General features: G+C 70.3%; 61 protein-coding genes and 1 pseudogene (1 of these 62 running past the window's edge). 29 read left to right on the plus strand and 33 right to left on the minus strand.

Annotation, left to right across the window (positions count from 1 at the left end):
- The 4 genes and pseudogenes from HHL10_RS25855 to HHL10_RS25870 all read left to right on the plus strand — a co-directional run.
- The coding region (locus HHL10_RS25855) for a hydantoinase/carbamoylase family amidase (RefSeq protein WP_169163300.1) at positions 1-914 on the plus strand (914 nt) is incomplete at its 5' end.
- A gap of 17 nt (positions 915-931) precedes the next feature.
- Positions 932-2161, plus strand: coding sequence for a M20 family metallopeptidase (locus HHL10_RS25860; protein ID WP_169163301.1), 1230 nt, complete (start codon positions 932-934; stop codon positions 2159-2161).
- 16 nt (positions 2162-2177) lie between these two features.
- A pseudogene (locus HHL10_RS30780) lies at positions 2178-2288 on the plus strand (ABC transporter permease); the annotation flags it as partial.
- Between the two features lie 46 nt (positions 2289-2334).
- The gene (locus HHL10_RS25870; RefSeq protein WP_169163302.1) at positions 2335-2820 is read left to right on the plus strand and encodes a nucleoside deaminase; all 486 of its coding nucleotides are present in this window, start codon (positions 2335-2337) and stop codon (positions 2818-2820) included.
- A 7-nt stretch (positions 2821-2827) separates the two neighbouring features.
- Here HHL10_RS25870 and HHL10_RS25875 read toward each other — a convergent pair whose 3' ends face one another.
- The 14 genes from HHL10_RS25875 to HHL10_RS25940 all read right to left on the minus strand — a co-directional run bounded on the left by HHL10_RS25875 (position 2828) and on the right by HHL10_RS25940 (position 13570).
- The gene (locus HHL10_RS25875) at positions 2828-3481 is read right to left on the minus strand and encodes a tetratricopeptide repeat protein (RefSeq protein ID WP_169163303.1); all 654 of its coding nucleotides are present in this window, start codon (positions 3479-3481) and stop codon (positions 2828-2830) included.
- Positions 3481-3909: a cytochrome c-type biogenesis protein gene (locus HHL10_RS25880; protein ID WP_310734674.1), complete on the minus strand. Its 429-nt coding sequence runs from the start codon at positions 3907-3909 to the stop codon at positions 3481-3483. The genes HHL10_RS25875 and HHL10_RS25880 overlap by 1 nt, the downstream gene beginning before the upstream one ends.
- Positions 3906-4493 (minus strand): DsbE family thiol:disulfide interchange protein, encoded by a 588-nt coding sequence (locus HHL10_RS25885; protein WP_169163305.1) that lies wholly within the window; start codon positions 4491-4493, stop codon positions 3906-3908. Before HHL10_RS25885 ends, HHL10_RS25880 begins: the two co-directional genes overlap by 4 nt.
- A gap of 22 nt (positions 4494-4515) precedes the next feature.
- Complete coding sequence (locus tag HHL10_RS25890; RefSeq protein ID WP_169163306.1) at positions 4516-6516, minus strand: heme lyase CcmF/NrfE family subunit; 2001 nt, start codon at positions 6514-6516, stop codon at positions 4516-4518.
- A complete protein-coding gene (gene ccmE, locus HHL10_RS25895) occupies positions 6513-6938 on the minus strand; it encodes a cytochrome c maturation protein CcmE (protein ID WP_169163307.1) in 426 nt (141 codons plus the stop codon). The genes HHL10_RS25890 and ccmE overlap by 4 nt, the downstream gene beginning before the upstream one ends.
- Positions 6935-7189, minus strand: coding sequence for a heme exporter protein CcmD (ccmD, locus tag HHL10_RS25900; RefSeq protein ID WP_169163308.1), 255 nt, complete (start codon positions 7187-7189; stop codon positions 6935-6937). The genes ccmE and ccmD overlap by 4 nt, the downstream gene beginning before the upstream one ends.
- On the minus strand, positions 7186-7977 hold the full coding sequence (gene ccmC, locus HHL10_RS25905; RefSeq protein WP_169163309.1) for a heme ABC transporter permease CcmC: 792 nt from the start codon (positions 7975-7977) through the stop codon (positions 7186-7188). Before ccmC ends, ccmD begins: the two co-directional genes overlap by 4 nt.
- 15 nt (positions 7978-7992) lie before the next feature.
- Positions 7993-8721, minus strand: coding sequence for a heme exporter protein CcmB (locus HHL10_RS25910; RefSeq protein WP_169163310.1), 729 nt, complete (start codon positions 8719-8721; stop codon positions 7993-7995).
- Complete coding sequence (gene ccmA / locus HHL10_RS25915; protein WP_169163311.1) at positions 8655-9290, minus strand: heme ABC exporter ATP-binding protein CcmA; 636 nt, start codon at positions 9288-9290, stop codon at positions 8655-8657. Before ccmA ends, HHL10_RS25910 begins: the two co-directional genes overlap by 67 nt.
- Positions 9291-9297: 7 nt before the next feature.
- On the minus strand, positions 9298-9900 hold the full coding sequence (locus HHL10_RS25920; protein ID WP_169163312.1) for a cytochrome c3 family protein: 603 nt from the start codon (positions 9898-9900) through the stop codon (positions 9298-9300).
- Positions 9901-9910: 10 nt separating this feature from the next.
- The gene (locus tag HHL10_RS25925; protein WP_169163313.1) at positions 9911-10402 is read right to left on the minus strand and encodes a nitrate reductase cytochrome c-type subunit; all 492 of its coding nucleotides are present in this window, start codon (positions 10400-10402) and stop codon (positions 9911-9913) included.
- Complete coding sequence (gene napA, locus HHL10_RS25930; RefSeq protein WP_169163314.1) at positions 10399-12990, minus strand: periplasmic nitrate reductase subunit alpha; 2592 nt, start codon at positions 12988-12990, stop codon at positions 10399-10401. The genes HHL10_RS25925 and napA overlap by 4 nt, the downstream gene beginning before the upstream one ends.
- An 18-nt stretch (positions 12991-13008) precedes the next feature.
- Positions 13009-13287 carry a chaperone NapD gene (locus HHL10_RS25935; RefSeq protein WP_169163315.1) on the minus strand — a complete coding sequence of 93 codons (279 nt, stop codon included), beginning with the start codon at positions 13285-13287 and terminating at the stop codon, positions 13009-13011.
- A 76-nt stretch (positions 13288-13363) separates the two neighbouring features.
- Positions 13364-13570 (minus strand): periplasmic nitrate reductase, NapE protein, encoded by a 207-nt coding sequence (locus HHL10_RS25940; RefSeq protein WP_169163316.1) that lies wholly within the window; start codon positions 13568-13570, stop codon positions 13364-13366.
- 331 nt (positions 13571-13901) lie between these two features.
- Here HHL10_RS25940 and HHL10_RS25945 point away from each other — a divergent pair, with 331 nt between their 5' ends.
- From HHL10_RS25945 to HHL10_RS25960, 4 genes are all read left to right on the plus strand, one after another.
- The gene (locus tag HHL10_RS25945; RefSeq protein ID WP_169163317.1) at positions 13902-14723 is read left to right on the plus strand and encodes an urease accessory protein UreD; all 822 of its coding nucleotides are present in this window, start codon (positions 13902-13904) and stop codon (positions 14721-14723) included.
- A gap of 293 nt (positions 14724-15016) precedes the next feature.
- Positions 15017-16906 carry an MFS transporter gene (locus HHL10_RS25950; protein WP_169163318.1) on the plus strand — a complete coding sequence of 630 codons (1890 nt, stop codon included), beginning with the start codon at positions 15017-15019 and terminating at the stop codon, positions 16904-16906.
- 85 nt (positions 16907-16991) lie between these two features.
- A complete protein-coding gene (locus tag HHL10_RS25955) occupies positions 16992-17555 on the plus strand; it encodes a sugar O-acetyltransferase (protein ID WP_169163319.1) in 564 nt (187 codons plus the stop codon).
- 153 nt (positions 17556-17708) lie between these two features.
- Positions 17709-18269, plus strand: a complete 561-nt coding sequence (locus HHL10_RS25960) for a CHRD domain-containing protein (protein ID WP_169163320.1) — start codon at positions 17709-17711, stop codon at positions 18267-18269.
- A gap of 34 nt (positions 18270-18303) precedes the next feature.
- Here HHL10_RS25960 and HHL10_RS25965 read toward each other — a convergent pair whose 3' ends face one another.
- The 8 genes from HHL10_RS25965 to HHL10_RS26000 all read right to left on the minus strand — a co-directional run bounded on the left by HHL10_RS25965 (position 18304) and on the right by HHL10_RS26000 (position 28082).
- A complete protein-coding gene (locus tag HHL10_RS25965) occupies positions 18304-19479 on the minus strand; it encodes a Fic family protein (protein WP_310734675.1) in 1176 nt (391 codons plus the stop codon).
- Between the two features lie 77 nt (positions 19480-19556).
- The gene (urtE, locus tag HHL10_RS25970; RefSeq protein ID WP_169163321.1) at positions 19557-20249 is read right to left on the minus strand and encodes an urea ABC transporter ATP-binding subunit UrtE; all 693 of its coding nucleotides are present in this window, start codon (positions 20247-20249) and stop codon (positions 19557-19559) included.
- A 121-nt stretch (positions 20250-20370) separates the two neighbouring features.
- Positions 20371-21246, minus strand: a complete 876-nt coding sequence (gene urtD / locus HHL10_RS25975; RefSeq protein ID WP_169163322.1) for an urea ABC transporter ATP-binding protein UrtD — start codon at positions 21244-21246, stop codon at positions 20371-20373.
- A complete protein-coding gene (urtC, locus tag HHL10_RS25980) occupies positions 21243-22367 on the minus strand; it encodes an urea ABC transporter permease subunit UrtC (protein WP_169163323.1) in 1125 nt (374 codons plus the stop codon). Before urtC ends, urtD begins: the two co-directional genes overlap by 4 nt.
- A gap of 100 nt (positions 22368-22467) precedes the next feature.
- A complete protein-coding gene (urtB, locus tag HHL10_RS25985; protein ID WP_169163324.1) occupies positions 22468-24045 on the minus strand; it encodes an urea ABC transporter permease subunit UrtB in 1578 nt (525 codons plus the stop codon).
- A 161-nt stretch (positions 24046-24206) separates the two neighbouring features.
- Positions 24207-25493: an urea ABC transporter substrate-binding protein gene (urtA, locus tag HHL10_RS25990; protein ID WP_169163325.1), complete on the minus strand. Its 1287-nt coding sequence runs from the start codon at positions 25491-25493 to the stop codon at positions 24207-24209.
- Between the two features lie 134 nt (positions 25494-25627).
- The gene (locus HHL10_RS25995; protein WP_169163326.1) at positions 25628-26632 is read right to left on the minus strand and encodes an SDR family oxidoreductase; all 1005 of its coding nucleotides are present in this window, start codon (positions 26630-26632) and stop codon (positions 25628-25630) included.
- A gap of 97 nt (positions 26633-26729) precedes the next feature.
- A complete protein-coding gene (locus tag HHL10_RS26000) occupies positions 26730-28082 on the minus strand; it encodes a glycosyltransferase family 87 protein (protein WP_169163327.1) in 1353 nt (450 codons plus the stop codon).
- Positions 28083-28351: 269 nt separating this feature from the next.
- Here HHL10_RS26000 and HHL10_RS26005 point away from each other — a divergent pair, with 269 nt between their 5' ends.
- From HHL10_RS26005 to HHL10_RS26030, 6 genes are all read left to right on the plus strand, one after another.
- Positions 28352-28789, plus strand: a complete 438-nt coding sequence (locus tag HHL10_RS26005) for a GFA family protein (RefSeq protein ID WP_205833222.1) — start codon at positions 28352-28354, stop codon at positions 28787-28789.
- A gap of 24 nt (positions 28790-28813) precedes the next feature.
- A complete protein-coding gene (locus HHL10_RS26010) occupies positions 28814-29491 on the plus strand; it encodes an SAM-dependent methyltransferase (protein ID WP_169163328.1) in 678 nt (225 codons plus the stop codon).
- Between the two features lie 84 nt (positions 29492-29575).
- Positions 29576-30034 (plus strand): GNAT family N-acetyltransferase, encoded by a 459-nt coding sequence (locus tag HHL10_RS26015; protein WP_235971801.1) that lies wholly within the window; start codon positions 29576-29578, stop codon positions 30032-30034.
- 178 nt (positions 30035-30212) lie between these two features.
- Positions 30213-30650 (plus strand): BPSL0067 family protein, encoded by a 438-nt coding sequence (locus HHL10_RS26020; RefSeq protein WP_169163330.1) that lies wholly within the window; start codon positions 30213-30215, stop codon positions 30648-30650.
- Positions 30651-30675: 25 nt separating this feature from the next.
- Complete coding sequence (locus HHL10_RS26025; RefSeq protein WP_310734676.1) at positions 30676-30981, plus strand: STY0301 family protein; 306 nt, start codon at positions 30676-30678, stop codon at positions 30979-30981.
- 116 nt (positions 30982-31097) lie between these two features.
- A complete protein-coding gene (locus tag HHL10_RS26030; RefSeq protein ID WP_169163332.1) occupies positions 31098-31619 on the plus strand; it encodes a DUF2867 domain-containing protein in 522 nt (173 codons plus the stop codon).
- A gap of 15 nt (positions 31620-31634) precedes the next feature.
- On the opposite strand, the gene HHL10_RS26035 is transcribed toward HHL10_RS26030, so the two are convergent.
- Both HHL10_RS26035 and HHL10_RS26040 read right to left on the minus strand, forming a co-directional pair.
- Positions 31635-32579, minus strand: coding sequence for a response regulator transcription factor (locus tag HHL10_RS26035; RefSeq protein WP_169163333.1), 945 nt, complete (start codon positions 32577-32579; stop codon positions 31635-31637).
- Positions 32560-36180, minus strand: a complete 3621-nt coding sequence (locus tag HHL10_RS26040) for a hybrid sensor histidine kinase/response regulator (protein WP_169163334.1) — start codon at positions 36178-36180, stop codon at positions 32560-32562. The genes HHL10_RS26035 and HHL10_RS26040 overlap by 20 nt, the downstream gene beginning before the upstream one ends.
- A gap of 76 nt (positions 36181-36256) precedes the next feature.
- Between HHL10_RS26040 and HHL10_RS26045 the strand changes: the two genes are divergently transcribed.
- From HHL10_RS26045 to lysM, 9 genes are all read left to right on the plus strand, one after another.
- Positions 36257-36559 (plus strand): urease subunit gamma, encoded by a 303-nt coding sequence (locus HHL10_RS26045; RefSeq protein WP_169163335.1) that lies wholly within the window; start codon positions 36257-36259, stop codon positions 36557-36559.
- Between the two features lie 42 nt (positions 36560-36601).
- Entirely contained in the window at positions 36602-36769 is a 168-nt protein-coding gene (locus HHL10_RS26050; protein ID WP_169163336.1) for a hypothetical protein, read from the plus strand.
- Positions 36766-37074, plus strand: coding sequence for an urease subunit beta (locus HHL10_RS26055; protein ID WP_169163337.1), 309 nt, complete (start codon positions 36766-36768; stop codon positions 37072-37074). Before HHL10_RS26050 ends, HHL10_RS26055 begins: the two co-directional genes overlap by 4 nt.
- Positions 37075-38808 (plus strand): urease subunit alpha, encoded by a 1734-nt coding sequence (ureC, locus tag HHL10_RS26060; RefSeq protein WP_169163338.1) that lies wholly within the window; start codon positions 37075-37077, stop codon positions 38806-38808. It begins immediately after the preceding gene.
- A 46-nt stretch (positions 38809-38854) separates the two neighbouring features.
- Positions 38855-39499, plus strand: coding sequence for a LysE family translocator (locus HHL10_RS26065; protein WP_169163339.1), 645 nt, complete (start codon positions 38855-38857; stop codon positions 39497-39499).
- 61 nt (positions 39500-39560) lie between these two features.
- Positions 39561-40349, plus strand: coding sequence for an urease accessory protein UreE (gene ureE, locus HHL10_RS26070; protein WP_169163340.1), 789 nt, complete (start codon positions 39561-39563; stop codon positions 40347-40349).
- A complete protein-coding gene (locus tag HHL10_RS26075) occupies positions 40349-41032 on the plus strand; it encodes an urease accessory protein UreF (RefSeq protein ID WP_169163341.1) in 684 nt (227 codons plus the stop codon). The genes ureE and HHL10_RS26075 overlap by 1 nt, the downstream gene beginning before the upstream one ends.
- Before the next feature lie 10 nt (positions 41033-41042).
- Positions 41043-41690 carry an urease accessory protein UreG gene (gene ureG, locus HHL10_RS26080; RefSeq protein ID WP_169163342.1) on the plus strand — a complete coding sequence of 216 codons (648 nt, stop codon included), beginning with the start codon at positions 41043-41045 and terminating at the stop codon, positions 41688-41690.
- Between the two features lie 118 nt (positions 41691-41808).
- The gene (gene lysM / locus HHL10_RS26085) at positions 41809-42354 is read left to right on the plus strand and encodes a peptidoglycan-binding protein LysM (RefSeq protein ID WP_169163343.1); all 546 of its coding nucleotides are present in this window, start codon (positions 41809-41811) and stop codon (positions 42352-42354) included.
- Between the two features lie 71 nt (positions 42355-42425).
- Here the strand turns inward: lysM and HHL10_RS26090 are convergent, their stop codons facing one another.
- The 5 genes from HHL10_RS26090 to HHL10_RS26110 form a co-directional block, all read right to left on the minus strand.
- Positions 42426-42689, minus strand: a complete 264-nt coding sequence (locus tag HHL10_RS26090; protein WP_169163344.1) for a (2Fe-2S)-binding protein — start codon at positions 42687-42689, stop codon at positions 42426-42428.
- 174 nt (positions 42690-42863) lie between these two features.
- Entirely contained in the window at positions 42864-43343 is a 480-nt protein-coding gene (gene bfr / locus HHL10_RS26095; protein WP_169163345.1) for a bacterioferritin, read from the minus strand.
- A gap of 116 nt (positions 43344-43459) precedes the next feature.
- The gene (locus tag HHL10_RS26100) at positions 43460-44089 is read right to left on the minus strand and encodes a response regulator (protein ID WP_169163346.1); all 630 of its coding nucleotides are present in this window, start codon (positions 44087-44089) and stop codon (positions 43460-43462) included.
- Complete coding sequence (locus HHL10_RS26105; RefSeq protein WP_169163347.1) at positions 44086-45606, minus strand: HAMP domain-containing protein; 1521 nt, start codon at positions 45604-45606, stop codon at positions 44086-44088. The genes HHL10_RS26100 and HHL10_RS26105 overlap by 4 nt, the downstream gene beginning before the upstream one ends.
- Positions 45603-46496, minus strand: coding sequence for an alpha/beta fold hydrolase (locus HHL10_RS26110; RefSeq protein ID WP_310734678.1), 894 nt, complete (start codon positions 46494-46496; stop codon positions 45603-45605). Before HHL10_RS26110 ends, HHL10_RS26105 begins: the two co-directional genes overlap by 4 nt.
- A 181-nt stretch (positions 46497-46677) precedes the next feature.
- Here HHL10_RS26110 and pqqA point away from each other — a divergent pair, with 181 nt between their 5' ends.
- The 5 genes from pqqA (at position 46678) to pqqE (ending at position 49950) form a co-directional block, all read left to right on the plus strand.
- On the plus strand, positions 46678-46752 hold the full coding sequence (gene pqqA, locus HHL10_RS26115) for a pyrroloquinoline quinone precursor peptide PqqA (protein WP_144290218.1): 75 nt from the start codon (positions 46678-46680) through the stop codon (positions 46750-46752).
- Between the two features lie 84 nt (positions 46753-46836).
- Entirely contained in the window at positions 46837-47757 is a 921-nt protein-coding gene (pqqB, locus tag HHL10_RS26120; protein ID WP_169163348.1) for a pyrroloquinoline quinone biosynthesis protein PqqB, read from the plus strand.
- Positions 47758-47759: 2 nt separating this feature from the next.
- Positions 47760-48509, plus strand: coding sequence for a pyrroloquinoline-quinone synthase PqqC (gene pqqC / locus HHL10_RS26125; RefSeq protein WP_169163349.1), 750 nt, complete (start codon positions 47760-47762; stop codon positions 48507-48509).
- The gene (gene pqqD, locus HHL10_RS26130; RefSeq protein WP_169163350.1) at positions 48506-48787 is read left to right on the plus strand and encodes a pyrroloquinoline quinone biosynthesis peptide chaperone PqqD; all 282 of its coding nucleotides are present in this window, start codon (positions 48506-48508) and stop codon (positions 48785-48787) included. The genes pqqC and pqqD overlap by 4 nt, the downstream gene beginning before the upstream one ends.
- Complete coding sequence (pqqE, locus tag HHL10_RS26135; protein WP_169163351.1) at positions 48787-49950, plus strand: pyrroloquinoline quinone biosynthesis protein PqqE; 1164 nt, start codon at positions 48787-48789, stop codon at positions 49948-49950. Before pqqD ends, pqqE begins: the two co-directional genes overlap by 1 nt.
- Positions 49951-50137: 187 nt before the next feature.
- On the opposite strand, the gene HHL10_RS26140 is transcribed toward pqqE, so the two are convergent.
- The 4 genes from HHL10_RS26140 to HHL10_RS26155 form a co-directional block, all read right to left on the minus strand.
- A complete protein-coding gene (locus HHL10_RS26140) occupies positions 50138-51040 on the minus strand; it encodes a S49 family peptidase (RefSeq protein ID WP_375138984.1) in 903 nt (300 codons plus the stop codon).
- A gap of 86 nt (positions 51041-51126) precedes the next feature.
- The gene (locus HHL10_RS26145; protein WP_169163353.1) at positions 51127-51549 is read right to left on the minus strand and encodes a Rieske (2Fe-2S) protein; all 423 of its coding nucleotides are present in this window, start codon (positions 51547-51549) and stop codon (positions 51127-51129) included.
- Positions 51542-52204, minus strand: a complete 663-nt coding sequence (locus tag HHL10_RS26150; protein WP_169163354.1) for an HAD family hydrolase — start codon at positions 52202-52204, stop codon at positions 51542-51544. The genes HHL10_RS26145 and HHL10_RS26150 overlap by 8 nt, the downstream gene beginning before the upstream one ends.
- Before the next feature lie 51 nt (positions 52205-52255).
- Positions 52256-53269: an RluA family pseudouridine synthase gene (locus HHL10_RS26155; RefSeq protein WP_169163355.1), complete on the minus strand. Its 1014-nt coding sequence runs from the start codon at positions 53267-53269 to the stop codon at positions 52256-52258.
- A 541-nt stretch (positions 53270-53810) separates the two neighbouring features.
- Here HHL10_RS26155 and HHL10_RS26160 point away from each other — a divergent pair.
- On the plus strand, positions 53811-53951 hold the 5' portion of the coding sequence (locus tag HHL10_RS26160) for an Rne/Rng family ribonuclease (RefSeq protein WP_169163356.1). 3099 nt of this gene lie beyond the right edge of the window; the window shows 141 of its 3240 coding nt (coding positions 1-141); the start codon lies at positions 53811-53813; its stop codon lies off the right edge, out of view.

The following is a 53951-nucleotide window of genomic DNA, read 5'->3' on the forward strand; positions in this document are numbered from 1 at the left end:
TGCTGCACCGCGCCGGCAAGCGGCTGCCCTTCGGCATCGAGGTGGTGGGCTTCGCGGAAGAGGAAGGCCAGCGCTACAAGGCCACCTTCCTGGGCTCCGGCGCGCTGATCGGGCAGTTCGACATGACCTGGCTGGACCAAGTCGATGCCAGCGGCATCTCCATGCGCCAGGCCATGCAGGAAGCCGGGCTGCGCGTCGAGGACATTGCTTCGCTGCGTCGCGATCCCAAGGACTACCTCGGCTTCGTCGAGGTCCACATCGAGCAGGGCCCGGTGCTGGACGCGCTGGACCTGCCGCTGGGCGTGGTCAGCTCCATCAACGGCAGCGTGCGGCTCATGGGCGAGGTCACGGGGCAGGCCAGCCATGCCGGCACCACGCCCATGGGCCAGCGCCGCGATGCCGCCGCGGCGGTGGCGGAGCTGATCCTCTATGTGGAGCTGCGCGCCGCGCAGGTGCCCGACCTCGTCGGCACGGTAGGCATGCTGGAGGTGCCCAACGGCTCCATCAACGTGGTGCCGGGGCGTTGCCGCTTCAGCCTGGACATCCGCGCCACCACCAACGAGGTGCGCGACGCCTGCCTGGCCGACGTGCGTGCCGAGCTGCAGCGCCTCTGCGAGCGCCGCGGCGTGGCCTTCACGCTGGAAGAGACCATGCGCGCCGCGGCGGCGCCCAGCGCGCCCGAGTGGCAGCGGCGCTGGGAAACGGCCGTCGAAGCGCTGGGCCTGCCGGTGTGGCGCATGCCCAGCGGCGCGGGCCACGACGCGATGAAGCTGCACGAAGCCATGCCGCAGGCCATGCTGTTCCTGCGCGGCGGCAACGCGGGCATCAGCCACAACCCGCTGGAAACCATCACCAACGACGACGCGGACCTCTGCGTCCAGGCCTTCAACCAGTTGCTGGCACAACTGGCCTGAACCGACACGAGCACATCATGACCACAACCTACGAACGGCTGGACGCCTGGATCGATGCCCATTTCGATGAGGAAGTCCGATTCCTGCAAGAGATGGTGCGCGTGCCCACCGACACGCCGCCGGGCAACAACGCGCCGCATGCCGAGCGCACGGCGCAGCTGCTGGCGGGCTTCGGCTTCGAGGCCGAGAAGCACGCCGTCCCCGCGGAAGAAGTCAAGGCCGGCGGGCTGGAGAGCATCACCAACCTGATCGTGCGGCGCCGCTATGGCGACGGCGGCCGCACCGTGGCGCTCAACGCCCATGGCGACGTGGTGCCGCCCGGCGAGGGCTGGACGCACGACCCCTACGGCGGCGAAATCGACGACGGCAAGCTCTACGGCCGCGCCGCCGCGGTCAGCAAGAGCGACTTCGCCACCTTCACCTTTGCCGTGCGTTCACTCGAAGCGCTGGGCGCGCCGCTCAAGGGCGGCGTGGAGCTGCACTTCACCTACGACGAAGAGTTCGGCGGCGAGCTGGGCCCGGGCTGGCTGCTCAGGAACGGCCTGACCAAGCCTGACCTGGCCTTGGCCGCGGGCTTCAGCTACCAGGTGGTCACCGCGCACAACGGCTGCCTGCAGATGGAAGTGACGGTGCACGGCAAGATGGCGCACGCCGCCATTCCCGACACCGGCGTGGACGCGCTGCAGGGCGCGGTGGTGATCCTCAACGCCCTGTACGCGCAGAACCAGCTCTACAAGCAGGTGAAGTCCGGCGTGCCGGGCATCAACCACCCGTACCTCAACGTCGGCCGCATCGAGGGCGGCACCAACACCAACGTGGTCCCGGGCAAGGTGCTGCTCAAGCTGGACCGGCGCATGATCCCCGAGGAGGACCCGACGCAGGTCGAGGCCGACATCCGCCGCGTCATCGAGGAAGCCGCCGGCAGCTTCCCCGGCATCCGGGTCGAGATCAAGCGCATCCTGCTGGCCCGCGCGCTGCAGCCGCTGCCGGGCAACGCACCGCTGGTGCAGGCGCTGCAGCGCCACGGCGGCGAGGTCTTCGGCGAAGAGATCCCGACCTCGGGCACCCCGCTCTACACCGACGTGCGGCTGTACAGCGAGCAAGGCATCCCGGCCGTGATCTACGGCGCCGGCCCGCGCTCCGTGCTGGAAAGCCACGCCAAGCGCAACGACGAGCGCCTGGAGCTCGAAGACCTGCGCCGCGCCACCAAGGTCGTGGCGCGCAGCCTGCTCGACCTGCTGAGCTGAGGCCGCGCGCACCAGGCTGGCCTGCGCCGGCCTGCTGGCCGTGGGCCTGATGGCCATGGCGATGTACGAGCTGTTCGCCGTGGTGGAAAAGCGCACCACGGCCTGGGCGCATCGCGGGCAGGGTTGAGCGACGACAAGAGGAAAGCGGCGTCTCGCACGCCCAGAATCCGGCCATGACCCACGCCCTGATCCCCGACCTCGCCTTGTCCCTGCTGCGCCGCGCCAACGACATCGCGCGCCACGCGATGAGCCGCGGCCACCACCCCTTCGGCGCGCTGCTGGCCGCTCCGGACGGGCAGGTGCTGATGGAGCAGGGCAACGTGGACAGCGTCAACCACGCCGAGGCCGTGCTGGCGCGCGAGGCGGCCGAGCGCTTCGACCCCGCGGTGCTGTGGAGCTGCACGCTGGTCACCACCGTCGAGCCCTGCGCCATGTGTGCCGGCACGCAGTACTGGGCCCACATCGGCGGCCTGCTCTACGGGCTCAGCGAGCGCGAACTGCTGCAGCTCACCGGCGCCCATCCCGAGAACCCCACGCTGGACCTGCCCTGCCGCGAGGTGTTCAGGAGCGGCCAGAAGCCGATCACGGTGACGGGGCCGGTGCCGGAGCTGCGCGAGGAGATTGCCGCGCTGCACCGCAACTTCTGGCGGCGCGGCTGAACACCGGTCAGGGCGCCGCCGCTCCCCGCGCCTTCGCCAGGCTCTCGCGCACCCGCTGCGCCGCTTCCGCCTCCGGCGGCATCTGCGCCAGCAGCCGCTCCCACAAGGCGATGGCCTCCTCGCGCCGGCCCGCGCGCTGCGCGGCGGTGGCGGCCAGGGCCAGCGCCTTGGGGTGCTTCGGCTCGGCTTTGAGCGCCCGCGCCACCAGCGCCGCCGGCTCGCCGTCGAGTTGGCCGCCCTGCGCGGTGGCGACGGCATCGGCAGCGTCGGCCAGCAGGTCCGCATCCTCGGGTGCCAGGCGCAGCGCCTCGCGCCAGGCCGTTGCCGCGTCGTCCCAGCGTTCCAGCACCTCCAGCGAGCGCGCCAGCGTGAACCAGCCGGGCAAGTCCTCGGGTTGCGCCTGCAGCCGCGCCGACAGGCGCTGCACCATGGTGGCCATGTCGGCCTCGGTCTGCCGGTGCGGCGGCGGCTGGTCGCGGCCGATGGCGCCCGGCGCACCCAGCCGCGCGTAGCTCAGCACCGCCGCCAGCGGCAGCAGCAGCGCCGCCACCGCGCGCGGCCACCAAAGGCCGGCTCCACCGACGGCGGGCTTCAGCACCAGCAGCGTGACGCCCACGCCCAGCACGCCCGCGGCCAGCCAGAAGCCCAGCAGCGGCTGCATCAGGTGCCTTCCCCAGCCCGAGCGGCGACGCCGTCCGGCTCTTCCGCGACCGCCTCCCCGGCTCCGCGGCGCACCCGCCGCCACAGCACCAGCGCACCGCCGCCCAGCAGGGCGAATGGGCCCAGCCACAGCAGCAGCGTCTGCGGCGTGCGCGGCGGCTCGTAGAGCACGAAGTCGCCGAAGCGCCGGACCATGAACTCGCGCACCTCGTCGTCGCTGCGGCCGGCCGCCACCTGGGCCTGCACCTGCTCGCGCAGGTCCTGCGCGAGCGGGGCGTTGGATTCGGCGATGGTCTGGTTCTGGCACACCGGGCAGCGCAGCGACTGCGCCAGGCGGTGCGCACGCGCCTCCTCGTCGGCAGACAAGGGCGCCGCGCCGGCCTGGCCGACTGCCAGCGCCGCCAGGGCGGAGAGGACGATGCGCCTCACTCTTGCACCTTCTTCCACAGCGGCCAGAACTCGCGCTTGAGCACCTGCGGCGTGAGCGCCCCCACGAAGCGGCCACGCACGATGCCGTCGGCGTCGATGACGAAGGTTTCCGGCACGGCGCTGACGCCCCAGTCCAGCGCGGCGCGGCCGTCGGCGTCGCGCACCATGGCCTCGAACGGCGCGTGGCCGGCGGACTCCAGCCAGCGCCGCGCCGCCGCCGTCTCGTCCTTGTAGTTGAGCCCGACCACCGTCACGCCGCGCTCCACGAGCTGCTGCAGCTGCGGCACTTCCTCGCGGCAGGGCCCGCACCAGGAGGCCCAGACGTTGAGCACCCAGGGCCGGCCCCGCAGCGCGCTGCTGGCGAGCAGTTCATCGGGCGCCTCCAGGCGCGGCAGCTCGAACACCGGCGCCGGCTGGCCCACCAGCGCCGAAGGCAGCGCGCGCGGGTCGCGCTGCAGCCCATGCGCCAGCAGCAGCACCATGCCCAGCAGCAGCGCCAGCGGCAGCAGCGCGCGCCAGCGATGGCGGGCCGGGCGGACCGATTCGGGGCGGAGTCGAGGACGCAAGGGTGACGGTACGGCCATGTGCATCCTTCTCGTTGTCGGATCAGGCCGGCTTGTGCCGTGCCGCTGCCTCGGCGGCGCGCGCCGGGGCGGCGCGGTGCTGGTATTGCCGGTCCAGCGCGGCCAGCGCGCCACCCAGGGCCATCAGCAGCACGCCGGCCCAGATCCAGTTGACCATGGGTTTCAGTTGCAGGCGCAGGGCCCAGCGCCCGGCGCCCAGCGGATCGCCCAGCGCCACGTAGAGGTCGCGCCAGGGACTGCGATCGATGGCTGGCACGGCGATGGTCTGGTCCTGCGCGCGGAAGGCGCGGCGCTGCGGCAGGAGCTGCGCCACCGGTGAGCCGTCCTCGTGCCACACCGCCACGCGGGCCTGCACGCCGTCGTGGTTGACGCCCTGCAGCGGCTGCACCGCCTGCAGCTGCACGCGGTACGGGCCCAGCGTGGCGCTCTCGCCCACGGCCAGCGGCAGCTCGCGCTCGATCTCCAGGCCCTTGACCGCGCACACGCCCAGCACGAACACGCCCACGCCCAGGTGCGCCAGCCGCATGCCCCAGGCGGCGCGGCCGGCGCGCGGCTGGCGCAGCACCTGCTGCAGCGTGGTGGCGAAGATCCAGCCCGCCAGCCACAGGCCCAGGCCGAACAGCGGGCTCCAGTGGCGCAGCGCCGCCATCGCGCCCAGGCTCGCCAGCAGGCTGGCCGCCGCCGCCCAGCGCAGCCGGCGTGCCAGCGTCAAGGCCTCGGCGCGGCCCCAGGCCGCGAAAGGCGCCGCGCCCATCAGGAACACCGCCGGCGCCAGCAACGGCACCATCACGGCCTCGAAGTACGGCGCGCCCACCGAGATGCGCGCGCCGCCCAGCGCCTCCAGCGCCATCGGGTACAGCGTGGCCAGCAGCACCGAGGCCGCCGCCACCGCCATCAGCAGCAGGTTGCTCAGCAGCAGCGTCTCGCGTGAGAAGAGCGCGTGCGCCGGAGCGGCCGCGGCGCGCGGCGGGCGCAGCGCCCACAGCAGCAACGCCGCGCCGACCAGGCCCGCGATCAGCGCCAGGATGAACAGCCCGCGCCGCGGGTCGGAGGCGAAGGCGTGCACCGAGGTCACCACGCCCGAGCGCACGATGAAGGTGCCGATCAGCGCCAGCGCGAAGCCGGCGATGCACAGCAGCAGCACCGCCGGCCCCTGCCCGCCACGGCGCTGCGCCACCGCCAGCACGTGCAGCAGCGCCGTGCCCACCAGCCAGGGCAGCAGCGCCGCGTTCTCCACCGGGTCCCAGAACCACCAGCCGCCCCAGCCGAGCACGTAGTACGCCCAGGCGCTGCCCAGGCCGATGCCCAGGCTCAGCAGCGCCCAGCTCGCCAGCACCCAGGGCCGCAGCCAGCGCGCCCACTCCGGACGCAGCTCGCGCTCCCACAGCACCGCCAGCGCGAAGGCGAAGGGCACGGCGAAGCCGACGTAGCCCAGGTACAGCGCCGGCGGGTGCAGCACCATGGCCGGGTCCTGCAGCAGCGCGTTGAGGTCGGCGCCGTCGGCTGGCGGCGGCACCAGCCGCGTGAACGGGGACGAGGCCAGCAGCACGTAGAGGCCAAAGGCCGCCACCAGCAGCCCCATGCCGCCCAGCAGCCGCAACGCGAAACCCGCGGGCAGGCCGCGGCTGAAGCGCGCCACCGCCGCGCCCCATAGCGACAGCACCAGCAGCCACAGCAGCATCGAGCCCTCGTGGCTGCCCCACACCGCGGCGATGCGGTAGGCCAGCGGCAGCGTGGAGTGCGAGTGCTGCGCTACGTAGCGCACCGAGAAGTCCAGCGCGACGAAGCTCCAGGCCAGCCCGGCCAGGGCCAGCGCCAGCAGCACGCAGCTCGCCACGGCGCTGCGGCGCGCCAGGCGCAGCAGCGCCTCCACGCTGTTCGCGGACGGCCCCGGCGCCCCGGCGGCCACGCCGCCGTCCGGGCCAATGGCGACGGCGGCACTGGCGCGCAGCGGCAGCAGCGCCTGCAGCAGCGCGAGCCACAGCGCCAGGATCGCGGCGAAGTGCGCCAGCTCCGGGATCACGGCTTCACCCAGGCCGGCCGCGACTCCCCGGTCGGCGGCATGTAGTTCTCGTCATGCTTGGCCAGCACCTCGTGCGCATCGAACACGCCGTCGCGGCCCAGCCGGCCACCCGCCACCACGCCCTGGCCTTCGCCGAAGAGATCGGGCAGCAGCCCGCTGTAGCGCACCGGCACGCGGTGCGCGCCCTCGGCCACCACGAAATGCACGGTCATGCTGCCGGGCTCGCGGCGCAGCGAGCCGGGCTCGACCACGCCGCCCAGGCGCAGGCGCTGCTGCGGTGCCGGACGCTGCTGCAGCAGCTCGCCCGGGCCCAGGAAGAAATCGAGGTTGTGGCGCAGCGCGCCCAGCAGCAGCGCCGCGGCCGTGGCCAGCAGGCCCAGCACGATCAGGACGGCGGCCAGGCGGCGCCGGCGCGGCGTCATCGCGGCTCTCCCCGGCCCGGTGCGGCGGGCTGCGCCACGGCCGCCCGCTCGTCGCGTGACGCTTCCCGCGGGGCCCCGCTGCGGCCGGCCGCCGACAGCACGGCCGGGCTGGGTGGCGGATGCCGCCGGCTGCGCCGCCACAAGGTGAAGAACTCCACACCCAGCGCCAGCAGCGCCAGCCCCCAGCCGGTCCAGACATAGGCGCCATGCCCGCCCATGTGCCAGAACAGCGCCCAGTCGATGTCCGTCATCGCCAGCCTTTCACGGTGGGCCGCGGCCGCGGCGGTGCCGCGCGCTGCTCGGCCAGGATGCAGCGCGCGCGCAGCAGCGTCATGGCGGCGGCGTAGGCCCAGGCGGCCAGCGTCATCAGCACCAGCGCGGCCAGCTGCGTCCACTCCAGGGCCGCGCCGCGTGGCGTGATGGTGGCGCCCTGGTGCAGCGTGTTCCACCAGTGCACCGAGAACCAGATCACGGGCAGGTTCACCGCCCCGACCAGCGCCAGCAGGGCCGACAGCCGCGCCGCGCGGCGCTCGTCGTCGAAGGCCGCGCGCAGCCCAATCACGCCCAGGTACAGGAACAGCAGCAGCAGCTGCGAGGCCAGCCGCGCATCCCACACCCACCAGGTGCCCCAGGTGGGCTGCCCCCACAGCGCGCCGCTGACGAGCGCCAGCGCGCAGAACATCGCGCCCGTGGGCGCCATGGCCTGCGCCAGTGCCGAGGCCACGCGGCCACGCCACACCAGCGCCATGGCCGACCAGAAGGCCATCAGGGCGTAGAGCCACATCGACATCCAGGCCGAGGCCACGTGCACGGGCAGCAGCCGCACCGCGTCGCCCTGGCGCGCGTCGGCCGGCATGACGAAGAAGGTCAGCCACAGCCCCGGCACCACGCAGGGCAGCGCCAGGGCCAGCAGCGGCGCCCACCAGCGCGCCACCCAGACCTCGAACACCGGCGGCGAGGCCAGGCGGCGCCAGGGTGTCCAGGGCGGCAGCCGCAGCGGCCGGGGCGGCGTGGGCAGGGAAGCGATGGGCGTGCTCATGCGTGTCATGTCCGTTCAATCCATGCCCATGCGCAGCGCCGCCAGCACCGTCCAGGGCAGCAGCGCCAGCGCCGCGGCCATCAGCGCGCCCAGCAGCCAGGACGCGGCCGGCGCGCCCTGCGCGGTGGCCATGCCCAGCAGCAGCACCGGCACGGCCAGCGGCAGCACCAGCAGCGCCAGCAGCACGCCGCCGCCGCGCGAGCCCAGCGTCAGCGCCGCGCCCAACGCGCACAGCAGCACCAGCGTGGGCAGCCCCAACAGCAGCGACAGCGCCAGCGCCGGCCATTGCGCCAGTGGCAGGCCGTAGAGCGGCATGAGCAGCGCGCTGGCCGGCAGCAGCAGCCCGCAGGCCAGGCCATGCGCCAGCAGCCGACCGCCCAGCACCGCCAGCGGCGCCGGCGCCATGAGCTGCTGCTCCAGCGCGCCGTTGCCTAGGTCGGCCTGGAACAGGCGCAGGCTGCTCAGCAGCACCGACAGCAGCGCCGCGGTCCAGGCCGCCGCGGGCGCCACGCGCTGCAGCAGCGCGGGCTCGCCGCCCAGCGCCAGCGGCAGCAGCGACAGCACCAGCGCGAAGAAGCCCAGCGCCGCCAGCGCGTCGAAGCGCTCGCGCAGCAGCAGCCGCAGCTCGCGGCGCAGGCTCGCGCGCAGGCAGGCCGCGCCGCCGGCCGCCGCGGGGCTCAGGCCGCCTGCGGCAGCGGGGCGGGCAGGTGCAGGCGGGGCATCGAAGGTGCTGATGAGGGCCATGGGTCGTGGGTGCTGATCAGGGCCAGCCCGCCGCGCTCCAGGTGCAGCGCCAGGCGAACGGTGAAATCCAGGCGCGCGGCCTCGTCCAGCGCGGCCAGCGGCTCATCGAGCAGCCACAGCTTGCGCCGGGTGAGCACCAGCCGCGTCAGCGCCACGCGCCGGCGTTGCCCCTGCGACAGCCGCCGCACCGGCGCGCGCACCAGCGCGCCCAGCCCGGCGCCCTGCAGCGCCTGCTCGATGCGCCCCGTGGTCTGGGCTTCGCCGCCCAGGCGCAGCAGGTGGTCCAGGTTCTCCACGGGCGTGAGCGCCTCGTGCAGGCCCTCGCGGTGGCCGATGAAGCACAGGTCCAGGCACATCGCCTCGCGCGCGGCGCGGCCTTCGAAGCCCTGCCAGCGCAGCTGCTGCGCGTGCAGCGGCTGCAGCCCGGCCAGGCTGCGCAGCAGCGTGGTCTTGCCCGCGCCGTTGGCGCCCTCGACCAGCAGCGCCTGGCCCGCGAGCAGGCGCAAATTGAAGCCCTCGCACAGCAGCCGCCCGCCGCGTACCAGTTGCAGGTCGGTGATGTCGAGCATGCGGCTCCTAGCGCACCGTCTCGACGCCGGCCATGTCGGGCAGCTTGTGCGCAATGCCCTTGTGGCAGTCGATGCAGGTCTTCTGCCCGCTGGCGAGGTCGGTGCTGTGCGCGGCCACCGCGCGCGGGCTCTGGCGCGTGAAGTCCATGGACTCGAACTGGTGGCAGTTGCGGCATTCCAGCGAGTTGTTGGCCTTCAGGCGCTCCCATTCGTGCTCGGCCAGCGTGCGGCGCATCGCGCCGAACTTCTCGGGCGTGTCGATGCTGCCGAAGACCTTGCCCCAGACCTCCTTGGACGCCTGCATCTTGCGGGCCATCTTGTCGGTCCAGTTGTGCGGCACGTGGCAGTCGCTGCACTTGGCGCGCACGCCCGAGCGGTTGGTGAAGTGGATGGTGCCTTGCAGCTCCTGGTAGACGTTGTCGCGCATCTCGTGGCAGCCGGTGCAGAAGGCCTCCGTGTTGGTCGCTTCCAGCGCGGTGTTGAAGCCGCCCCAGAAGATCACGCCGGCGACGAAGCCGCCCACGGTCAGGAAGCCCAGGCTATAGAAGCGGCTGGGGCTGCGCAACACCTTCCAGTAGCGGCGCAGCAGGTTGATGGGGCCCTTGAGCATGCCGGCCCCCTCAGCGCTGCGGCGCGCTGGCGCCGCCGCGCTGGCGCTGCTGCTCGGCGCGCAGCAGCTCGTTGACGTCCACGAAGCGGTTCTCCACCAGCGGCTTGAGATCGACCTGCGGCACGTGGCACTGGGTGCAGAAGTAGCGCCGCGGCGAGAGCTCGGCCAGGTGGTTGCCCTGGCGGTCCTGGTAGTGGGTGATGCTGATCATGGGCGCGCCGCTGGCCTGCGTCTGGGTGCGCGCGTGGCAGAACATGCAGCGGTTGGCGTTCTTGTCGAGTTGGTAGTTGTCGATCTTGTGCGGGATCACCGGCGGCTGCATGGCGTAGTTGCGCACGCGCCGGATGTCGGAGTTGTCCGAGTTCATCAGCGGCGGCGGCGGCGTGGTCTCCGTGATGGGCGCGCCGCGCATGCGGTCGGTCATGTCCATGGCCAGCGCCACGCCGGCCACCGTGGCGGCGGCCAGGCCCAGCAGCACCCCGAGGCCTTGCTTGACGTTCATACCGTGCCTCCCTGCGGCGGCAGCCCGCCGGCCTTGCGGATCGAGACGGCGCACTTCTTGTAGTCCGTCTGCAGCGAGATCGGGCAGGTGGCGTCGAGCGTGACCTTGTTGACGAGCTGGCTGGCGTCGAAGAAGGGCATGAACACCAGCCCCGGCGGCGGCTTGTCGCGCCCGCGCGTCTCCACGCGGGTGCGGACGCTGCCGCGGCGCGAGGTGATCTCCACGATCTCGCCGCGGCGCACGCCCAGCGCGCGCGCGTCCTCCGGGTGCATGAAGCACACGGCATTCGGGAAGGCGCGGTAGAGCTCGGGCACGCGCCGCGTCATGGTGCCGGTGTGCCAGTGCTCCAGCACCCGGCCCGTGCACAGCCAGAACGGGAACTGCTTGTCGGGCTCCTCGGCCGCGGGCTCGTAGGGCAGCGCCCACAGCACCGCCTTGCCGTCGGGGTTGCCGTAGAAGCGGAAGCCCTCGCCGGCCTTGACGTAGGGGTCGGTGCCCTCGCGGTAGCGCCAGCGCGTCTCCTTGCCCTCCACCACCGGCCAGCGCAGGCCCGTGACCTTGTGGTAGGTGTCGAAGGGCGCGAGGTCATGGCCGTGGCCGCGGCCGAAGCTGGCGTACTCCTCGAACAGCCCCTTCTGCACGTAGAAGCCGGCCGAGCGGGCGTCGTCGTTGTCGTAGCCCGCCTCCATCTCGCCCAGCGGGAAGCGGTCCACCACGCCGTTGCGGAACACCAGGTCGTACAGCGTCTTGCCGCGCCACTGCGGCTTGGCCGCCAGCAGCTCCGCGGGCCAGACCTCCTCCATCTTGAAGCGCTTGCTGAACTCCATGAGCTGCCACAGGTCCGAGCGCGCCTGCCCCGGCGGCTTGACCAGCTGGTGCCAGAACTGGGTGCGGCGCTCGGCGTTGCCGTAGGCGCCCTCCTTCTCCACCCACATCGCCGTGGGCAGGATCAGATCGGCGGCCATGGTGGAGACGGTGGGATAGGGGTCCGACACCACCACGAAGTTGTCCGGGTTGCGGAAGCCCGGATAGATCTCCTGCACGACGTTGGGCCCGGCCTGCATGTTGTTGTTGGCCATCACCCAGTAGGCGTTGAGCTTGCCGTCCTTGAGCATGCGGCTCTGCAGCACGGCGTGGTAGCCGGGCTTGTCGGGGATGGTGCCGTCGGGCAGCTGCCAGATGTGCTCGGCCTCGGCGCGGTGCTTGGGGTTGGTCACCACCATGTCCGCGGGCAGCCGGTGGCTGAAGGTGCCCACCTCGCGCGCGGTGCCGCAGGCCGAGGGCTGGCCGGTGAGCGAGAACGGGCTGTTGCCCGGCGTGCTGATCTTGCCGGTGAGCAGGTGCAGGTTGTAGAGCAGGTGCGAGCACCAGGTGCCGCGCGTGTGCTGGTTGAAGCCCATGGTGAAGAAGGACATCACCTTGACCTTCGGGTCGGCGTAGAGCTTGGCCAGCGCCTCCAGCCGCTCGCGCGGCACGTTGGAGAGCTTGGCCGTGTAGTCCAGCGTGTAGGTGCTGACGAAGCGCGCGTACTCGTCGAAGGTCGCGGGCTGGCCGCCGCCGGCGTTGTTCCAGTTCTTGGCCTTCTGCTGCAGCGGGTGGTTGGGGCGCAGGCCGTAGCCGATGTCGGTGTTGCCGACCATGAAGCGCGTGTGGCGCTCCACGAAGGCCCGGTTCACCGCCTTGTTCTGGATGATGTAGTTGGCGATGTAGTTGAGGATGGCCAGGTCGGTCTGCGGCCGGAAGGTGAGCGTGAGGTCGGAGAGGTCGTAGCAGCGGTGCTCGTACACCGACAGCGTGGCCACCTTGACGTGCGGCGCCGAGAGCCGCCGGTCGGTGACGCGCGTCCACAGGATGGGGTGCATCTCCGCCATGTTGGAGCCCCACAGCACGAAGGCGTCGGCCTGCTCGATGTCGTCGTAGCAGCCCATGGGCTCGTCCATGCCGAAGGTGCGCATGAAACCGGCCACGGCCGAGGCCATGCAGTGGCGCGCGTTGGGGTCGAGGTTGTTGGTGCGCAAGCCCGCCTTCATCATCTTGGCCGCGGCGTAGCCCTCCCACACGGTCCACTGCCCCGAGCCGAACATGCCGACGCCGGTGGGGCCCTTGTCCTTGAGCACGCGCTTGAACTGCGCGGCCATGGTGTCGAAGGCCACGTCCCAGCTCACGGGCTGGAACTCGCCGTCCTTGGCGTAGCGGCCGTCCTTCATGCGCAGCAGCGGCTGGGTGAGCCGGTCCTCGCCGTACATGATCTTGGACAGGAAGTAGCCCTTGACGCAGTTGATGCCGCGGTTGACCTCGGCGTTGGGGTCGCCGTGCGTGGCGACCACGCGCCCGTCCTTGACGGCCACGTTGACGCCGCAGCCCACGCCGCAGAAGCGGCACGGCGCCTTGGACCACTTGAGCTGCGTGCGCGCGGCGTCGGTGACGACGTTCTGCGCGGCGGCGTCCAGCGGCAGCCCGGCAGCCAGCGCGGCACTGGCCGCGGCGCTGGCGCGCACGAACTCGCGCCGCGTGCAGCCGCAGCCACCGGCCTCGGCCTCGCTCTCGGCGCGGGCCTCGACCACGGGAATGGGAAAGGGATTCGACATGAAGAAGCTCCCTGCGCCTTACGGCATCTCCTGTTGCATGGCCTCCCAGGGCTCGGTGTGCTGGTAGACCAGCGCCACGTTGAGCACCCCGGGCAAATCGCGCAGCGCCGACAGCGTCTGCATCACGCCCTGCGCGCTGTCGTGCTCGACCACCACCACCAGCCGCCCGTCCTCGGCCCATTGCGCCAGCGCGGCGCCGGGCAGCGACGGGATCTCGCCGCGCAGCCGTGCCACGGCTTCGGCACGGGCCTGCACCAGCACGCCGGCGATGTGGACCTCGCTGCCCGGGCCGCTCACTGGTGCACCCTCGCGCTGCGCGCGGTCCCGCCAAGCGGGACGGATCGCCCCCTTCGGAGCGGCCGTGCGGGGCCGCTCATCCGGGCAGGTCCCCGGTGATGAGCTGGTACATCCAGACGATGAAGCCCCAGCCGGCCACGGTGACCACCGCCAGCACCGGCGCGGTCACCACGGTCAGGAAGATGAAGCTGCGCCACTCCTCCTGGTGGGTGGAGGGCGCATCCGGATCGGCGGGATGGACGGACGAGGTGGACGGCTCGGCAGGTGTGGACGAACTTTTCATTGTTGAAAGGCGGGCGTCGCGAGAGCTGATGCCCGGAAACCCCGGGCAATGCCCGTGCCCATCCCTGGTGCATTCCGACGCAAAACCAATGCAATGCCATGGATGCGCGGGCTGCGCAGGCAGGGTGGTTGCGGCCGTACTCGCCACCGGCGCCTCGATGGACGGGTGTGGCGCCATGGCCAGGCCGCGGATGCAGGCGGAACGAGGCTTGCTCCAGGCGGTGCCTGTCGGGAAGGACTTACCTGTCCTGGCCAGGCCGGGGGCCGGCGCGGCGTCTGCGACACTGTGCTTCCTTGCTGTATTCCCGGCCCGACGCGGCCCCCGTTGCCGCATGGCCTGGCACGCAGAACTCTCGATCCGCTACTTCCCCGACCGCGACCGCACCGTCGCCCTGGACCGCCACGAAGGCCCGCTGCGCGTGCTGCAGCGGCTCTACCCCGAAGGCCCGCGCGTGTGCCACCACGTGCTGGTGCATCCGCCCGGCGGCGTGGCCGGCGGCGACGAACTGCACGTGAAGTTGCAGCTCGAAGCCGGCAGCCACGCGCTGCTGACCACCCCGGGCGCCACGCGCTTCTACCGCAGCCTGGGCGAGACGGCGCTGCAGAGCGTGCGGGCCACGCTGCAGGGCGACGCGCGGCTGGAGTGGCTGCCGCTGGAGGCCATTGCCCATGACGCCTGCCGCGCCGAGAACCGCCAGCGCTTCGAGCTGCGCGACCAGGCGCAGATGATCGGCTGGGACGTGATCGCGCTGGGCCTGCCCGCGGCCGGCGATCCCTGGCGCCGCGGCCGCTTCCTGCAGCACCTGGAGCTGCCCGGCGTCTGGCTGGAGCGCGGGCTCATCGACGCCGCCGACATCCGGCTGCTGGACAGCCCGCTGGGCTGGGCCGGCTCCCGCGTGCTGGCCACGCTGTGGTTCGCCTCGGCGCAGCCACTGCCCGCCTCGCTGCGCGAGGCGCTGCTGGAGGCCGGCCGCGCGCTGTGCGAGGGCGAGCTCCGGGCCGGCGTCACCAGCCCCTCGCCGCGCGTGGTGGTGCTGCGCATGCTGGCCGCGCGCGTGGAGCCGGCGCAGCGGCTGATGCAGGCGCTGTGGGCTCGCTGGCGCGAAGTGGGGTGGAACCTGCCGGCTTGTGCGCCGCGGGTGTGGGGGACGTAGGAAGAGACCAGGCAGCTGCGTTTTCTTACCCCCTCGCCACCGCGCAGCGGGGGAGAGGGCTGGGGTGAGGGGGCGCTGCCGCAGGCAGCGTGTTCGCCAGGGTTGCGCCCTCGCCCCTGCCCCTCTCCCGCTTCGCGGGTGAAGGGAAGCGCAGCGCAGCGCATCGGCCTTTTGGCGTCAGCACAGCAGCCTCTCTCGCACGTGCCCCTCCCGGCGTCCGGACCCACCTGGATGCCGCCACCTGTAAGCATCGGTATCCTGGGCTCGTCGCCACCCGAACAAGGCCGCGCCCCATGGAACCCGCCAACCAGTTCGCCCTGCTGCGCCAGCGCCGCTTCGCGCCCTTCTTCTGGACGCAGTTCCTGGGCGCGCTCAACGACAACCTGTTCAAGTTCGCGCTAACGGTGCTGGTGACCTACCAGCTGCAGCTGGCCTGGCTGCCGCCGGCCTACGCCGGGCTGGTGATCGGGGCGCTGTTCATCTCGCCCTTCCTGCTGTTCTCGGCCACCAGCGGCCAGCTTGCCGACCGCTTCGACAAGCGCGCGCTCATGCGCGCCGTCAAGACGCTGGAGATCGCCATCATGGCCCTGGCCGCCTGGGGCTTCGTCGGCCAGCACGTGGCGCTGCTGCTGGGCTGCGTGTTCCTGATGGGCCTGCACTCCACGCTGTTCGGCCCGGTGAAATACGCCTACCTGCCGCAGCACCTGGGCGAGCATGAGCTCACCGGCGGCAACGGCATGGTGGAGATGGGCACCTTCGTCGCCATCCTGCTGGGCAACGTCGCCGGCGGGCTGCTGATCGCGCTGCCCGAATCGGGCGCGCAACTGGCCGCGGCGGCCTGCGTGGCGCTGGCGCTGCTGGGACGGTTGAGCGCGCAGCTCATCCCGCCCTCGCCCGCCGCCGACCCGGGGCTGCCCATCAATTGGAACCCCGTCACCGAGACCTGGCGCAACCTGCGCCTGGCGCACGGCAACCTGGTGGTGTTCCGCTCCATGCTGGGCATCTCGTGGATGTGGTTCTTCGGCGCCGTGTTCCTGAGCCAGTTCCCGGCCTTCGCCAAGGAGGTGCTGCACGGCGACGAGCACGTGGCCTCGCTGCTGCTGGTGGTGTTCTCGGTGGGCATCGGCGCGGGCTCGCTGCTGTGCGAGCGGCTGTCGCGGCGCCAGGTGGAAATCGGCCTGGTGCCCTTCGGGGCGATCGGCATGAGCCTGTTCGCCATCGACCTGTACTTCGCCGTGCGCGCGCTGCCCGCGCCGGCGGCGGGGCTGCAGGGGCTGGGCGCCTTCGCGGCGCGGGGCGCGAGCTGGCGCCTGCTGATCGACCTGGGCGCGCTGGCGCTGTGCGCCGGGCTCTACAGCGTGCCGATGTACGCCCTGGTGCAGATGCGCGCGCAGCCCACGCACCGCGCCCGCGTCATTGCCGCCAACAACATCCTCAACGCGCTGTTCATGGTGGCCAGCAGCCTGATCGCCGCGCTGATGCTGCGTGCCGGGCTGGACATCCCGCAGATCTTCCTCGCCATGGGCCTGGCCAACGCGCTGGTGGCGGCCTACATCTTCCTGCTGGTGCCGGAGTACCTGCTGCGCTTTGCCTCGTACATCGCCTCGCACTGCATGTACCGCTTCCGCGTGGAGGGCCGGGAGCACATCCCGGCCACGGGGCCGGCGCTGCTGGCCTGCAACCACGTCAGCTACGTCGATGCGCTGCTCATTGCCGCCGCCAGCCCGCGGCCGATCCGCTTCCTGATGGACCACCGCATCTTCGCCACGCCGCTGCTGGGCTGGCTGTTCCGGCTGGCCAAAGCCATCCCGATCGCGCCGCAGCGCGAGGACCCCGAGGCCTACGAGCGCGCCTTCGCGCGCGCCTGCCAGGCGCTGGAGGACGGCGAGCTGGTGGGCATCTTCCCGGAGGGCGCCATCACCCGCGACGGCCGGCTGCAGCCCTTCAAGGGCGGGATCATGAAGATCCTGCGCTCGCACCCGGTGCCGGTGGTCCCGCTGGCGCTGCACAACCTGTGGGGCTCCAGCTTCTCGCGCATCGACGGCGGCCCGCTGATGAGCCGCCCGCTGCGCCGCGGCCTGTTCAACCGCGTGGGCCTGGTGGCCGGCGCGCCACTGGCCGCGGCCATGCTGGCCTCGCCCGAGCACCTGCGGGAGCGCATCGAGGAATTGCTGGGGGTGTGAGGGCAGGCTCCGGCGTCTTCGGGCGCGCCAGTTGCCGCTTGGGGCCGATGCATCCCTCACCCTTGCGCAGGCACGGCCCCTCCCCATGACCACCGAGCTGGAAAAAATGCTCGCCGGCGAGCTCTACGACCCGCTGGACCCGGAGCTCACCGCCATGCGCGAGCGCGCCCGCGACCTGTGCCAGGCGCTCAACGCCACGCGCGAGGCGCAGGGCCACATCCGCCGTCGCCTCCTGGAGCAGCTGCTGGGCGCCGGCGGCGACACGGTGCGGATGCAGCCACCCTTCCACTGCGACTACGGCAGCAACATCGAGCTGGGCGAGAGCGTGTTCTTCAACTTCAACTGCGTGGTGCTGGACGTGTGCCGCGTGCGCATCGGCAGCCACACACTGTTCGGCCCCGCGGTGCAGATCTACACCGCCATGCACCCGCTGGACGCGATGCAGCGCCGCGGCGAGGAATACGGCCGGCCGGTGGAGCTCGGCGACGACGTGTGGGTGGGCGGCGGCGCCATCGTGCTGCCGGGCGTGCGCATCGGCTCGCGCTCGGTCATCGGCGCGGGCAGCGTGGTCACGCGCGACGTGCCCGAAGGCGTGTTCGCCGCCGGCAATCCCTGCCGCGTGATCCGCCGGCTGGAGCTGCGCTGCTGAGCCACCCCCCCGGGACGACGGCCCAGGCACGCCGTTCACGGGAAAACCCGCGCTCTTTGGGAACGGGCCGCTGCGTACGCCTCAAGCGCGGGCCCGGCCCTGCGCCGCGGCGCCCTGCCGCGAGCCTCGCGACCGTTTCCAAGGAGCACATGCATGAAGTACCCGTCTCCGCCCGTAGCCGCAGCCCTGCTGGGCTGCGCCCTGTCGCTGCCGGCCCTGGGGCATGAGGAGGACCACGCCCATGGCACCGCCGCCGACGTGCAGGCCCGCCTCAACGGCTTCCAGGAAGTGCCCTCGGTCTCCACCTTCGCCCGCGCCACCTTCAACGCCGACGTGGACCGCGGCGCCAAGCTCATCACCTGGCAGCTGCGCTACGACGCGCTCGAAGGCGAGGTGCAGCAGGCGCATCTCCACTTCGCGCAGCGTGGCGTCAACGGCGGCATCGTGGTGTTCCTGTGCAGCAACCTGGACAACGGCCCGGCCGGCACGCCGCTGTGCCCGGGGCCGCACAGCGGCATGCTCAGCGGCAGCATCACGCCCAATGACGTCAGCCCGGACATCGCCGCCACGCAGCCCGCCATCACCCAGGGCATCGCCCCGGGCCAGTTCAACGAGATGGTGCGTGCCCTGAACGCCGGCGCCCTCTACGTCAACGTGCACAGCACGCGCTGGCCCACCGGCGAGGTGCGCGCGCAACTGCAGCCGGGCCGGTAGCTCGGATCGCCACCAGTGCCCGCACGCCGTTCTTCTAATCGGCCTGGTCCGGGCCCCAGCCCGGCAGGTTGACGTGATAGCGGGTGGCGCGCCCGGCCCCTGTCTGCACCAGCAGGCCGAGGCCTTTCAGCTCGGACAAGTCGCGCGAGGCCGTTACCCGCGCGACATCCGCCGATTTCGCGGCCCGAGCCTCCTTGGTGATCTTCAGGTAGGTGGCGACATCCAGCCCGCCCTTGAAGCTGTCCGGACCGTCCATGAGCACGCGGTTGATGACCTTGCGCTGCCGCTCATTGAGCTTCTTGTCACGGTGGGTGAACCAGAACAGCGCCTTGGCCAAGGTTTCGTTGATGACCTGGGCGGCGGCGTCACAGGCGGCGCGCATCTGCTCGATGAACCACAGCACCCATTCGGTGACATCGGTCCCGCCGCGCTGCGCCTGCTCCAGTTGCTGGTAGTAGGCCTTGCGCTGCTGCTGCAGCCGCTGCGACGGGCGCAGCATCAGCACCGGCCGGCCCATGTCGCGCGCCAATACCAGGTCCACCAGCACCCGTCCGACCCGCCCGTTGCCGTCCTCGAAGGGGTGGATGGTCTCGAACCAGAGGTGGACCAGGGCCGCCTTCACAAAGGCGTCGGGCTCGGCCTCCGAGTTGAACCACGCCAGCAGCTGGTCCATGTCGCCGTGGACCCGGGCTGACGGCGGCGCCTCGTAGTGGACTTTCGCCTGAAGCCCCATCGCGCCGCTGACGATCTGCATGGGCTCCGCATGCTGGCGGTAGGCGCCGATGCGGATCTTGCGTCCCGACGAAAAACCGCCCGGGAACAGTGCTGCCTGCCAGGCGTGTAGCCGCTCGTGCGTCACCGGCGCGCCGCGCTCCAGCACGGCGTCTTGCATGACATCGAGCAGCCCTTCGACGTGCCGCGGCGCATCCGGCCCGTCCTGGTGCGCAGCGCCGAGCCGACGCGCCACTGAAGAGCGCACCGCGGCGAGGTCCAGGCTTTCGCCTTCGATGGCCGCGGTGGAAACCGCTTCGCAGCTCCAGGCCTCCGCCGCCAACTCCAGCGCCTGGTCGGCATGCAGCGCGGCCATCATCCCTTCGACGCGGCCCTGGGCGCGACGCGCGGCCGATAGCGCGCCCACCACCCGTCCCATGTCGTAGCGAAGCGCGGGCCAGTCAGGCTGCTGCCAGATGTAGGTGGGAGGGCTCTTCACCCGGCAATGATACGAACGGGTCTTCGAATCGCATCAAAAATTGATGCGCAAACGCCCGCTTTCGCATCAGACCCCGCTCAGATCGCCACCAGCGCCCGCACGCCGTCGCGCTCCATGTCGCGTCCTGCCCCGCGCGCCACCACCTCGCCGCGCTCCATCACCAGGTACTGGTCGGCCAGTTCGGCGGCGAAGTCGTAGTACTGCTCCACCAGCAGGATCGCCATGTCGCCGCGCTGCGCGAGGCGCCGGATCACGCGGCCGATGTCCTTGATGATGCTGGGCTGGATGCCCTCGGTGGGCTCGTCCAGGATCAGCAGTTTTGGCTTGCCGGCCAGCGCCCGCGCGATGGCGAGCTGCTGCTGCTGGCCGCCGGAAAGATCCCCGCCCCGCCGCCCCAGCATCTGCTTGAGCACCGGGAAGAGCTCGTACAGCTCGGCCGGAATCGGCGCCTTGCCCGGCAGCTTGGCCAGGCCCATGCGCAGGTTCTCCTCGACCGTGAGACGCCCGAAGATCTCGCGCCCCTGCGGCACGTAGCCCAGGCCGGCGCGCACGCGCTCGTAGGGCGCGGCGCGCGACAGCTCCTGGCCTTCGAGCTTCACTTGCCCGCTCTTGATCGGCACCACGCCCATCAGGCTCTTGAGCAGCGTGGTCTTGCCCACGCCGTTACGGCCCAGGACGACGGTGACCTCGCCGCGCCGCGCCTCGAAGGCCATGTTGCGCAGGATGTGCGAGCCGCCGTAGAACTGGTTCAGGCCCTCGACCTGCAGCATCGCTTCGTGTCTTTTCTCCGTTCGCCCTGAGCTTGTCGAAGGGCTTGCGGCCCGGCTATGTGGCAGGGCTTCGACAGGCTCAGCCCGAACGGTGTCTTTTGCCTCGACTGAAGCATTTGGTTCAGCGCCCAAGGTACACCTCCACCACGCGCTCGTCGTTCTGCACCTGCGACAGCAGCCCCTCGGCCAGCACGCGGCCCTCGTGCAGCACCGTCACCTGGCGGCGCCCCTGGGTGAGCTGGTCCACGAACTTCATGTCGTGCTCCACCACCATCAGCGAGTGTTCGCCGGCCAGCGACAGAAACAGCTCGGCCGTGCGCTCGGTCTCCTCGTCGGTCATGCCGGCCACGGGCTCGTCCAGCAGCAGGAGCTTGGGGTCCTGCATCAGCAGCATGCCGATCTCCAGCCACTGCTTCTGCCCGTGCGACAGCAGCCCGGCCAGGCGCTGCGCCGAAGGCTTCAGGTGGATGCGCTCCAGCATCGCGCCGATGCGGTCCAGCTGCTCGCCGCTGAGCCGCGAAAAGAGGCTGGCGCGCACGCGCCGGTCGGCCTTGAGCGCCAGTTCCAGGTTCTCGAAGACGCTGAGCTCCTCGTAGACCGTGGGCTTCTGGAACTTGCGGCCGATGCCGATCTGCGCGATCTCGTTCTCGCGCAGGCGCAGCAGGTCGATGTTGCTGCCGAAGAAGACCTGGCCCTGGTCGGGCGCGGTCTTGCCGGTGATGACGTCCATCATCGTGGTCTTGCCCGCGCCGTTGGGGCCGATGACGCAGCGCAGCTCGCCCACGTCGATGGACAGGCTCAGCGCGTTGAGCGCCTTGAAGCCGTCGAAGCTCACCGTCACGTCCTCGACATACAGCGCCACGCCCTTGGCGAAGTCCGGCACGCCGTGGGCCATGGGGCGGCCGAAGCCGGCCGCGCGCCCGCCCGAGCCGCCGGCGAGCTTCTGCTGGTGTGCGGCGTAGGCGCGCGCACGGTCTTCCATCAGGTCGGGCGTCATGCCTTTTCCTCCTTCCTGAAGCGGCGCACCAGGCCGACGATGCCCTGCGGCATGAACAGCGTCACCGCGATGAACAGCAGGCCCAGGAAGTACAGCCAGTATTCGGGAAAGGCCTGCGTGAACCAGCTCTTGGCGCCGTTGACGAAGAAGGCGCCCACGATCGGCCCGACCAGCGTGGCGCGCCCGCCCACCGCGGCCCACACCGCGATCTCGATGGAGGCGGCCGGCGACATCTCGCCCGGGTTGATGATGCCCACCTGCGGCACGTACAGCGCGCCCGCCACCGCGCACATCACCGCCGACAGCGTCCAGATCGCCAGCTTGTAGGACAGCGGGTCGTAGCCGGTGAAGCGCACACGGTTCTCGGCGTCGCGAATGGCCTGCAGCACCCGGCCGAAGCGGCTGTGCACCAGCGCGCGCGCCAGCAGGTAGAAGCCGATCAGCACCAGCCCCGTGACGACGAAGAGCACCATGCGCGTGGTGGGCTGCGCCAGCGGCACGTCGAGGATGCGCTTGAAGTCGGTGAAGCCGTTGTTGCCGCCGAAGCCGGTCTCGTTGCGGAAGAACAGCAGCATCGCGGCGTAGGTCAGCGCCTGCGTGATGATGGAGAAGTACACGCCCTTGATGCGCGAGCGGAAGGCGAAGTAGCCGAACACCCAGGCCAGCAGCCCCGGCACCGCCAGCACCAGCAGGAGCTGCAGCACCAGGGAATCGCTCCAGGCCCAGTGCCAGGGCAGCTCCTTCCAGTCCAGGAACACCATGAAGTCCGGCAGCTCGCTCTTGTAGTTGCCGTCGCGACCGATCTGGCGCATGAGGTACATGCCCATGCCGTAGCCGCCCAGCGCGAAGAACAGGCCGTGGCCCAGCGACAGGATGCCGGTGTAGCCCCAGACCAGGTCCATGGCCAGCGCGCAGATGGCGTAGCACATGATCTTGCCGATCAGCGCCACGGCGTGGTCCGGCAGGTGCAGCGGGTGCGAGGCCGGCAACATCAGGTTCAGCAGCGGCGCCAGCACCAGCACCGCCATCAGCGCCGAGCCCACCGTGAACCAGCCGCGCGTGCCCAGCAGCAGGCCGCGCCGCGGCGTGAGGCCTATCGGCTCTTGAAGTACGGCGCTCATTTGTAGTCTCCGTTCGCCCTGAGCTTGTCGAAGGGCTGCATGCCAGCCGGGCCGCGGGGCTTCGACAGGCTCAGCCCGAACGGGGAACTCAACAACGGCCTCATGCTTCCCTCCCCTTGAGTGCGAACAGCCCCTGCGGCCGCTTCTGGATGAAGACGACGATGAACACCAGCACCATGATCTTGGCCAGCACCGCGCCGGTTAAACCTTCAAGGAGCTTGTTGAGCAGGCCCAGGCCCAGCGCGGCCCAGACGGTGCCGGCGAGCTGGCCCACGCCGCCCAGCACCACCACCATGAAGCTGTCCACGATGTAGCCCTGGCCCAGGTCCGGCCCCACGTTGCCGACCTGGCTGAGCGCGCAACCGGCCAGCCCCGCCAGCCCCGCGCCCAGCGCGAAGGCCCAGGTGTCGACGCGGGCGGTGTGGATGCCCACGCAGGCGGCCATGCGGCGGTTCTGCGTCACGCCGCGCACGAACAGGCCCAGCCGTGTCTTCGAAATGAGCAGCGCCACGCCGGCCAGCACCAGCGCCGCGAACACGATGATGGCCAGCCGGTTGTAGGGCAGCGTCAGGTTGCTCGCCAGCGCCACGCCGCCGGAGAGCCAGTCCGGGTTCTCGACCGGCACGTTCTGCGCGCCGAACAGCGAGCGCACCGCCTGCATCAGCACCAGGCTGATGCCCCAGGTCGCCAGCAGCGTTTCCAGGGGACGGCCATAGAGCCAGCGAATGATGAACCGCTCCAGCACCGCGCCGACGGCGGCGGCGGCCAGGAAGGACACGGGAATCGCCACCAGCACGTAGGCGCCGAAGAAGTCGGGCAGCCAGGCGCGGAAGGCGTTCTGCACCACGTAGGTGGCGTAGGCGCCGATCATGATCAGCTCGCCATGCGCCATGTTGATCACGCCCATCAGGCCATACGTGATCGCCAGGCCCAGGGCGGCCAGCAGCAGGATCGAGCCCAGGCTGAAGCCGGTGACCAGCACGCCCGCGCGCTCGCCCCAGGCCAGGCGCGACTCGATCTGCCGCACCGCGCCCTGCAGCACAGTGCGTAGCTCGGGGTCGGTCTCGACGTCCAGGCGCTGCAGCAGCAGCGCGCGCACGGCCGGCTCGCCGCTGCCGGCCAGCAGCCGGGCCGCCTCCAGGCGCCGGGCACGCTCGGGCGAGGCCACCAGCACCGCCGCGCGCAACTGGCCCAGCTCCGCCTTCAGGCCGGCGTCCTTCTCGGCTTCTAAAGCCTTGTCGAGCAGCGGCAGGCGCGATTCGTCCGCCTCGTCGCGCAGCTGCTTGATGGCGGCGGCGCGCGCGGCGCGATCCGGTGCGAACAGGTTCAGCGCGGCGAGCGCGGCCTGCAGCTCGCGGCGCATGCGGTTGTTGTTGGTGACGTCCTGCGCGTCCTCGGGCAGCGCCACCGGTGCTCCGGTGGCGGCATCGACAGCTTGGCCGTCACGGACGATGAGGACGCGCTCCGGCGAGACGCGCACCGCGTCACCGAGCAGGGCCTGCACGAAGGGCGCCAGCGCCGGGTCGTCGCCCTGCGCCAGCGCGTCTGAAAGCGCCTGGGCGCGCGCGTCGTTGTCGCCCTCGGCGATGGCGCGCGCCTGGGGCTGCGTCAGCGCGTGAGCACTGAGGCCCAGCCACGCCAGCAGCAGCGCCAGGAGGCATCTGGTGAGCCGGTTCATGTTCTCCCGCCTGTGGTTGTTGTTCCGCCCTGCGACGATGGCTTGGTTTTCACGCTGGAGCCCGAAGGCTGAGATGCCCTGCCCCCTCTCCCGCTTGCGGGCGAGGGGATGGCGACGCGTCGGCATCCGGGATGCTGAGGAGACTTGGTTGCCCCCGCGACTTACTTCGCCGCCGCCACCTTCTCCGGCTCGTCCTTCTTCTTGTCGTTGCCCGGGATGTACGGGCTCCAGGGGCTGGCCTTGACCGGGCCGGGCGTCTTCCACACCACGCTGAACTGGCCGTCGGCCTTCACCTCGCCGATGAACACCGGCTTGTGCAGGTGGTGGTTCTTCTCGTCCATCTTGGCCACGAAGCCGCTGGGCGCCTTGAAGGTCTGGCCGGCCATGGCGGCGATCACCTTGTCGGTGTCGGTGCTCCTGGCCTTCTCCACCGCCTGCTTCCACATGTGCACGCCGATGTAGGTGGCCTCCATCGGGTCGTTGGTCAGCGGCTTGTCCTTGTGGCCCGCGATGTTCTTGGCCTTGGCATAGGCCGCCCACTTCTTGGTGAACTCGTCGTTGGTGGGGTTCTTCAGGCTCATGAAGTAGTTCCACGCGGCCAGGTGCCCGACCAGCGGCTTGGTGTCCACGCCGCGCAGTTCCTCCTCACCCACCGAGAAGGCCACCACCGGCACGTCCGTGGCCTTCAGGCCCTGGTTGCCCAGCTCCTTGTAGAAGGGGACGTTGGAGTCGCCGTTGATGGTGGAGACCACCGCCGTCTTCTTGCCCTCGGAGGAGAACTTCTTGATCTTGGCGATGATGCTCTGGTAGTCCGAATGGCCGAAGGGCGTGTACTCCTCCAGGATGTCGGCGTCGGGGATGCCCTTGGACTTCAGGAAGGCGCGCAGGATCTTGTTGGTGGTGCGCGGGTAGACGTAGTCGGTGCCCAGCAGCACGAAGCGCTTGGCGCTGCCGCCGTCCTTGCTCATCAGGTACTCGACGGCGGGAATGGCCTGCTGGTTGGGCGCGGCGCCCGTGTAGAACACGTTCTTGCTCAGCTCCTCGCCCTCGTACTGCACGGGGTAGAACAGCAGGCCGTTGAGCTCTTCATAGACGGGCAGCACCGACTTGCGGCTCACCGAGGTCCAGCAGCCGAAGGTGACGGCCACCTTGTCCTGGCTGATGAGCTGGCGCGCCTTCTCGGCGAACAGCGGCCAGTTGGAGGCCGGATCGACCACCACGGGCTCCAGCTTCTTGCCCAGCACGCCGCCCTTGGCGTTGATCTCGTCGATGGCCATGAGCACCGTGTCTTTGAGCACGGTCTCGGAGATGGCCATGGTGCCCGACAGCGAGTGCAGCACGCCGACCTTGATGGTGTCGGCCGCGTGCACCGGCAGCGCCGTAGCGACCAGCGTGCCCAGCGCGACGGCGCCCAGCGCCAGATTGAACCCGCGACGATTTGCGTTCATGTGCTTCCCCTCGTGGCGCCCCGCGTCGGGGCCGTTGCTCAAGATGGGAAGCAGTGTCGAAGGCCGGACCCCGCGCCGGAATACGACAGGCTGCGTAGTTCCGGGCGGGGTACGACAAATGGCGTAGCTCTATCTCAGATCGCCCCCACGCTCCCCGTCACCGGCAGCACGATGCCGGTGATGTAGCCCGCACACGCCGGCGCGGCCAGGAACACGTAGGCGGGCGACAGTTCCTCGGGCTGCGCCGCGCGCTGGAACTCGGTGCTCTTGCCGAACTTCGCCACCTTCTCCGCCGGGGAGTCGGCCGGGTTCAGCGGCGTCCACACCGGCCCGGGCGCGACGGCGTTGACGCGGATGCCGCGCTTGAGCACGTTGGAGGCCAGCGACTTGGTGAAGGCGTGGATCGCCCCCTTGGTGGTGCTGTAGTCCAGCAGCTGCTGGCTGCCTTCCAGCCCGGTGATGGAGCCGGTGTTGATGATGGAGCTGCCTTCCTTGAGATGCGGCAGCGCCGCCTTGGCCATGTGGAAGTAGCCGTAGATGTTGGTGCGCATCGTCTCGTCAAAGCGCTCCTCGGTGATGTCCTCCAGGTTCTCGGCGTGCTCCTGGAACGCGGCGTTGTTGACCAGGATGTCGAGCTTGCCGAGTTCCTTGACCGTCCGCTCCACCGCCTGCTTGCAGAAGCTGGCGTCCTTCACGTCGCCGGGAATGAGGATGCAGCGCCGCCCTTCCTTCTCGACGCAGCGCTTGGTTTCCTCGGCGTCCTCGTGCTCGTTGAGGTAGACGATGGCCACGTCCGCACCCTCGCGCGCGTAGAGCACGGCCACGGCGCGGCCGATGCCCGAGTCGCCGCCGGTGATGAGGGCGGCCATGCCCTGCAGCTTCTCGCTGCCCTTGTACTGGGGCGCCTGGAACTGCGGCTGCAGCTGCAGCTCGGCCTCGATGCCCGGCTTCGCTATGTGCTGCGCCGGCATGTCCTTGGGCTGCTCGCGCGCGCCGGTCTGCGGGATCTGCTGCTCGCCGCCGCCACCCTGCTGGGGCTTGCGGTTGTCCTTCTGGTCCTGCTGCTTCTGGATGCCGCGGTGCTTCTCGGCCGTGGCTTCGCCGGCTTGCTTGGAGGGGGTGTCGCCTTGCTGTTTCATGGGGGGCTCCGTAGGGATGGGTACGGGGCCTGGGCGGCAGGTGGTGTGCCTGTCGGAAGGGGCTCAGGCCGCAAGGCGCTTCACCCGCCGAACGAATTCATGCAAACGACCCCGGCCGCGCAGCGCCTTCACTCCCCAGCGCACGCTGGACGGCCTTGCCGACGAACAGCCGCCTCACCGCCCTATCCCGCTCCCGGTACAGCAGCCCCAGCGCGATCAGCGCCCCGAAGAGCAGCTGGGACTGCCCGAAGCTGGCCCAGGTGAAGGCCAGGTCGCGAACCGAGGGCCACATCAGGGAGCAAAGCAAAAAGGACAGCACCAGCAGGAGCAGCAGGCGCTGGCGCAGCGCCGCCTGCCCGTGCTCCAGGATCAGCGCCGCCAGCAGCGGAAAGGCCGCCGCCATGACGCCGTAGTGATGCTCCCAGGCGATGGGCGAGGCCATGGTGAAGCTCAGCCCCGCGATCATCAGGTCCACCACGCTGGCTTCGCGCTCGCGCCAGCGGTACAGCAGCGCTGCGCCGATCAGCAGCGCCGAGGACAGCAGCGTGGCGACGTGGACCACGGCGTTGTAGGGCGGGAAGACGTGCTCGTCCCACGTCAGCGTGTTGCCGTTGCCCAGCAGCCGGTGCAGCAGGCCGTTCACCGACTGGTTGGCATAGAAGGCCTCGCCGTAGCGGCTCATGAACGACAGCACCGGGAAATAGTCCAGGTTGTCGCGCCAGCCGAAGAAGCCGATCGACAAGGCCGCCCCGGACAGCGCCACCGCGCCCCAGCCCGCCACGAAATGCCATTGCCGCCGCAGCAGGGCCCAGGGCAGGAACAGCGCGAGCTGCGGCTTGAACAGGCAGGCCAGGCCGATGAGCGCCCCGGCCCACCCGGGCCGCCCGTACATCCACGCCAGGCAGGCCAGCGAGAACCAGGCGTTGATCCAGGTCTGCACCTGGCCCAGGCGGTATGCGCTGAGCATCGGGTAGAAGCACAGCGCCATCAGCGCCGCCGCGGCCCACACCCCGGCCAGCGCCGGCCGGCCCAAGGTCGCAGACAGCCGCGGCCTGAAGGCGAGATAAGTGATCTGCGCCACCGCCAGCACCTGCAGCAGCACACACACGAAGCCCACCCGGTTCAGCCAGCGCCGGTGCGGCTCGATGCCCAGCAGATCCGCGAACTGCAGCGGCAACAGGCTGGTGAGCGGGTACTGGAATTTCACCTGGCCCTGGAAGAACAGCACCTGGTACAGCGGCTCGCTGTGCGGCGCATGCACCGCCGCATAGGCCTTGAACATCGGGCGCCAGGAGTCGGCCATGGCGCTGCGATACACCCAGTCCAGCACCGGGTCCAGCGTGGAACGGTGGTACGCGAGCTGGTGCAGTGCCTCGATCAGCAGTACCGCCGCCACCGTCAAGACCAAGGTCCACCTCGGAAAGCCCCAGCGCGCACGCCGCATCTCCATGGCTTCTCCCCGTTGTTGGCCGGTACGGCGTGACGCCTCACGCCGCCGCGCAGTGTGGCGCTGAGCCCCTGGACGGCGCCACGGCCGCGCGCTCCTGTATTTGCAGGCACTTCTATTCCGGTTGTTACCGCACCCCAGCCGGCCGGAGCCCATGCCGGCCGCGCCGGCATCGCCCGGCGGCCAACGGGTCCGCGCCCGCCGCTGGACAGGAAAATGCCGCGCCACGGACGAAAAACTCCCAATTCCCAAAGGACCCAAAGGACGCCCGCATGCCCCTGCACGGCCATTGCCTCTGCGAACAAATCGGATTCGAGCTGAGCAGCGACAGCTACAAGCTCTATCAATGCCACTGCTCGCTGTGCCGCCGCCAAAGCGGTTCATCCGCCAACGCGGCGGCCATCGTGGCGGACAGCCAATTTCGCTGGCTGCGTGGCACGGCGCTGATTTCCTCCTGGGTGAAACCCTCCGGCTTCCGCGCCGATTTCTGCTCGGTGTGCGGCTCGCCGGTGCCGAATCCGTTGCGCGGCCTGCCTTATGTCTGGGTGCCGGCCGGGTTGCTGGAGGACGGCGGAAAGATTGAAGTCATTGCCCACCTGTGCATGGCATCGAGGGCAAATTGGGATTCGAGCATCCCGCAAGGCGCGTGTCATGAAGCGATCCCAGACTTCGCCGCATTCATCGCCGCGCTGCGGCCTGACGCCACCTGAATTTCGCCTGCATCGGATACCACCATGGAACTCAAGAACGTCGTGCCCTGGGGCCGCTCACTCGCCGAATACCAGGCGATGTTCGCGCTGTCCGAGGATGATTTGAGCAAGAGAATCCTCGGCTGCGGCGACGGGCCGGCCAGTTTCAATGCCGAGGTGACGGCCAAAGGCGGCAGCGTGATTTCCTTCGATCCGGTCTATGCCTTTTCAGCGGAACAACTCCGGAGCCGGATCGCCGAGGTCTATCCGACCATCATGGAGCAGTTGGCCCGCAACAGTCAGGACTATCTCTGGGATTCCGTCACCAGCGTGGAGCACGTGGGGCGGCTGCGCATGCAGGCCATGGACCAATTCCTGGCCGACTACGAAACCGGCCTGAAGCAAGGCCGCTATGTCCAGGCCGCGCTGCCCGCATTGGCGTTTGAAAACCAGGCTTTCGACCTTGCGCTGTGCTCCCACTTCCTGTTTCTGTACAGCAGCCAGGTATCGCGCGAGGCGCACCTGGCCGGCGTGCGGGAACTGTGCCGGGTGGCGCGGGAGGTGCGCGTTTATCCCTTGATTTCGCTGGAGGGCGCGCCGTCGCCGCATTTGCCAGCGGTCATGGAGGCGCTGCAGGCCGAAGGTTTCGAAGCTCGCCTGGCGCCCGTGCCGTACCGGTTCCAGAAAGGCGCGACCGAGATGCTGGTGCTGCGGCGGGCCTGAATGCCGTGGCCGCCCGGCCGGGTGCCGCAGCGGTCGCCTGGAGGCCACCGCGTAAAACAACAACTCACCTTGACCGAGATTTCCTTGAACGCCCTCACCATCCGCCACGCCACCCTGGCCGACCTCCACACCGTCGCCGCGCTGTTCGATACCTACCGGCAGTTTTATGAGCAGCCCGCCGACCTGGAATTGGCGAAGTGTTTCATTCACGACCGCCTGGCGAACGGGGAATCCGAAATCCTGCTGGCCCTGGATGCGGTGGAAAAAGCCATCGGCTTCTGCCAGCTCTACCCCACCTTCTGCTCCGTGGAAGCCAAGCCCATTTATTCGCTGTACGACCTGTTCGTGGTGCCCAAGGCCCGCCGCCTGGGCACCGGCCGCGCGCTGCTGCGCGCCGCCGAGCAATTGGCCCGCGAGCGCGGCAAGGCGCGCATGGATTTGACGACGGCCAAGACCAACCGGGCGGCGCAGTCGGTTTACGAATCGCTGGGATGGGTGCGGGACGAGGTGTTTTATGCCTATAACAGGCATATCACTGCCTGAGTCATTTTGAAGCTGATGAAATGGAGTGAGGCGCTATAGCCCGGCTCCTCCTACAGCCACGGCAATTTGTCCAGTGCCCCAAGTCATGGCCCGTTCCGTCAGTCGGCCGCATTTTCCCCAATGCCGGCCTGCTGGTACTGTGGCAAGGTCAATGCCTCCCAAGATAATGGAGGGAAGCATGGCTTACGTTGCCGTGAATTACATGAGCAATCCCAAGGCACCGGTCGGCAAATGGGCTTGCGCGCCAAGTTCCAGCCTGGACCCGTTCACGGAAGTACCGGCCGGCACAGTCACCAAGGCTCCGGATCTTTGCGGCCAGTGCGTTTCCTACGTGAAAAAGGTTTGCCCTTCCCTGCCTGTCACGGGCAGTTGGAAAAAGGGAGCCGCGGTCAAGGACAACAAGGCCATCGTGCCCGGCACGGTCATTGCCACCTTCAATGCCGCTGGCAAATACGAGGGCCACGCGGCCATTTACGTCAGCCAGAACGCCTCAGGGATCAACGTGTACGACCAATATGTCACGCCACCCACGCCCAAGGCCGTCGGTCCTCGGCTGTTGCGCTGGGGCGCACACGGCAATTCCAACAACGGGAACAATTTTTATGTCGTGGAGTAGCCGCACGGCGGCTTGCCTAGCGCTGATGGCGGCTTGCTGCACGAGCCCAGCCATTGCAGCGGGCGTTTGTCCGGCGCGGGAGGGCCAGCCGCTTCTTTTTGTGCAGGTCTTCGATGGGCCGCCGGAAGAATTGGCAACGCTGGTGCCCGATGTGGCGACGGAACGGTCGGGCTATTGGCAACTGGGCTACGTGTACGACGCCGGCCGGATGGTGACGATCCGCTGCGAATATGTGGACAAGCAGAGCGTGGACGTGAAGCTGGCCGACCGGGTCGAGCGCTGCGATTACTCGATCCGTGGCAGGAACAGGCTCAAGCTCTCTTGCCATTGAATGGCCGTGAGAGCCGTCGCTTCAAGCAGCGGTATTTGTAAGGGGCTGGCACACGACCTCTTCATGATGGCCGCCAAATGCCGAATACCGGGAGATCAGCCCGGAGACCCCTTTCCATGGCCCCAAACCGCCCGCGTGCCACCCAGACCCCGCTTGGCAGCCTCATAGCCGGCCGCCTGGCCGGCGCCTATTTCCACGACGCCTGGAGCGTGCGGGCCGGCGATCAGCAACTCTCGGCTTTAGGGCAGTTCCTGAAAATGATGTCCGGCACGCCACGCTGGATCGAGCACTGCATGGCGCTGCGCAACCGGGTGGTGGCCAAGCTGGGGCTGAAGTATCTCGGCGGCTTTTCGAATTTCGACCGGACCAAGGCCGAAGCTGATTACCGGCCGGGCGATCGGGTCGGCTTATTCACGCTTTTCGAGCGCACGCCCGACGAGGTGTTATTGGGCGACCGGGATAAGCATCTGGACGTGGTGCTGTCGTTGTACCGGCAGCAAAGCGGCCCGGATGTGACGCTCACCGTCACGACGGTGGTGCATGTGCATAACTGGCTGGGGCGGATTTACATGCTGCCGGTGGCGCCGATGCACAAGGTGATTGCGCCGGCGACGATGAGGCATTTGGCCTTGCCTTGAAGCATGAGACCAGCCTTAGCCCCCCATCGCCCCCGCCATCGGCCCCAGCCTTTTCACCACCAGCGCCGCCGCCGCCGTCCGGGTTTCCACACCGAGTTTGTCGAACACATGCTCCAAATGCTTGGTGACGGTGCGCGGGCTGGTGCCCAGGATGTCGCCGATATCCCGGTTGGTTTTGCCTTGCAGCACCCAGTAGAGCACCTGCGATTCGCGCGCCGTCAGGCCAAAGGCGGGGCCCAGGGCCGCGATGACCGCGGCGTCGGACTGCTCGCGCAGCACCAGCAGCCATTCGCCCTCGCCCGCCACCTCGTGCAGCACGAAGGTGAGCCGGCGCGGGCCCTGCGTCACCGACAGCGTCGCGCCCAAGGCCGGCTGGGCCTGCAGCCAGTGGCGGATCGGGGCCGGGGCCACGCTGGGGCCGGCGGGCGGCGCCGCGTCATTGAAATATTCGGCCAGCAGGCGCCGCGCCAGCGCGGTCTGCCACACCAGGCGGCCGTCGCGGGCACGCACCACCACGCTGGCATGGCCGAAGGCGTCCAGGGCGTTGCGCGCCTGGCGCTGCGAGCGCGCGCTGTGCAGATGCGCCGCCATGCGCGCCAGCACCTCGCTCGTGCGCACGGGCTTGACCACGTAGTCGTTGCCGCCGGCGGCGAAGGCCGCCACCAGGTGCTCGCTCTCGCTCAGGCCGGTCATGAACACGATCGGCGTGGCGGCGGTGCGCGGGTCGGCGCGCAGGCGGCGTGCCACCTCGAAGCCGTCCATGCCCGGCATCACGGCGTCCAGCAGCACGATGTCGGCCTGCGCTGCCCGCGCCAGGGCCTGCTCGCCCGAGGTCGCGACCAGCACCGTGTAGCCGCTCTCGTCCAGCGCGTCATGCAGCAGCGCCAGGTTGTCCGGCACGTCGTCTACCACCAGCACCACGCCGGCACCTCGGTCCAGCTCAGGCGGCTCGTTGTTCATCTTGGTCTTCCAGGGTCTTGCGCAGGGCTGCGCCCAATGCGTCCAGCTCGAAGCGCTGCAGCAGCGCGTGCAGCGGCGCCACGAAGGCGGCGCCATGGGTGTGGTCGGATTCGGCAATGCGCTCCAGCGCCTGGCGCACGCCGCGCACATGGCCCAGGCGCAGGGTTTCATTCAGGGCGTGCAGGAGAGCGGGGTCGGGGCGCCAGGCGGGGCCGCGCAGCACGGGAGATTCACTTGAAGCAGCCCGATCCGCATTCCGTTCTTCCTGATGCTTCGATACCTCAGCACAGGGCGCGCCCTGCGGGCGCGTCGAAGGATGAACGGCCCCTGCCGGGGTGCCGCCATCGCAGCCTGACGGCTTCGCCCTTCGATACCTCAGGGCGAACGGGTCACTGGGTTCCGGCAATGCCATGGAACAGGGCTGTGCCTGCGCGGGCACTTCTTCGATCCACGCCAGGTTCAGCCGCCGCTCCAGCCAGTCCAGCAGATCGTCCACGCGCACCGGCTTGACGAAGAAATCGCCGGCGCGCACGCCCGGGTCGTTGTCCAGGCCGCGGTCGAAGGCGTTGGCCGAGACGATGGCCACTGGCGCGTCGTCGGGCAGGCCCAGGGCGCGCAGGCGCTGCAGGGTCTGCCAGCCGTCCAGACCCGGCATTGCCAGGTCCATGAAAAGGGCGTCCGGCCGCAGCGCCGGCCACAGCGCCAGCGCCTCCACGCCGCTGGCGGCCTGGTGGATCTCGAAACCCAGCGGCTGCAGCAGGTGCAGCAGCAGCTCGCGATCCGCCTCCTCGTTGTCCACCACCAGCAGGCGCCGGCGCGGGCCGAGGTAGCCCCTGCGCGCACCGCGCACGGCCTGCGGTGGCGGGGCGTCCACCTCGGGCAGGAACAGTTTCAAGGTGAAGGTGCTGCCCTCGCCCGGGCTGCTGCGCGCGGACAGCTCGCCGCCCATCAGCCCGGCCAGCATGCGCGAGAGGGTCAGGCCCAGCCCCGTGCCGCCGGCGGCGGCGCTGCCGCGCTCGAAGGGTTCAAAGATGCGCTCCAGCTCCGACGCGCTCATCCCGGGGCCGCTGTCCTGCACCTCGAACCACGCCATCTGCCGCGCGTAGCGCGCGCGCAGGCAGACGCGGCCGGCGGCGGTGAACTTCACGGCGTTGCCCAGCAGGTTGATCAGCACCTGGCGCAGCCGCCGCTCGTCGGCACGGGCCCAGGCCGGCAGCGCCGGGTCAATCTCGGTCCTGAAATCCAGCCCCTTGGCCAGGGCCTGCAGCTCGAACAGGTGCGCGATCTCGGCGACGGCCTCGCGCAGCGCCACCGGCTTCACCTGCAGCCGCACCCGGCCGCTCTCGATGCGCGACAGCTCCAGCGTGCCTTCGATCAGCGACAGCAGGTGCTCGCCGCCGCGGCGGATCACCTGCACCGCGTGCCGCCGGCGCGGCGGCAGGCTGGCGTCCTCCTCCAGCAGCTGCGCATAGCCCAGGATGCTGTTGAGCGGCGTGCGCAGCTCGTGGCTGACGGCGCTGATGTAGCGGCTCTTGGCCTGGTTCGCGGCCTCGGCTGCCTGCTTGGCCTGCTGCAGTGCGGCGTCGGTGCGGCGGTGCGCCTCGATCTCGCGCTGCAGCGCTGCGGTCTGACGCCGGCTCTCCTCCTGCGCCAGGGTGCGGCTGCGCTGCGCCAGCACCAGCCACCACAGCACGAGCCCCGCCAGCGGCAGCCCAAGCAGCGCTTCGCCGATGAAACTGCCGCCGCTCTCGGCATGGCGGTGCAGCAGCCACAGCGCCAGCGTCAGCAGCGGCGCGCCGGGCAGCGCCGCCAGCAGCCAGGGTGCCAGGCCGCGCTCCAGGTACGGGTGCGCGGCGCGCGGCAGCAGCGCCCGCAGCAGCCGCTCCCACTGGTGCGACAGCCGCGCGTGCGGCTTGCACAGGTCGCCGCAGCGCGCGTCCAGCGTGCAGCACAGCGAGCAGATGAACCCCTGATAGGCCGGGCAGCGCGCCATGTCGTCGCCCTCGTAGCGGCGCTCGCACACCACGCAGCGCACCGTCTTCAGCGGCCGGGCCGGGTCCGACGCGGCGGTGGCCTTGTCTGCCTCCTGCGGCGTGCCCGCCAGGTAGAAGCGGCCCCGTGTCGCCCAGGCCAGCAGCGGCGCGGCCACCAGGGCGGTGAGCAGGGCGATCAGCGCCGAGAAGGCTTGCGCCAGCGCGCCGAAGGCGCCCAGGTGCGCGGCGATGGAGAGCAGCGAGGCCAGCCCCATCGCGCCCAGGCCCACCGGGTTGACATCGTGCAGGTGTGCGCGCCGGAACTCGATGCCCGGCGGCGACCAGCCCAGCGGCTTGCTGACCACCAGGTCCGCCACCACGGCCATGATCCAGGCCACGGCCACGTTGGCGAACAGGCCCAGCACGTGGCCCAGCGCCTGGAACACGTCCATCTCCATCAGCGCCAGCGCGATCAGGATGTTGAACAGCATCCACACCACCCGCCCCGGATGGCTGTGCGTGGCGCGCGAGAAGAAGTTGGACCAGGCCAGCGACCCCGCGTAGGCGTTGGTGACGTTGATCTTGAGCTGCGACACCACCACGAACAGCGCCGTGGCCGCCACCGCCCAGCCGTAGTGCGAAAACACGAACTCGTAGGCCGCCAGGTACATGCGGCTGGGATCGACCGCCTGGTCCGCCGGCACCATGTGCGAGATCGCCAGGTGCGCCAGCAGCGCCCCGCCCAGCATCTTCAGCACGCCCGGAATGACCCAGCCCGGGCCGCCCATCAGCACCGCCGCCCACCAGCGCCAGCGTTCGCGCCGGCCGGGCTGCTGTTCGGGCATGAAGCGCAGGTAGTCGGCCTGCTCGCCCATCTGCGTGATCAGGGCGATGCCCACGGTGGTGGCGGCGCCGAAGCCGAGCCAGCTGAATCCGGCGCTGCCGTCGGCGCCGGCGTGGCGCATGAAGCTGTGCAGCAGCCCGGGCTGCTCGCGCAGCACCACCACGTAGGGTGCGATCAGCATCAGCAGCCACAGCGGCTGGGTCCAGAGCTGCAGCCGGCTGATGGCGGTGACGCCATGCGTCACCAGCGGGATCACCACCAGCGCGCAGAGCAGGTAGCCCCAGGCCGGCGGGAGGCCGAACACCAGGTCCAGCGCGTAGGCCATCACGGCGGCTTCCAGCGCGAAGAAGGTGAAGGTGAAGCAGGCGTAGACCAGCGAGGTCACGGTCGAGCCCAGGTAGCCGAAGCCGGCGCCGCGGGTGAGCAGGTCCATGTCCAGGCCGTGGCGCGCGGCGTAGGCGCTGATGGGCAGCCCGGCCAGGAAGATCACCAGCCCCGTGACGAGGATCGCCAGCGCCGCATTGGTGAAACCGTGCTGCACCAGCAGCGTCGCGCCCACGGCCTCCAGCACCAGGAAGGAGGAGGCGCCGAAGGCGGTGTGGGCCACGCGCCAGGGGCTCCAGCGCCGGAAGGCGCGCGGCGTGAAGCGCAGCGCGTAGTCCTCCATCGACTCGCGCGCGACCCAGGCGTTGTAGTCGCGCCGGATCTTCACCACGCGCTGCAGCGGCTCGCCGTTGGTGGATGCGGCGGCGGACGGGGTGGGGGAAGGCGGGGCACTGCGCATGGTCGAGCGCCCTGCTCTTCAAGAACCGCACCAGCCGGGTCCGGCCGCTGGCATCGGTCCTGCAAGAAGGCGCGCCATGGAACTCACGCCCCGCGAGAAAGACAAGCTGCTGATCTTCACCGCCGCGCTGCTGGCCGAGCGCCGCCGCGCCCGCGGCCTGAAGCTCAACCACCCCGAGGCCGTGGCGCTGCTGAGCGCCGCCATCATGGAAGGCGCGCGCGACGGCAAGTCCGTGGCGCAGCTCATGGGCGAAGGCAAGACCCTCCTCACCCGCGACGACGTGATGGAAGGCGTTGCCGAGATGATTCCGGAGATCCAGGTCGAGGCCACCTTCCCCGACGGCACCAAGCTGGTGACCGTGCACCAACCCATCGCCTGAAGCCGCACCGCCACGGTGCATGCACAACCGAGAAGCACAACGATGAAGCAATTCCTGATCGCGCTCCTGGCCGCGCTGGCCGGCCTGGCGCAGGCGCACGAGGGCCACGGCCTGCCCGGCGCCTCGCACTGGCATGCCAGCGACACGCTGGGCTACGTGGTGCTGGCCGCCGTGGTGGTGGCGGCCTGGTGGAGCACGCGGCGCAAATGATCCCCGGCGAACTGCTCACCGACGAGGGCGCCGAGCTGGCGCTCAACCCCGGCCGCCGCACGCTGCGGCTGGTGGTGGAGAACGCGGGCGACCGGCCCATCCAGGTCGGCTCGCACTACCACTTCGCCGAGACCAACGGCGCGCTGCGCTTCGACCGCGAGGCCGCGCGCGGCATGCGGCTGAACATCGCTTCCGGCACGGCGGTGCGCTTCGAGCCGGGGCAGCAACGCACGGTGGAGCTGGTGGACTACGCCGGCACGCGCGAGGTCTGGGGCTTCAGGGGCCTCGTTCAAGGAAAGCTCTGAATGGCAACCCTCTCGCGGCGTGCCTACGCCGAAATGCTCGGCCCCACCGTGGGCGACCGGCTGCGCCTGGCCGACACCGAACTCCTCATCGAGGTCGAAAAGGATTTCACCCTGGCCGCCGGCGGCTACGGCGAGGAAGTGAAATTCGGCGGCGGCAAGACCGTGCGCGACGGCATGGGCCAGGGCCAGCGGCCCAACGGGCCGGGTGCCCAGGATGCCGTCGATTGCGTCATCACCAACGCGCTGATCGTGGACCACTGGGGCATCGTCAAGGCCGACATCGGCCTGCGCGGCAGCCGCATCGCCGCCATCGGCAAGGCCGGCAACCCGGACGTGCAGCCGGGCGTGGACATCGTCATCGGCCCGGGCACGGAGATCATCGCGGCCGAGGGAATGATCGTCACCGCCGGCGGCATCGACACGCACATCCACTGGATCTGCCCGCAGCAGATCGAGGAGGCGCTGAACTCCGGCGTCACCACCATGATCGGCGGCGGCACCGGCCCGGCCACCGGCACCTTCGCCACCACCTGCACGCCCGGGCCCGAGAACATCGCGCGCATGCTCCAGGCGGCCGAGGCCTTCCCCATGAACATCGGCTTCATGGGCAAGGGCAACGCCAGCCGGCCGCAGGCGCTGCGCCAGCAGATCGAGGCCGGCGCGCTGGGGCTGAAGCTGCACGAGGACTGGGGCACCACGCCGGCAGCCATCGACTGCTGCCTGTCGGTGGCGGAGGACACCGACACGCAGGTGGCGATCCACACCGACACGCTCAACGAGTCGGGCTTCGTGGAGGACACCATCGCCGCCTTCAAGGGCCGCACCATCCACACCTTCCACACCGAGGGCGCGGGCGGCGGGCATGCGCCGGACATCATGCGCGTGGTCGGTGAGGCCAACGTGCTGCCCTCGTCCACCAACCCGACGCGGCCGTACACGGTCAACACGCTGGACGAGCACCTGGACATGCTGATGGTGTGCCACCACCTGGACGCGTCCATCGCCGAGGACCTGGCCTTCGCCGAGAGCCGCATCCGGCGCGAGACCATCGCGGCGGAGGACGTGCTGCACGACCTGGGCGCGATCAGCATCTTCAGCTCCGACTCGCAGGCCATGGGCCGAGTCGGCGAGGTGGTCATCCGCTGCTGGCAGACGGCGCACAAGATGAAGGTGCAGCGCGGGCCGCTGCAGAGCGAGGGCGACGGGGCGCGCCACGACAACGGGCGCGTGAAGCGCTACATCGCCAAGTACACGATCAACCCGGCGCTGGCGCAGGGCATCGCGCACGAGGTGGGCTCGATCGAGGTGGGCAAGTGGGCGGACCTGGTGCTGTGGCGCCCGGCCTTCTTCGGCGTGAAGCCGAGCCTGGTGCTCAAGGGCGGCTTCATCGCCGCGGCGGCAATGGGCGACCCCAACGCCTCCATTCCCACGCCGCAGCCGGTGCACTACCGGCCGATGTTCGGCGCCTTCGGCGGGGCGCTGTCGGCGACCTCGCTGACCTTCGTGTCGCAGGCGGCGCTGGGCGGCGGGACGCTGGAGCGGTTGAGCCTGCGCAAGACGCTGTCGGCCGTGCGCGGCTGCCGCACCGTGAAGAAGGCCGACATGGTTCGCAACGCCTACACGCCGCGCATGGAGATCGACGCCCAGACCTACGAGGTGCGCGCCAACGGCCAGCTGCTCACCTGCGAGCCGGCCCAGGTGTTGCCGATGGCGCAGCGGTATTTTTTGTTCTGACGCGGACATTCGCCCGGCGGCGCGCCGCCGGGTTCAGCATCTCGCCATGGACACTCTCCTCCCCCCATTACCCCTCCTGCTGGCCTTCCTTGGCGCGAGCCTGGTGCTCGCGGTGACGCCGGGGCCGGCCGTGGTCTACATCCTCACGCGCACGCTGGCGCAGGGCCGCGCCAGCGGGCTGGCCTCGGTGGCGGGCGTGGCGCTCGGGAACCTGGGCAACGCCGCCGGCGCGGCGCTGGGGCTGGCGGCGCTGTTCGCCGTCTCGGCCGCGGCCTTCACGGTGGTGAAGTGGCTGGGCGCGCTGTACCTGATTTACCTGGGCCTGCGCATGTGGCGCCAGGGCGATGCCCCGGCCGACGCGCCGCGGCTGCGCGCGCAGAGCCATCGCCGCGTCTTCACCGACGGTTTCGTGGTCGCGCTGCTCAATCCGAAGACGGCGCTGTTCTTTGCCGCCTTCCTGCCGCAGTTCATGAACCCGCAGGGCGCGGTGCTGCCGCAGAGCCTGCTGCTGGGCGCGCTGTTCGTGGCGGTCGCCGCCAGCACCGACCTGCTCTACGTGCTGGGCGCCAGCGCGCTGGCGCCGCGGCTGCAGCGCGGCGTGAAGCAGGCGCGCTGGGGCCGGCGCGTGGCGGGCTCGTCCTTCATCGCGCTGGGGCTGCTGACGGCGCTGTCGGAGCGCCCGCGCGCCTGAGCCACGGCCCGTGAAACCCTGCCCGGCCGGCCGGTCGGCAGGGCCCCTGCATACTCCCCGCATGCTGACCGTCAACAAACTCCTCCCCCGTGGCCAAGCGCTGGCGTCCGCGCTGCGCCGCCGCGCCGCCACCGTCGTACTGGACTGGGACACCCGCCAGAAAAGCCGCTTCGAGGCCACCGACAGCCAGGGCCGCCAGCTCGGCGTGTTCCTGCCGCGCGGCAGCGTGGTGCGCGGCGGCGACGTGCTGGTGGCCGAGGACGGCTCGCTGGTGCTGGTGCAGGCCGCGCCGCAGCCGGTGCTGGAAGTGCGCGCCTTGAACGCCTTTGACCTGCTGCGCGCCGCCTACCACCTGGGCAACCGCCACGTGCCGCTGGAGCTGCAACCCGACCACCTGAAGCTGGAGCCCGACCACGTGCTGGCGCAGATGCTGCGCCAGATGGGGCTGCAGGTGGCCGAGGCCCAGGCCGCCTTCGAGCCCGAGTCCGGGGCCTACGCGGCCGGGGCCTACGCAGCCGGCGACCATGCGCATGCACATGGTCAGGAGCACAAGCATGAGCACGGGCCTGGTTGCGGGCACGACCATTCGCATGACCATGGCCTTGCGCATGCTCATGAGCACACCCATGGCGCGGGCTGCGGGCACGACCATGCGCACGATCACGGCCATGACCATGGGCATGAGCACGGCCCGGGCTGCAGCCACGACCATGCCCACGATCACGGCCACCAGCACGAGCACGCCCCGGCCGCGCAGCCCGCGCCCGCGCGCGGCAAGCCCATCGGCATCGCCGTGGCCGCCGCGCCGGTGCCGCATGTGCACGGCCCCGGCTGCGGGCACGACCACTGATGGCGCCGGGCGCGCTGCTGGAGCTGCTGTGGCTCGCGTCGCCGGCACTGCCGGTGGGCGGGTTCAGCTATTCCGAGGCGCTGGAGGCGGCGGTCGAGGCCGGGCTCGTCACCCATGAAGCCCAGGCCCGCGACTGGCTGCTGGACCAGCTGCAGCTGTCGCTGGCGCGCGCCGACCTGGCCGTGGTCGCGGCGGCGCATGCCGCCTGGGAGGCGGGTGACGAGCAGCGCATCCGTGCCCTCAACGACTGGGTGCAGCTCACGCGCGAGAGCAGCGAGCTGCGCCAGCAGTCCGAGCAGATGGGCCGCTCCATGCTGGAGTGGCTGCGCAACCAGTCCGAAGCGGCCGACGACCCGCGCCTGACGCTGCTGGGCCAGTTGAAACCGCCGACCTGGCCCGTGGCCTGGGCGCTGGGCGCCGTGCGCGGCGGCGCGGCGCTGGAGCCGGCCCTGCTGGCGCATGCCTTCGGCTGGGCCGAGAACCTGGTGCAGGCGGCGCTCAAGGCCGTGCCGCTGGGCCAGAGCGCCGGGCAGCGCATCCTGGCCGCGCTCGCCAGGGACATCCCCGCTGCCGTGGCACACGCGCTGAGCCTGGACGACGCCCGGCGCCAGGCCTTCACGCCGATGCTGGCCATCCTCTCGGCACGGCATGAAGCCCAGTACTCCCGACTTTTCCGCTCCTGAAGCTCAAGCGATGACCAAGCTGCATTCGATCCCCGGCCGCACCAAGAAGCTGCCACCCCTGCGCGTGGGCGTGGGCGGCCCGGTGGGCTCCGGCAAGACCACCCTGGTGGAGATGCTCTGCAAGACCATGCGCGAGCGCTGGGACCTGGTGGTGGTGACCAACGACATCTACACCAAGGAAGACCAGCGCCTGCTGACCGTGGCCGGCGCGCTGGACCCGGAGCGCATCATGGGCGTGGAAACCGGCGGCTGCCCGCACACGGCGATCCGCGAGGACGCGTCCATCAACCTCGAAGCCGTGGACCGGATGCTGGAGAAATTTCCGGACGCCGACGTCGTCTTCATCGAGTCCGGCGGCGACAACCTGGCCGCCACCTTCAGCCCCGAGCTGTCGGACCTGACGATCTACGTCATCGACGTGGCCGCAGGCGAGAAGATCCCGCGCAAGGGCGGCCCCGGCATCACCAAGAGCGACCTGTTCGTCATCAACAAGACCGACCTCGCGCCCCATGTCGGCGCCGACCTCTCGGTGATGGAGGCCGACACCCGGCGCATGCGCCCCAACAAGCCCTTCGTGATGAGCAACCTGCGCACGAAGGCCGGCCTGCAGGAAGTGGTGGACTTCATCGAGACGCGCGGGATGCTGCGCGCGGCCTGAGTGAACGGCAGTGACAACACCGCGCGCGTTGTCACTGCCGTATCCACGGGCCTCCGGGTGCGTCCAAGGGCACGCCGCCTGCTGACAGTAGCGGTCCCAATTCATGCAAGGAGCACCCATGGGCCTGTTGAACTTCGTGAAGGAAGCCGGCGAGAAGCTGTTCCACCGCGGCCAGGACAAGCCAGCCGCCGCTGCCCCCGCCGCAGCGCCGACCCAGGCCGACGTGGCCAAGCTCAACCAGGAAGCCGGCGACGCCATCGAGCGCTACGTGCAGCAGCTCGGCCTGCAGGTGCAGGGGCTGCAGGTGGCTTTCGACGGCGCCAGCTCCACCGCCACCGTCACCGGCCAGGCGCCGGACCAGGCGACCAAGGAGAAGGTGCTGCTGGCCGCCGGCAACGTGCAGGGCGTGGCGGGCGTGACGGACCAGATGACGGTGGCCGGCCAGGCCCAGGCCGCCGTCGGCACGGGCCAGGTGCAGGACGCGGCCCAGGCGCCGGCCCAGTTCCACACCGTGGCCTCGGGCGACACGCTCTCCAAGATTTCTGCCCAGTACTACGGCAACGCCAACGACTACATGCGCATCTTCGAGGCCAACAAGCCGATGCTGTCGGACCCGAACAAGATCTACCCGGGGCAGATGCTGCGGATTCCGCCGAAGCAGTAAGCCAGGCCCCAAAACGACGATGCCCGCTCAAGAGCGGGCATCTGTGCTTCGGCAGCGGGCGATTCGTCAGCTCACACCGGCACCAGCGAAATCACCGGGCGGCGCGGCGCGGCCGGCACAGGGGCGGCGGGCAGGTTCGTCACCGCGGCGATGCTGGTGGACGCGGCATGCTTAGCCAGCGCCTCGTCGAAAGTCTCCACCGCGCAGTCCTCGCAGCAGCCGCAGTTGCGGGCGATGCAGGTTTCGTCCTGCAGCGTCTCGAAGTCGCGGGTGCCGGTGCGCACCGCCTCGCGGATGTCGCGGTCGCTGATACGGTGGCAGAGGCAGACGATCATGGCGGCACTCACTGATGAAGTGGCGCCAGTATCTCAAATGAGAATGCTTCTCAGCAATTATTCCTTCCCGCGCACAAGGCTTTGCGTTGTCGCAACTTGGCGCCAGAAGCGGGAAGTTCCGGGCGGCGGCGGCACGACGGGGTGGGCGCCGCGGGCCGCCGCCCGGGTGGCGCCTCAGCTGCCGTGGTGGCCCATCTGCGACTGCAGGTAGTTCTGCTCGCCGACCTGGCCCACGAGGTCGATCTGGGTTTCGAGGTACTCGATGTGCTCCTCGGTGTCGTCGAGGATGTCGGTGAGCAGGTCGCGCGTGACGTAGTCGCGCACCGACTCGCAATGCTGAATGGCGTCACGCAGCACCACGGCCGAGGCGATTTCGAGCTTGAGGTCGCAGCTCAGCGTTTCGATGGCGTTCTCGCCGATGAGCAGCTTGCCCAGGTCCTGCAGGTTGGGCAGGCCTTCGAGCATGAGGATGCGGTCAATGATCTTGTCCGCATGCTTCATCTCCTCGATGGACTCGTCGTACTCGTGCTTGGCCATGCGCTCGAAGCCCCAGTGCTTGAGCATGCGGTAGTGCAGGAAGTACTGGTTGATGGCCGTGAGCTCGTTCTTGAGCTGGGCGTTGAGGAAGTCGATGACTTGCGGATCACCCTTCATGAAGCACTCCTTGTGCACTTGTTGTTGAGCGGGAAGGTAGGGATTGTGGGCCGGCGCCATTGGCCAGCGGCGCTTGCCCCTGGCAAGTTGCTCTGGACGCGACGCATTCGCAAGGCTCAGGCCTGGATCAAGCCCCAGCGCAGCGCCACCAGCGTCAGCTCGGACTGGTTGCTGGCGCCGAGCTTCTGCTTGACGTGGTAGAGGTGCGTGCCCACGGTGCTGGGCGAGAGCTTCAGGTCGGCGGCGATCTGCGCCACGCTGCGCCCGCGCGCAAGCTGGATGAAGACGGCGAATTCGCGCTCGCTGAGCAGGTCCACCGGATTGGCGTCGCCTTCGAGCTGCGCCAGCGCCAGCGCCTGCGCGGTGCGCGCGTCCACGTGGCGCTTGCCCTCGGCCACGGCGCGCACCGCGGCGACGAGCTCGTCGGGCGCGGCGCGCTTGGCCAGGTAGCCCAGCGCGCCGGCGCGCAGCACGCGCTGCGGATGCGCCGTGTCCTCATGCGCCGACAACACCAGGATGCGCGCGCGCGGGTCCTGCGCCACCAGCCGCCGCACCGCTTCGAGGCCGCCCATGCCCGGCATGGACAGGTCCATCAGCACCACGTCGGGGCGCAGCGAGGCGTAGAGCTGGCAGGCCTGCTCGCCGTCGCCGGCCTCGCCCGCCACTTCGATGCCGGCATCGGCCAGCAGCATGCGAAAACCCATGCGCACCAGCGCGTGGTCGTCCACCAGCAGCACCCGCGTCACGGCGCCTCCTTTCCAGTCCCGCGCGGCATCGGCATCACGGTGTCTCCTTGGTCGTTGTGCGGAGCGGCGGCATCGCCCTCCTGGTTCTGGTCTTCGTCCCGAGGCTGCAGCGGCAGCCCCACCTGCAGCTCCACGCCCTGCGGCGCGGCGGACTGCACGCTCATGCGGCCGCCCAGGCCGCCGACCCGCTCCTCCAGCCAGCGCAGGCCATGGTGGCCCGGCAATGCCTGCCATTGCGCGGGCAGCCCGCGGCCATCGTCGCGCAGCCGCAGCCGCAGCTCGCCGCCTTCGGCCCACAGCCGCAGCTCGATGCGCTGCGCCGCGCCATGGCGCAGCGCGTTGGTCAACCCTTCCTGCGCCGCGCGGTACAGCGCCAGCGCCGCGTCGGGCTGCAGCGCCGGCAGCGCCGCCGGCAGCTGCAGCGAGAGCTGCAGGTCCGGGTGGGCGCGGCGGGTGCGCTCGGCCAGGTCCTGCAGCGCGGCGCTCAGGCCCATGCTGTCCAGCACCAGCGGCGCCAGCCGCGGGATGAGGCCGTGCATGGCGTCGTACAGGCGCGAGGACTCGTCGGCAATGAGCTGCGCCGCCTGGCGAGATTCGGCGTCGTCCACGCGCCGCGCCACCGCCAGCGCCAGGCTGCGGATGGCGGTGACGGACTGCCCCAGCTCGTCGTGCAGCTCGCGCGCGATGCTGCGGCGCTCCTGCTCGATGTGCTGGTCGAGCCAGTGCGTGAGCTCGCGGCTGTCCAGCAGGCGGCGCTCGGCCAGCACGGCGCGCTTCTCGGTGTCGATGTGCGCGCGCAGCTGCCCGACCATGCGGTTGAAGGCAGCACCGATGGCGGCGGCCTCACGGCCGGGCAGCGGCGGCAAGCGCACGTCGAAGCGGCCCGACTCCAGCTCGCCCAGCGCCCGCACGATGCGCCCGAAGGGCCGCACCGCGCGCCCGACCAGCCAAAACACCAGCACGTTGACCAGCACCAGCAGCGCCAGTGCGCTGGTGGTGAAGCGGATCAGCTCGTCCCAGGCGTCCAGCGCGGCACGCGAGGCGTTGGAGGTGACCTCCAGCCGCCCCCCGGGGAATTCGAAGGCCTGCATCAGCGGCTCGGGCGCGATGTAGCGCTGGAACCAGTCCGGCGCGTCGCGCCCGGCCTTGTAGGGCGACGGCGGCGAGGTGTAGAGCAGCTGCCCCTGCGCGTTGGTGAGCGTGACGTCGTTGGAGCGGATGCGCCCCACCCCGTTGAGGAAGCCCAACACCCCCGAGGTGCCCTGCGAGGCGGCCAGCCAGGTCATGCGGTTGAGCAGCTGCGTCGCCACCCGGTTGGCCGCCACCACCTCCTCCTTGACCGAGTCGCGCAGGTTGTTGACTTTCAATACCAGCAGCCAGGCCACGAACAGCACGGTCAGCAATCCAACCAGGCCGTTGACCTGGGCGCGCAGGCCCCGGGCGCGGCGCGGCGGCGCGGCGGCGGCCGGTGCCGCGTTGTCCGGCGTCGGCTTCCCGGGCTGCGTCGGCGCACTCATTCCAGCTCTCCGAAGTCGCCTCGCGCGGCGTAGGCGTCCAGCGCCCGCTGCAGCGCGTCCTGCAGCAGCGGGTGCGCCGGGTCATGGCCGACGCCGGGCAGCAGCTCCAGCTCCGCCCAGGGCACGACGGCCTGCAGGGCCTGCGCCCCCAGCGGCGGGCACACCGCGTCCTGCGCACCGTGCAGCAGCCGGACCGGCACCTGCGGCAGCGCGGCGCAGCGCTCCAGCAGCGGCGGCGACTGCAACCCGCAGCCCTGGCGCAGGTAATGCGCCTGCACGCGGTAGCGGTCCACCAGCGCGGCCAGCGCCTCGCCGGACGGCGCCGGGGCATCCTCGGGCTGGCCGCTGCGGTGGCGCTCCCAGCCCCACCAGCGCAGCGCCAGCGCCCGGGCCGGCTCCTCGTCCAGCTCCGGCAGCGTGGGCCAGCCCCGGGCCAGCGCCTGCGGGGCTCCACTGAAGAAGCCCTGGATGTCCGACTCGCGCGCCAGGAAGGTGTTGCGCAGCAGCAGCGCGCTGACGGCCTCGGGCTGGTCCAGCGCATGCGCCAGCGCCAGCGTCGCACCCCAGGAGCCGCCCACCACCAGCCAGCGCTCGATGCCCAGCCGCCGGCGCAGCAGCCACAGGTCGTCCAGCAGCTTGGCAGTGGTGTTGTTGGCGATCTCGCCGCGCGGCGTGCTCTGGCCCGCGCCGCGCTGGTCCGGGCAGATCAGCCGGTAGCGCTCCAGGTCGAAACCGCGGCGCAGCAGCGGGCTGCAGCCCGAGCCCGGGCCGCCATGCAGCAGCAGCGCGGGCAGGCCGTCGGCGCGGCCCCATTCCTCCACATGCAGCACATGGCCGCCGCCTACGGGCAGTGCGTGGGTGTGCAGTGGGAAGTCGTACGGCTCGGTCACGCGCGCATGGTAGCCACCGCCCGGGTCTCCCCTGCGCCAAGGCGCAGATTCATGAAATTCATGAGGTGCGATTCCAGAGCGCGGGCCTGTGGCGCGGCGGCGCGCGGCGCGACCATGGCGCCTGGAACGACGTTCCCGTGGACGCCCCAAGGCGCCGCGCCCACCAAAAAGGAGACTTCACATGCAATGGACGACCCCTGCCGCCACCGATCTGCGTTTCGGCTTCGAAATCACGATGTACGTGGCGGCCCGCTGATCCGCTGACAGCGCCTAGCCGGGGCGGCACGGTGCAAGCCGTGCCGCCCCGCGCACATCCAGATCACGGGATTCACGGGACGCCATGCGCATCACCATCCTGGGCTCCGCCGCGGGCGGGGGCTTTCCGCAGTGGAACTGCAACTGCCGCAACTGCGCCGGGCTGCGCGCCGGCACGCTGCGCGCCAAGGCGCGCACGCAGTCTTCCATCTTCATCCAGCCCGACGCGGGCGGCGACGGGCTGCTGCTCAACGCCTCGCCTGACGTCCTCCAGCAGATCAAGGCCACGCCGGCCCTGCAGCCGGGCCGCGCGCTGCGCGACAGCGCCATCGCTGCGGTACTGCTGATCGACGGCCAGATCGACCACGCCACGGGCCTGTTCATGCTGCGCGAGCGCACCGGCCCCCTGCCGCTGTGGTGCACCGACGCCGTGGCGCAGGACCTCAGCGAGGGCAACCCGATCCTGCGCGTGCTCACGCACTACTGCGGCGTGGACCGGCACCGCATCCGGCCCGACGGCAGCACTTTCGAGATCCCGGGCCTGGCGCCGCTGCAGTTCCGCGCCATCGCGCTGTCCAGCAAGGCCGCGCCCTACTCGCCGCACCGCGACGCGCCGGAGCCGGGCGACAACATCGGCCTGTCGGTGACCGACCCGCGCAGCGGCCGCACCCTGTTCTACGCGCCGGGCCTGGGCGAGATCGACGCCGCCGTCTTCGACGCCATGCACCAGGCCGACGCCGTGATGGTGGACGGCACCTTCTGGACCGACGACGAGATGCAGCGCCTGGGCCTAAGCCGCAAGACCGCGCGCGACATCGGCCACCTGGCCCAGAGCGGCCCGGGCGGCATGATCGAGTGGCTCGGCCAGCTGCCCGCGACCACGCGCCGCCTGCTCATCCACATCAACAACACCAATCCCATCCTCGACGAGGACTCGCCCGAGCGCGCCGCGCTCACCCAGGCGGGCATCACCGTGTGCGAGGACGGCATGACCCTGGAGCTGTGACCATGCGAGCCGACATCCTGTATCAAGCCGCCCCCGCCTACGACGAGCGCCCGGCCTGGAGCCGCGAGGAGTTCGAAGCGAAGCTGCGCGAGCGCGGCCGCAGCTATCACATCCACCACCCGTTCAACGTCATGCTCAACACGGGCAAGGCCACGCCCGAGCAGGTGCGCGGCTGGGTGGCGAACCGCTTCTATTACCAGATCGCGATCCCGGTGAAGGACGCCTCGATCATGGCCAACTGCCCGGACCGCGACATCCGCCGCGGCTGGGTGCAGCGCATCCTGGACCACGACGGGTTCGAGATCGGCGGCATCAAGGACCCGGGCGGCATTGAGGCGTGGCTGCGCCTGGCGGAAGCCGTGGGCCTGGCGCGCGAGGAGGTGCTGGACCTGCGCCACGTCATCCCGGCACTGCGCTTCGCGGTGGACGCCTACATCAACTTCGCGCGCAAGGCGCCGTGGCAGGAGGCGGTGTGCTCCTCGCTGACGGAGCTGTTCGCGCCCGAGATCCACAAGCAGCGCCTGGCGACCTGGCCGCAGCACTACGGCTGGATCGAGCCCGAGGGGCTGGGCTACTTCCGCAACCGCGTCAGCCAGGCGCGGCGCGACGTGGAACAGGGCCTGGCCGTGACGCTGGACCACTTCAACACCCGCGCGCTGCAGGAGCGGGCGCTGGAGATCCTGCAGTTCAAGCTCGACATCCTGTGGGCCATGAACGACGCCATGGCGCAGCGCTACGGGGTCAATGCATGAACGTCGCGCCCACGCTGGAGACCACGCCGCGCATCGGCCGCGGCTTCAGGCTGCAGTGGGAAGCGGTGCAGGACTGCTTCGTCCTGCTCTACCCGGAAGGGATGGTGAAACTCAACCAGAGCGGCGGCGAGATCCTGAAGCGCTGCGACGGCAGCCGCAGCGTGGCGCAGATCGTGGAAGAGCTGGAAGCGGCCTTCAACGCCCAGGGCCTGCAGGGCGACGTGCTGGCCTTCATGGACATCGCCGGCCGCCAGCGCTGGCTGGAGTGGGACGCCTGATGAACGCGCCGACCTCCATCGCCGCGGCCGTCGCCCCGCGCCCCGGCCCGCCGCTGTGGCTGCTGGCGGAGGTCACCTACCGCTGCCCGCTGCACTGCGTGTTTTGCTACAACCCGGTCGATTTCGCCCGGCACGAGCAGGAGCTCTCCACCGCCGACTGGCTGCGCGTGCTGCGCGAGGGGCGCGAGCTCGGCGCCGTGCAGTGCGGCTTCTCCGGCGGCGAGCCCCTGCTGCGCGACGACCTGGAAGAGCTCGTGGCCGAGGCGCACCGCCTGGGCTACTACACCAACCTGCTCACGTCCGGCGTGGGCCTGACGCCGCAGCGCGCCAGGGCGCTCAAGGAGGCGGGGCTGGACCACGTCCAGCTCTCGTTCCAGGACTCGACCAAGGAAGTCAACGACTTCCTCTCCCACACCAAGACCTTCGAGCTGAAGCGCCGCGTCGCCGCGCTGATCAAGGAACAGGGCTGGCCGATGGTGATGAACGTGGTGCTGCACCGCCTCAACATCGACCACATCGACCCGATCATCGCCCTGGCCGACGAGCTGGGCGCCGAGTACGTGGAGCTGGCCAACACCCAGTACTACTCCTGGGCCTTCCTCAACCGCGAGCAGCTGCTGCCCACGCGCGAGCAACTGCAGCGCGCCGAGGCCGTCACCGACGCCTGGCGCGCCAAGCTGGGCGAGCGCATGAAGCTGTTCTTCGTGGCACCGGACTACCACGAGGGCCGGGCCAAGAAGTGCGTCAACGGCTGGGGAAACATGTTCATCACCGTCACGCCCGACGGCGACGTGCTGCCCTGCCACACGGCCAAGATGCTGCCGGGCCTGAGCTTCCCCAACGTGCGCGAGAGTTCGCTGCGCGCCGCCTGGTACGACTCCAAGGGCTTCAACCGCTACCGCGGCACCGGCTGGATGAAGGAACCCTGCGCCAGCTGCGAGCACAAGGAGCAGGACCTGGGCGGCTGCCGCTGCCAGGCCTACCTGATCGCCCGGGACGCCGAGGCCGCCGACCCGGTGTGCGCCAAGAGCCCGCACCACCACCTCGTGCAGGAGGCGGTGCAGCGGGTCGAGAGCGGCGCCGCCGCGCCGGTACGCGAGCAGCCGCTGGTGTTCCGCGATCCGGGGAATTCGCGGCGGCTGAGTGAGGCGCTCAAGGGCTGAATGCCGGCCGACGGCTTGATTGGTCAGGAAGACCGAGCAATGTGGTCACTGCATGGGGCCACTTTCCAGTCTTTCTGGACAATCGAGCGCTCTGCCTCATCTAGCACCCAAGAAAAATGCCCGCTGGCGCGGGCATCGTCATTTCCAGGATTGAGGCCGGCGTTGAGCGGCCGGCCTCGGTCGCGCTTCAGCGCAGCGTCACCGTCGCCTGCAGCGCCCGCACCGCGCCGGCACCGACGGCGGCGCCGAAGCGCTTGACCAGGCGCTCGGCCACGTTCTCTTTGGGCGTGTAGTCGATCACCTCCTCGGCCTTCACCACCTCGCGCGCGACGTGGTCGAGGTTGCCGAAGCTGTCCGCCAAGCCCTGCCGCACGGCGTCCTCGCCGTTCCAGAACAGGCCCGAGAAGGTCTGCGGCGTCTCCTTCAGCCGCTCGCCGCGGCCTTCCTTGACGACCTTGATGAACTGCTGGTGGATCTCGTCGATCATGGCCTGCGCGTAGGCGCGCTGCTGCGGGTTCTGCGGCGAGAACGGATCGAGCATGCCCTTGTTCTCGCCCGCGGTGAGCAGCCGCCGCTCGATGCCGAGCTTGTCCATCAGCCCGGTGAAGCCGAAGCCGTCCATGAGCACGCCGATGGAGCCGACCAGGCTGGCCTTGTCCACGAAGATCTCGTCGGCCGCCACGGCGATGTAGTAGGCGCCGGAGGCGCACATCTCCTCCACCACGGCATAGACCGGCTTCTTGTGGATCACCTTGAGGCGGCGGATCTCGTCATTGACGATGCCGGCCTGCACCGGCGAGCCGCCGGGGCTGTTGATGCGCAGCACCACGGCGCGCGCGCCGCTGTCCTCGAAGGCCGTGCGCAGCGCGGCGACGATGTCCTCGGCGTTGGCCTCGGAGTCCACGGCGATCTCGCCGCGCACCTCGATCAGCGCGGTGTGCGGGCCGCTGGGCGCGGTCACATGGGTGCGCTGCACCAGCAGCGCCCAGGCCACGGCCAGGAACAGGCCCAGCCAGGCCAGGCGGAAGAAGATGCGCCAGCGCCGCTCGCTGCGGCGTTCGCGCACGAACTCGCGCGCCACCTGCTCCATCACGGCTTCGTAGCTCGCGCGCGGCGGCTCATCGCGCCGGGGCATGGGCGTGGCGTCCGGCACATCGCCGGGCCGGGCTTCGTCGTTCATGGTGGGGAACTTTCAGCAGAAGGTTCAGCCGGCGCGGGCGGCCGGATGTCGGCGCAAGGATACCAATACACCTCTGCGCCCCGTTCCTCGACGCGCAGCGGCTTGAGCCGCCCGCGCCCGCAGGGGCCGCCCGCGCAGCGGCCCGTGGCCGGCTCGTAGGCCGCACCGTGGATCGAGCAAAGAATCCATTCCCGGTCCGCGTCCAGGAACTCGCCCGGCTGCCAGTCCATCTCGACCGGCACATGGGCGCAGCGGTTGATGTAGGCCACCACCCGCCCCTCGAAGCGCAGCGCGAAGGCGCGCGCGGGCTGGCCCCACAGCAGCACGTCGAACACCAGCGCGCGGCCCTTCTCGGCCAGCTCCTCGCCGGCGCACAGGCGCAGCGCCTGGGTAGCGGTGGCCGGCGTCAGATCAGGCATGGTCCTGCAGCCACTGGTGCAGCTCGGCCGTGGAGTGCAGGACCGCCAGCGGCGCATAGGGCCCGAAGGCTTCGTGCGCATGCGCGCCGTAGCTCACGGCCAGGCTGGGCGTGCCGGCATTGAGGGCCAGCTGCAAGTCGTGCGTGGTGTCGCCGATCATCAGCGTGCGCTCCGCGTCGGCGCCGAACTCGCGCATCAGCTCCAGCAGCATGCGCGGATCGGGTTTGGAGGCCGTCTCGTCAGCGGTGCGGGTGCCGTCGAAGATCCCCGCCAGCTGCGAATGCGCCAGCGCCTCGTCCAGCCCGCGGCGCGCCTTGCCGGTGGCCACGGCCAGCCAGTGGTGCCGGGCTTTCAACATCTGCAGCATCTCCAGCGTGCCCTTGAACAGGCTAAATTCATGCTGCCGCGCGAAGTAGTGATGCCGGTAGCGCTGCGCCAGCTCGGGGTAGTGGGCGGCTGGCAGCCCCGGCACGGCCTGGCGCAGCGCGTCCTGCAGGCCCAGGCCGATGACGAAGGCCGCGGCCTCGTCGGAGGGCACCGGCGCGTGCAGGTCGGCGCAGGCGTCCTGGATGCAGCGCACGATCAGCGCGGTGGAGTCGAACAGCGTGCCGTCCCAGTCGAAGACGATGAGGTCGAAGCGTCGGGGCAGAGTCATGAAAGGTGTGTAAAGCAGGGATCGGGCCGCGGCGGCGCGGCCCGGGGACAGTCACAGGTGTTCCAGCAGCCGGGCGCAGTCCTCGGGCAGCGGGGCTTCGAGCTCGATGCGCTGCCCGGTGGCCGGGTGGTCGAAGGCCAGGCGCCGCGCGTGCAGGAACATGCGCTCGAAGCGCAGCCCGGGCACCTGCTCGCCGCGCGCCAGGGCGCGGTTCAGGGCGAAGTCGCCGTACTTGTCGTCGCCGGCGATGGGGCAGCCCTCGTTGGCCAGGTGCACGCGGATCTGGTGCGTGCGCCCGGTCTTGATGGTCACGTCCAGCAGGGTGAACTTCTCGAAGCGCTGCACCACGCGCACCAGCGAGATGGAGCGGCGTCCGTCGGCATGGTCGGCGGCCACGGCGCGCACGCGGCGCTCGCCGGCGGCGTCCAGGTACTTGTGAAGCGCCACGTCGATGACCTTCTTGTTCTCGGGCCAGGCCCCGGTCACCAGCGCGGCGTAGGTCTTGCCGGTGTCGCGGGCGCGGAACTGGTCCTGCAGCGAGGTCAGCGCGCTTCGCTTCTTGGCGATGAGCAGCAGGCCGGAGGTTTCCTTGTCGAGGCGGTGCACCAGCTCCAGGAATTTCGCCTGCGGGCGCGCGCGGCGCAGTTGCTCGATCACGCCGAAGCTCACGCCGGAGCCACCGTGCACGGCCACGCCGGCGGGCTTGTCGATCACCAGCAGGTGCTCGTCCTCGTACAGCAGCGGGAACTCGCGCGCGGGCACCGGCGGCGCGGCCGTGGGCGCGGGCAGGCGCACCGGCGGCACGCGCACCTCGTCGCCGATTTCGAGCCGGGTGTCGGCGCTGGCGCGGCCCTTGTTGATGCGCACCTCGCCGGAGCGGATGACGCGATAGACGTGCGTCTTGGGCACGCCCTTGAGCACGCGCAACAGGAAATTGTCCAGGCGCTGGCCCTGCGAACCCTCGTCCACCGTGAGGCGCTGCACGGCCGGCGCGGGCGCGGCGACCGGGGTCTTGACAAGCGGCTGCGCCGCGTCGGAATTGGCGCCTATAATGCGTCGGCCCATGTGTGTTGTAAGTGCTTGATTTTCCAGAGTTTAGCGGCACGGCAACATGCACCGGCTGCGCGCAAGCGCAAAACCCGGTGATGCAACGCGGTCGCCCGGCGGCGGGCCCGGTCCCCAAGTGACCCGGCAGTCGGCCCAGCGCAGCGGAAGAGACACCGTAGAAGAAGCCCCCCTGTTGCAGGGACCGAACAAGGTTTTCAAGGGCGCGAGGCTGCTATCGGCCTCGCCCCAGCGTCCAGTGACCGTGCGCAAGTTGCCGCCGACTCCCCTCAAACTGCCCGCCCAGCGACCCCGGCATGCCGGCGTGGTCGCCGCCGGCATGCCTGCCGCCAGCGGCGACGGGCCACGGAGCAGCGTCTTCAGTGCTTGTATTGCTGTGTCGCGTGCAGCCTCGCTGCCGTGCCGAGCATTGGCTTGACGGCGGCCCCGGGCGATTCCTGACCGACGCTTCTTCCACGTTCTCTCGTGCATCGGACAGCCGCCTGTGGAGGACACGGGCGGCGCCAGAGAGAGGCGGCCTCGCGAGGCCGCAGGAGTGCACATGAAGCGCATGCTGATCAATGCCACGCAGCCCGAAGAGCGGCGGCTGGCCATCGTCGACGGCCAGAAACTGCTCGACTTCGAAACCGAGATCGAAGGGCGCGAGCAGCGCAAGGGCAACATCTACAAGGCCGTCGTCACC

This window comes from Azohydromonas caseinilytica, assembly GCF_012927045.1.
GTDB lineage: Bacteria > Pseudomonadota > Gammaproteobacteria > Burkholderiales > Burkholderiaceae_C > Azohydromonas > Azohydromonas caseinilytica.

Coding starts and splice junctions, on each gene's coding strand:
- ccmE (WP_169163307.1), bottom strand. CDS start 6,938: ATGACGCCGCGCCGGCGCCGCCTGGCCGCCGTCCTGATCGTGCTGGGC.
- pqqE (WP_169163351.1), top strand. CDS start 48,787: ATGAACGCGCCGACCTCCATCGCCGCGGCCGTCGCCCCGCGCCCCGGC.
- HHL10_RS25945 (WP_169163317.1), top strand. CDS start 13,902: ATGGCCTGGCACGCAGAACTCTCGATCCGCTACTTCCCCGACCGCGAC.
- HHL10_RS25940 (WP_169163316.1), bottom strand. CDS start 13,570: ATGAAAAGTTCGTCCACACCTGCCGAGCCGTCCACCTCGTCCGTCCAT.
- urtB (WP_169163324.1), bottom strand. CDS start 24,045: ATGAACCGGCTCACCAGATGCCTCCTGGCGCTGCTGCTGGCGTGGCTG.
- HHL10_RS26045 (WP_169163335.1), top strand. CDS start 36,257: ATGGAACTCACGCCCCGCGAGAAAGACAAGCTGCTGATCTTCACCGCC.
- HHL10_RS25870 (WP_169163302.1), top strand. CDS start 2,335: ATGACCCACGCCCTGATCCCCGACCTCGCCTTGTCCCTGCTGCGCCGC.
- ccmA (WP_169163311.1), bottom strand. CDS start 9,290: ATGCTCGACATCACCGACCTGCAACTGGTACGCGGCGGGCGGCTGCTG.
- HHL10_RS26040 (WP_169163334.1), bottom strand. CDS start 36,180: ATGCGCAGTGCCCCGCCTTCCCCCACCCCGTCCGCCGCCGCATCCACC.
- ureE (WP_169163340.1), top strand. CDS start 39,561: ATGCTGACCGTCAACAAACTCCTCCCCCGTGGCCAAGCGCTGGCGTCC.
- HHL10_RS26055 (WP_169163337.1), top strand. CDS start 36,766: ATGATCCCCGGCGAACTGCTCACCGACGAGGGCGCCGAGCTGGCGCTC.
- HHL10_RS26050 (WP_169163336.1), top strand. CDS start 36,602: ATGAAGCAATTCCTGATCGCGCTCCTGGCCGCGCTGGCCGGCCTGGCG.
- bfr (WP_169163345.1), bottom strand. CDS start 43,343: ATGAAGGGTGATCCGCAAGTCATCGACTTCCTCAACGCCCAGCTCAAG.
- pqqB (WP_169163348.1), top strand. CDS start 46,837: ATGCGCATCACCATCCTGGGCTCCGCCGCGGGCGGGGGCTTTCCGCAG.
- urtD (WP_169163322.1), bottom strand. CDS start 21,246: ATGACGCCCGACCTGATGGAAGACCGTGCGCGCGCCTACGCCGCACAC.
- pqqD (WP_169163350.1), top strand. CDS start 48,506: ATGAACGTCGCGCCCACGCTGGAGACCACGCCGCGCATCGGCCGCGGC.
- HHL10_RS25925 (WP_169163313.1), bottom strand. CDS start 10,402: ATGAACGTCAAGCAAGGCCTCGGGGTGCTGCTGGGCCTGGCCGCCGCC.
- HHL10_RS26150 (WP_169163354.1), bottom strand. CDS start 52,204: ATGACTCTGCCCCGACGCTTCGACCTCATCGTCTTCGACTGGGACGGC.
- HHL10_RS26010 (WP_169163328.1), top strand. CDS start 28,814: ATGGAACTCAAGAACGTCGTGCCCTGGGGCCGCTCACTCGCCGAATAC.
- HHL10_RS25950 (WP_169163318.1), top strand. CDS start 15,017: ATGGAACCCGCCAACCAGTTCGCCCTGCTGCGCCAGCGCCGCTTCGCG.
- HHL10_RS26090 (WP_169163344.1), bottom strand. CDS start 42,689: ATGATCGTCTGCCTCTGCCACCGTATCAGCGACCGCGACATCCGCGAG.
- HHL10_RS26030 (WP_169163332.1), top strand. CDS start 31,098: ATGGCCCCAAACCGCCCGCGTGCCACCCAGACCCCGCTTGGCAGCCTC.
- HHL10_RS26075 (WP_169163341.1), top strand. CDS start 40,349: ATGGCGCCGGGCGCGCTGCTGGAGCTGCTGTGGCTCGCGTCGCCGGCA.
- lysM (WP_169163343.1), top strand. CDS start 41,809: ATGGGCCTGTTGAACTTCGTGAAGGAAGCCGGCGAGAAGCTGTTCCAC.
- HHL10_RS26140 (WP_375138984.1), bottom strand. CDS start 51,040: ATGGAGCAGGTGGCGCGCGAGTTCGTGCGCGAACGCCGCAGCGAGCGG.
- urtE (WP_169163321.1), bottom strand. CDS start 20,249: ATGCTGCAGGTCGAGGGCCTGAACCAGTTCTACGGCGGCTCGCACATC.
- HHL10_RS26065 (WP_169163339.1), top strand. CDS start 38,855: ATGGACACTCTCCTCCCCCCATTACCCCTCCTGCTGGCCTTCCTTGGC.
- napA (WP_169163314.1), bottom strand. CDS start 12,990: ATGTCGAATCCCTTTCCCATTCCCGTGGTCGAGGCCCGCGCCGAGAGC.
- HHL10_RS25860 (WP_169163301.1), top strand. CDS start 932: ATGACCACAACCTACGAACGGCTGGACGCCTGGATCGATGCCCATTTC.
- HHL10_RS26005 (WP_205833222.1), top strand. CDS start 28,352: ATGCCCCTGCACGGCCATTGCCTCTGCGAACAAATCGGATTCGAGCTG.
- HHL10_RS25920 (WP_169163312.1), bottom strand. CDS start 9,900: ATGCTCAAGGGCCCCATCAACCTGCTGCGCCGCTACTGGAAGGTGTTG.
- HHL10_RS26025 (WP_310734676.1), top strand. CDS start 30,676: ATGGCGGCTTGCTGCACGAGCCCAGCCATTGCAGCGGGCGTTTGTCCG.
- HHL10_RS25995 (WP_169163326.1), bottom strand. CDS start 26,632: ATGAAACAGCAAGGCGACACCCCCTCCAAGCAAGCCGGCGAAGCCACG.
- HHL10_RS25955 (WP_169163319.1), top strand. CDS start 16,992: ATGACCACCGAGCTGGAAAAAATGCTCGCCGGCGAGCTCTACGACCCG.
- HHL10_RS25885 (WP_169163305.1), bottom strand. CDS start 4,493: ATGGCCGTACCGTCACCCTTGCGTCCTCGACTCCGCCCCGAATCGGTC.
- HHL10_RS26000 (WP_169163327.1), bottom strand. CDS start 28,082: ATGGAGATGCGGCGTGCGCGCTGGGGCTTTCCGAGGTGGACCTTGGTC.
- HHL10_RS26035 (WP_169163333.1), bottom strand. CDS start 32,579: ATGAACAACGAGCCGCCTGAGCTGGACCGAGGTGCCGGCGTGGTGCTG.
- pqqC (WP_169163349.1), top strand. CDS start 47,760: ATGCGAGCCGACATCCTGTATCAAGCCGCCCCCGCCTACGACGAGCGC.
- urtC (WP_169163323.1), bottom strand. CDS start 22,367: ATGAGCGCCGTACTTCAAGAGCCGATAGGCCTCACGCCGCGGCGCGGC.
- ureG (WP_169163342.1), top strand. CDS start 41,043: ATGACCAAGCTGCATTCGATCCCCGGCCGCACCAAGAAGCTGCCACCC.
- urtA (WP_169163325.1), bottom strand. CDS start 25,493: ATGAACGCAAATCGTCGCGGGTTCAATCTGGCGCTGGGCGCCGTCGCG.
- ccmC (WP_169163309.1), bottom strand. CDS start 7,977: ATGAGCACGCCCATCGCTTCCCTGCCCACGCCGCCCCGGCCGCTGCGG.
- HHL10_RS26145 (WP_169163353.1), bottom strand. CDS start 51,549: ATGCCTGATCTGACGCCGGCCACCGCTACCCAGGCGCTGCGCCTGTGC.
- HHL10_RS26020 (WP_169163330.1), top strand. CDS start 30,213: ATGGCTTACGTTGCCGTGAATTACATGAGCAATCCCAAGGCACCGGTC.
- HHL10_RS26105 (WP_169163347.1), bottom strand. CDS start 45,606: ATGAGTGCGCCGACGCAGCCCGGGAAGCCGACGCCGGACAACGCGGCA.
- HHL10_RS26155 (WP_169163355.1), bottom strand. CDS start 53,269: ATGGGCCGACGCATTATAGGCGCCAATTCCGACGCGGCGCAGCCGCTT.
- ccmD (WP_169163308.1), bottom strand. CDS start 7,189: ATGACGGACATCGACTGGGCGCTGTTCTGGCACATGGGCGGGCATGGC.
- ureC (WP_169163338.1), top strand. CDS start 37,075: ATGGCAACCCTCTCGCGGCGTGCCTACGCCGAAATGCTCGGCCCCACC.
- HHL10_RS25910 (WP_169163310.1), bottom strand. CDS start 8,721: ATGGCCCTCATCAGCACCTTCGATGCCCCGCCTGCACCTGCCCGCCCC.
- HHL10_RS25960 (WP_169163320.1), top strand. CDS start 17,709: ATGAAGTACCCGTCTCCGCCCGTAGCCGCAGCCCTGCTGGGCTGCGCC.
- HHL10_RS25875 (WP_169163303.1), bottom strand. CDS start 3,481: ATGCAGCCGCTGCTGGGCTTCTGGCTGGCCGCGGGCGTGCTGGGCGTG.